This is a genomic window from Microlunatus flavus (assembly GCF_900110855.1).
GTDB classification, from domain to species: Bacteria; Actinomycetota; Actinomycetes; order Propionibacteriales; family Propionibacteriaceae; genus Microlunatus; species Microlunatus flavus.
The window spans coordinates 1-57,362 of record NZ_FOFA01000007.1 but is presented as its reverse complement, the minus strand read 5'-3'; the positions used below and the strand labels follow the sequence as shown (position 1 = coordinate 57,362).

47 protein-coding genes, 1 tRNA gene and 1 pseudogene (1 of these 49 running past the window's edge) are annotated in these 57,362 nt (G+C 73.1%); 18 read left to right on the top strand and 31 right to left on the bottom strand.

The window, feature by feature from the left end; all coding sequences use genetic code 11:
• Both BMY04_RS15440 and rsmI read right to left on the bottom strand, forming a co-directional pair.
• A protein-coding gene (locus tag BMY04_RS15440; protein WP_091182816.1) for a TatD family hydrolase crosses the window boundary here: on the bottom strand, positions 1-806 show its 5' portion. Its footprint begins 76 nt before the window's first position; 806 of the gene's 882 nt are visible here — the first part of the coding sequence; the start codon lies at positions 804-806; its stop codon lies off the left edge, out of view.
• 406 nt (positions 807-1,212) lie between these two features.
• Positions 1,213-2,094 (bottom strand): 16S rRNA (cytidine(1402)-2'-O)-methyltransferase, encoded by an 882-nt coding sequence (gene rsmI / locus BMY04_RS15435; protein WP_091182813.1) that lies wholly within the window; start codon positions 2,092-2,094, stop codon positions 1,213-1,215.
• Positions 2,095-2,243: 149 nt separating this feature from the next.
• Between rsmI and BMY04_RS15430 the strand changes: the two genes are divergently transcribed.
• Positions 2,244-3,791, top strand: a complete 1,548-nt coding sequence (locus tag BMY04_RS15430) for a dolichyl-phosphate-mannose--protein mannosyltransferase (RefSeq protein ID WP_091183477.1) — start codon at positions 2,244-2,246, stop codon at positions 3,789-3,791.
• Between the two features lie 53 nt (positions 3,792-3,844).
• Here the strand turns inward: BMY04_RS15430 and BMY04_RS15425 are convergent, their stop codons facing one another.
• Positions 3,845-4,624, bottom strand: coding sequence for an IclR family transcriptional regulator (locus BMY04_RS15425; RefSeq protein ID WP_091182809.1), 780 nt, complete (start codon positions 4,622-4,624; stop codon positions 3,845-3,847).
• A gap of 88 nt (positions 4,625-4,712) precedes the next feature.
• Between BMY04_RS15425 and BMY04_RS15420 the strand changes: the two genes are divergently transcribed.
• Positions 4,713-5,876: a glycerate kinase gene (locus BMY04_RS15420; protein ID WP_091182804.1), complete on the top strand. Its 1,164-nt coding sequence runs from the start codon at positions 4,713-4,715 to the stop codon at positions 5,874-5,876.
• Positions 5,873-7,459: an allantoinase AllB gene (gene allB / locus BMY04_RS15415; protein WP_232506432.1), complete on the top strand. Its 1,587-nt coding sequence runs from the start codon at positions 5,873-5,875 to the stop codon at positions 7,457-7,459. The genes BMY04_RS15420 and allB overlap by 4 nt, the downstream gene beginning before the upstream one ends.
• A gap of 51 nt (positions 7,460-7,510) precedes the next feature.
• Here allB and uraD read toward each other — a convergent pair whose 3' ends face one another.
• Positions 7,511-9,448 carry a 2-oxo-4-hydroxy-4-carboxy-5-ureidoimidazoline decarboxylase gene (gene uraD / locus BMY04_RS15410; RefSeq protein ID WP_091182801.1) on the bottom strand — a complete coding sequence of 646 codons (1,938 nt, stop codon included), beginning with the start codon at positions 9,446-9,448 and terminating at the stop codon, positions 7,511-7,513.
• 333 nt (positions 9,449-9,781) lie between these two features.
• Between uraD and BMY04_RS15405 the strand changes: the two genes are divergently transcribed.
• Genes BMY04_RS15405 through guaD form a run of 4 tightly spaced genes read left to right on the top strand, consistent with a single transcriptional unit; the run spans position 9,782 to position 16,153 of the window.
• Positions 9,782-11,317: a xanthine dehydrogenase small subunit gene (locus BMY04_RS15405; protein ID WP_091182796.1), complete on the top strand. Its 1,536-nt coding sequence runs from the start codon at positions 9,782-9,784 to the stop codon at positions 11,315-11,317.
• On the top strand, positions 11,314-13,779 hold the full coding sequence (gene xdhB / locus BMY04_RS15400; protein WP_091182792.1) for a xanthine dehydrogenase molybdopterin binding subunit: 2,466 nt from the start codon (positions 11,314-11,316) through the stop codon (positions 13,777-13,779). Before BMY04_RS15405 ends, xdhB begins: the two co-directional genes overlap by 4 nt.
• Positions 13,776-14,849, top strand: coding sequence for a xanthine dehydrogenase accessory protein XdhC (xdhC, locus tag BMY04_RS15395; protein ID WP_139209887.1), 1,074 nt, complete (start codon positions 13,776-13,778; stop codon positions 14,847-14,849). Before xdhB ends, xdhC begins: the two co-directional genes overlap by 4 nt.
• Positions 14,846-16,153, top strand: coding sequence for a guanine deaminase (gene guaD, locus BMY04_RS15390; RefSeq protein ID WP_091182788.1), 1,308 nt, complete (start codon positions 14,846-14,848; stop codon positions 16,151-16,153). Before xdhC ends, guaD begins: the two co-directional genes overlap by 4 nt.
• Before the next feature lie 67 nt (positions 16,154-16,220).
• Here guaD and BMY04_RS15385 read toward each other — a convergent pair whose 3' ends face one another.
• Entirely contained in the window at positions 16,221-17,111 is an 891-nt protein-coding gene (locus BMY04_RS15385) for a LysR substrate-binding domain-containing protein (protein ID WP_091182784.1), read from the bottom strand.
• Between the two features lie 338 nt (positions 17,112-17,449).
• Between BMY04_RS15385 and BMY04_RS15380 the strand changes: the two genes are divergently transcribed.
• Entirely contained in the window at positions 17,450-18,703 is a 1,254-nt protein-coding gene (locus BMY04_RS15380) for an MFS transporter (protein ID WP_232506431.1), read from the top strand.
• A 137-nt stretch (positions 18,704-18,840) separates the two neighbouring features.
• On the opposite strand, the gene pucL is transcribed toward BMY04_RS15380, so the two are convergent.
• From pucL to aceB, 6 genes are all read right to left on the bottom strand, one after another.
• Positions 18,841-19,731 (bottom strand): factor-independent urate hydroxylase, encoded by an 891-nt coding sequence (gene pucL / locus BMY04_RS15375; RefSeq protein WP_091182780.1) that lies wholly within the window; start codon positions 19,729-19,731, stop codon positions 18,841-18,843.
• Between the two features lie 57 nt (positions 19,732-19,788).
• Positions 19,789-20,115, bottom strand: a complete 327-nt coding sequence (uraH, locus tag BMY04_RS15370) for a hydroxyisourate hydrolase (protein WP_091182776.1) — start codon at positions 20,113-20,115, stop codon at positions 19,789-19,791.
• A 31-nt stretch (positions 20,116-20,146) separates the two neighbouring features.
• Positions 20,147-21,598: a nucleobase:cation symporter-2 family protein gene (locus tag BMY04_RS15365; protein WP_091182772.1), complete on the bottom strand. Its 1,452-nt coding sequence runs from the start codon at positions 21,596-21,598 to the stop codon at positions 20,147-20,149.
• A gap of 84 nt (positions 21,599-21,682) precedes the next feature.
• Complete coding sequence (locus BMY04_RS15360; protein ID WP_232506430.1) at positions 21,683-22,585, bottom strand: bifunctional allantoicase/(S)-ureidoglycine aminohydrolase; 903 nt, start codon at positions 22,583-22,585, stop codon at positions 21,683-21,685.
• On the bottom strand, positions 22,582-23,919 hold the full coding sequence (locus BMY04_RS15355; RefSeq protein ID WP_091182769.1) for a DUF6986 family protein: 1,338 nt from the start codon (positions 23,917-23,919) through the stop codon (positions 22,582-22,584). The genes BMY04_RS15360 and BMY04_RS15355 overlap by 4 nt, the downstream gene beginning before the upstream one ends.
• Positions 23,916-25,514, bottom strand: coding sequence for a malate synthase A (gene aceB, locus BMY04_RS15350; RefSeq protein WP_091182766.1), 1,599 nt, complete (start codon positions 25,512-25,514; stop codon positions 23,916-23,918). The genes BMY04_RS15355 and aceB overlap by 4 nt, the downstream gene beginning before the upstream one ends.
• 365 nt (positions 25,515-25,879) lie before the next feature.
• Here aceB and BMY04_RS15345 point away from each other — a divergent pair, with 365 nt between their 5' ends.
• Positions 25,880-27,469 (top strand): NCS1 family nucleobase:cation symporter-1, encoded by a 1,590-nt coding sequence (locus BMY04_RS15345; RefSeq protein ID WP_091183461.1) that lies wholly within the window; start codon positions 25,880-25,882, stop codon positions 27,467-27,469.
• Positions 27,470-27,473: 4 nt separating this feature from the next.
• A complete protein-coding gene (locus tag BMY04_RS15340; RefSeq protein ID WP_091182761.1) occupies positions 27,474-28,196 on the top strand; it encodes an aspartate/glutamate racemase family protein in 723 nt (240 codons plus the stop codon).
• 118 nt (positions 28,197-28,314) lie between these two features.
• Here the strand turns inward: BMY04_RS15340 and BMY04_RS15335 are convergent, their stop codons facing one another.
• From BMY04_RS15335 to glp, 8 genes are all read right to left on the bottom strand, one after another.
• Positions 28,315-30,150, bottom strand: a complete 1,836-nt coding sequence (locus BMY04_RS15335) for a glycoside hydrolase family 15 protein (RefSeq protein WP_232506429.1) — start codon at positions 30,148-30,150, stop codon at positions 28,315-28,317.
• A 473-nt stretch (positions 30,151-30,623) separates the two neighbouring features.
• Positions 30,624-31,676: a peroxidase family protein gene (locus tag BMY04_RS15330; protein WP_091182758.1), complete on the bottom strand. Its 1,053-nt coding sequence runs from the start codon at positions 31,674-31,676 to the stop codon at positions 30,624-30,626.
• Positions 31,677-32,680: 1,004 nt separating this feature from the next.
• Positions 32,681-32,756: transfer RNA gene (locus tag BMY04_RS15320), tRNA-Ala, on the bottom strand.
• A gap of 70 nt (positions 32,757-32,826) precedes the next feature.
• Positions 32,827-33,621 carry a divisome protein SepX/GlpR gene (gene sepX, locus BMY04_RS15315; RefSeq protein ID WP_091182751.1) on the bottom strand — a complete coding sequence of 265 codons (795 nt, stop codon included), beginning with the start codon at positions 33,619-33,621 and terminating at the stop codon, positions 32,827-32,829.
• A gap of 159 nt (positions 33,622-33,780) precedes the next feature.
• A complete protein-coding gene (locus BMY04_RS15310) occupies positions 33,781-34,431 on the bottom strand; it encodes a GNAT family N-acetyltransferase (RefSeq protein WP_091182748.1) in 651 nt (216 codons plus the stop codon).
• A gap of 21 nt (positions 34,432-34,452) precedes the next feature.
• Complete coding sequence (locus BMY04_RS15305; RefSeq protein WP_232506428.1) at positions 34,453-34,947, bottom strand: MogA/MoaB family molybdenum cofactor biosynthesis protein; 495 nt, start codon at positions 34,945-34,947, stop codon at positions 34,453-34,455.
• Positions 34,948-34,952: 5 nt separating this feature from the next.
• Positions 34,953-35,453, bottom strand: coding sequence for a cyclic pyranopterin monophosphate synthase MoaC (gene moaC / locus BMY04_RS15300; protein WP_091182744.1), 501 nt, complete (start codon positions 35,451-35,453; stop codon positions 34,953-34,955).
• Entirely contained in the window at positions 35,450-36,769 is a 1,320-nt protein-coding gene (gene glp / locus BMY04_RS15295) for a molybdotransferase-like divisome protein Glp (RefSeq protein WP_091182740.1), read from the bottom strand. The genes moaC and glp overlap by 4 nt, the downstream gene beginning before the upstream one ends.
• Positions 36,770-37,073: 304 nt before the next feature.
• On the opposite strand from glp, the gene BMY04_RS15290 reads away from it, so the two are divergent.
• Positions 37,074-37,874: an Fpg/Nei family DNA glycosylase gene (locus tag BMY04_RS15290; RefSeq protein WP_091182737.1), complete on the top strand. Its 801-nt coding sequence runs from the start codon at positions 37,074-37,076 to the stop codon at positions 37,872-37,874.
• A gap of 148 nt (positions 37,875-38,022) precedes the next feature.
• On the opposite strand, the gene BMY04_RS15285 is transcribed toward BMY04_RS15290, so the two are convergent.
• Complete coding sequence (locus BMY04_RS15285; RefSeq protein WP_091183450.1) at positions 38,023-39,648, bottom strand: glycoside hydrolase family 13 protein; 1,626 nt, start codon at positions 39,646-39,648, stop codon at positions 38,023-38,025.
• A gap of 254 nt (positions 39,649-39,902) precedes the next feature.
• On the opposite strand from BMY04_RS15285, the gene BMY04_RS15280 reads away from it, so the two are divergent.
• Together BMY04_RS15280 and BMY04_RS15275 are read left to right on the top strand one after the other, a co-directional pair.
• Positions 39,903-40,934, top strand: a complete 1,032-nt coding sequence (locus tag BMY04_RS15280; RefSeq protein ID WP_091182734.1) for a LacI family DNA-binding transcriptional regulator — start codon at positions 39,903-39,905, stop codon at positions 40,932-40,934.
• Positions 40,931-41,578 carry a 5-formyltetrahydrofolate cyclo-ligase gene (locus BMY04_RS15275; RefSeq protein WP_091182730.1) on the top strand — a complete coding sequence of 216 codons (648 nt, stop codon included), beginning with the start codon at positions 40,931-40,933 and terminating at the stop codon, positions 41,576-41,578. Before BMY04_RS15280 ends, BMY04_RS15275 begins: the two co-directional genes overlap by 4 nt.
• A 10-nt stretch (positions 41,579-41,588) precedes the next feature.
• On the opposite strand, the gene BMY04_RS15270 is transcribed toward BMY04_RS15275, so the two are convergent.
• The 6 genes from BMY04_RS15270 to BMY04_RS15245 all read right to left on the bottom strand — a co-directional run bounded on the left by BMY04_RS15270 (position 41,589) and on the right by BMY04_RS15245 (position 50,594).
• On the bottom strand, positions 41,589-41,897 hold the full coding sequence (locus tag BMY04_RS15270) for an acylphosphatase (RefSeq protein WP_232506427.1): 309 nt from the start codon (positions 41,895-41,897) through the stop codon (positions 41,589-41,591).
• 8 nt (positions 41,898-41,905) lie between these two features.
• A complete protein-coding gene (locus tag BMY04_RS15265) occupies positions 41,906-42,823 on the bottom strand; it encodes a Rieske (2Fe-2S) protein (RefSeq protein WP_198410200.1) in 918 nt (305 codons plus the stop codon).
• Positions 42,820-44,007, bottom strand: coding sequence for a zinc-dependent alcohol dehydrogenase (locus tag BMY04_RS15260; protein WP_091182726.1), 1,188 nt, complete (start codon positions 44,005-44,007; stop codon positions 42,820-42,822). Before BMY04_RS15260 ends, BMY04_RS15265 begins: the two co-directional genes overlap by 4 nt.
• Positions 44,008-44,097: 90 nt before the next feature.
• Entirely contained in the window at positions 44,098-44,286 is a 189-nt protein-coding gene (locus BMY04_RS15255) for a DUF2795 domain-containing protein (RefSeq protein WP_091182723.1), read from the bottom strand.
• Positions 44,287-44,464: 178 nt separating this feature from the next.
• Entirely contained in the window at positions 44,465-47,785 is a 3,321-nt protein-coding gene (gene ileS, locus BMY04_RS15250) for an isoleucine--tRNA ligase (protein ID WP_091182720.1), read from the bottom strand.
• 286 nt (positions 47,786-48,071) lie between these two features.
• Positions 48,072-50,594 carry a penicillin acylase family protein gene (locus tag BMY04_RS15245; protein ID WP_170854173.1) on the bottom strand — a complete coding sequence of 841 codons (2,523 nt, stop codon included), beginning with the start codon at positions 50,592-50,594 and terminating at the stop codon, positions 48,072-48,074.
• A 230-nt stretch (positions 50,595-50,824) separates the two neighbouring features.
• Here BMY04_RS15245 and BMY04_RS15240 point away from each other — a divergent pair, with 230 nt between their 5' ends.
• The 3 genes from BMY04_RS15240 to mscL are packed head-to-tail and all read left to right on the top strand — an operon-like array spanning position 50,825 to position 52,376.
• Positions 50,825-51,211, top strand: a complete 387-nt coding sequence (locus BMY04_RS15240) for an FmdB family zinc ribbon protein (RefSeq protein WP_091182712.1) — start codon at positions 50,825-50,827, stop codon at positions 51,209-51,211.
• A 50-nt stretch (positions 51,212-51,261) separates the two neighbouring features.
• Entirely contained in the window at positions 51,262-51,912 is a 651-nt protein-coding gene (locus BMY04_RS15235) for an SAF domain-containing protein (RefSeq protein ID WP_091182709.1), read from the top strand.
• Positions 51,913-51,968: 56 nt separating this feature from the next.
• Positions 51,969-52,376 carry a large conductance mechanosensitive channel protein MscL gene (gene mscL, locus BMY04_RS15230; protein WP_091182706.1) on the top strand — a complete coding sequence of 136 codons (408 nt, stop codon included), beginning with the start codon at positions 51,969-51,971 and terminating at the stop codon, positions 52,374-52,376.
• A gap of 126 nt (positions 52,377-52,502) precedes the next feature.
• On the opposite strand, the gene BMY04_RS15225 is transcribed toward mscL, so the two are convergent.
• The 3 genes from BMY04_RS15225 to BMY04_RS15215 are packed head-to-tail and all read right to left on the bottom strand — an operon-like array spanning position 52,503 to position 55,282.
• Positions 52,503-52,817 (bottom strand): hypothetical protein, encoded by a 315-nt coding sequence (locus tag BMY04_RS15225; protein WP_091182703.1) that lies wholly within the window; start codon positions 52,815-52,817, stop codon positions 52,503-52,505.
• Positions 52,818-52,822: 5 nt separating this feature from the next.
• Positions 52,823-54,205, bottom strand: coding sequence for a UTP--glucose-1-phosphate uridylyltransferase (locus BMY04_RS15220; RefSeq protein WP_091182699.1), 1,383 nt, complete (start codon positions 54,203-54,205; stop codon positions 52,823-52,825).
• A gap of 39 nt (positions 54,206-54,244) precedes the next feature.
• Entirely contained in the window at positions 54,245-55,282 is a 1,038-nt protein-coding gene (locus tag BMY04_RS15215) for an alpha/beta hydrolase (RefSeq protein WP_170854172.1), read from the bottom strand.
• Between the two features lie 109 nt (positions 55,283-55,391).
• On the opposite strand from BMY04_RS15215, the gene BMY04_RS15210 reads away from it, so the two are divergent.
• Both BMY04_RS15210 and BMY04_RS15205 read left to right on the top strand, forming a co-directional pair.
• On the top strand, positions 55,392-55,802 hold the full coding sequence (locus BMY04_RS15210; RefSeq protein ID WP_091182691.1) for a VOC family protein: 411 nt from the start codon (positions 55,392-55,394) through the stop codon (positions 55,800-55,802).
• 10 nt (positions 55,803-55,812) lie between these two features.
• Positions 55,813-56,544: an AAA family ATPase gene (locus BMY04_RS15205; protein WP_091182688.1), complete on the top strand. Its 732-nt coding sequence runs from the start codon at positions 55,813-55,815 to the stop codon at positions 56,542-56,544.
• Positions 56,545-56,557: 13 nt separating this feature from the next.
• Here the strand turns inward: BMY04_RS15205 and BMY04_RS22850 are convergent, their stop codons facing one another.
• Together BMY04_RS22850 and BMY04_RS15195 are read right to left on the bottom strand one after the other, a co-directional pair.
• Positions 56,558-56,872, bottom strand: coding sequence for a hypothetical protein (locus BMY04_RS22850; protein ID WP_091182684.1), 315 nt, complete (start codon positions 56,870-56,872; stop codon positions 56,558-56,560).
• Between the two features lie 196 nt (positions 56,873-57,068).
• Positions 57,069-57,362 (bottom strand): annotated as a pseudogene (locus tag BMY04_RS15195) (hypothetical protein); the annotation flags it as partial.

Here is a 57,362-nt window from a genome sequence, read left to right as displayed (position 1 = left end):
AGCTCCTCCAACGGCAGCTGTCGGACCTCGGCCATGACCCGGGCGGTGTAGGGGATCAGGTAGGACGCGTTGGGCCGGCCGCGCACCGGCAGCGGCGTGAGGAACGGCGCGTCCGTCTCGACGAGGACCTTCTCGAGCGGGGCGACGGCGAGGGCGCGGCGCAGGTGGGCGTTCGCCTTGAAGGTCACCGTGCCCGCGAAGGACAGGTGCGCCCCGCGGTCGAGGCAGGCCCGCGCGAACACCTCGTCGCCGCTGAAGCAGTGCATGACCACCCGATCGGGCACGCCCTCCGCGTCGAGGACGTCGAGGACGGCGTCGTGGGCGTCGCGGTCGTGGATCATCAGGGTCCGGTCGTGGGCCTTGGCCATGGCGATGTGGGCGGCGAACGACTCGCGCTGGAACGCCTGCCCGGCCCCGTCGGGCGTGCGGAAGAAGTCCAGCCCGGTCTCGCCGACGACCCGGACCTCGGGGTCGCCGGCCAGGGACTCCACGACAGCCAGGCCCTCGGCGAGGGCGGCCGGGTCCGACGCGCCGAGCCGGGCGGCGTCGTTCGGGTGCAGGGCGACGCCCGCGACGACCGAGGGGTGACGCCGCGCGAAGTCGACCGCCCAGCGGGACTGCTCGACGTCGCACCCGATCTGCGCGACCCGCGTGATCCCGACGGCCGCGGCCCGCGCGAGCGCGTCGTCGGGGTCGAGCCCCGACAGCTCGGCGGTGATGTCGAGGTGGCAGTGGGTGTCGACCACCGGCCCCGGCAGCGCCTCGGGCGCCGGGGGCAGGTCGGTCCAGTCGGTCCGTGAGCTCACGCCCCGATCCTTCCTCACAGGGGAGCCCCTCCCCGCGAGAACGCCCCCTGAGCTTGTCGAAGGGCCTCGAGAACGCCCCCTGAGCTTGTCGAAGGGCCTCGAGAACGCCCCCTGAGCTTGCCGAAGGGCCTCGAGAACGCCCCCTGAGCTTGTCGAAGGGCCTCGAGAACGCCCCCTGAGCTTGCCGAAGGGCCTCGAGAACGCCCCCTGAGCTTGTCGAAGGGCCTCGAAGAGGTTGGCTTCTCCGGCTGCGGGAGGGGAACGCTGACCCCTCCGGGGCCCTTCGACGAGCTCAGGGAGCGTTCAGCCGGGGCCCTTCGACGAGCTCAGGGAGCGTTTCTCTGGAGCCCTTCGACAGGCTCAGGAGCGTTCCTCTGGAGCCCTTCGACAGGCTCAGGAGCGTTCCTCAGGGCGCCTTGCGCTGCCGGGTCAGCTCGAGCGCCGCGGCGTACAGGGCGTTGCGGGCGACCCCGGAACGTTCGGCGACCTCGGCCACGGCGGGCTTGAGGCGTACGCCGCCGGCGACGAGCTCGGCGACCTCGGCCGCTGCGCCCTCGAGGTCGGCCTCCGGCTCGAGCGCGCCCGAGACGACCAGGGTGACCTCGCCGCGGACCTCCTCGGCCGCCCACGCCGCGAGCTCGGCGAGCGAGCCACGGACGACCTCCTCGTACGTCTTGGTCAGCTCGCGGCACACCGCGCCCGGGCGCTCGGCGCCGAAGGCCTCGACCATCGCGGCCAGCGTCTCCGCCGTGCGGTGCGGCGCCTCGAAGAACACCATCGTCCGGGGTTCGGTGGTGAGGCGGGCGAGCTGGCGGGACCGTTCGCCGGCCTTGCGGGACAGGAACCCCTCGAAGCAGAAGCGGTCGACCGGGAGCCCGGAGAGCGCGAGCGAGGTGAGGACGGCCGAGGGTCCGGGAACGCTCGTCACGCGGATGCCGGCCTCCACCGCGGCGGCCACGAGCCGGTAGCCGGGGTCGGACACCGAGGGCATCCCGGCGTCGGTCGCCACGACGACCCGTGCGCCGCCCTGCAGGGCCTCGACGAGCTCGCCCGTGCGGGCCGCCTCGTTGCCCTCGAAGTACGACACCACGCGGGCCTGGGTCGTCACCCCCATCCGCTGCAGCAGCGCGCGGAGCCGGCGGGTGTCCTCCGCGGCGACCACGTCGGCCCCGGCGAGCTCGGCCCGTAGCCGGGGCGAGGCGTCGTCCACGTCGCCGATCGGCGTCCCGGCGAGCACGAGCACGCCGCTCCCGGGTCCCGCGCCCGCCTCCGACGCCCGCTGCTGCACCTGGTCAGAATGGCACCTCGTCACAGGTTCGCCTGGTTACTCTTGCCCGCGTGACGCGGCCGGTGCTCGAGCTCGGGCCGCCGGCGTCCCTCCCTCCCGCGGACACGGCTCCGTCGCGGACGGCGACGGCCGAGCCGCCGGCCCCGCCGCTGACCACCGTCGACCGGCTCCGCGACGCGATGCCCACCGACCGCCTGCGCGGCTGGGTCGTCACCCTCCTCGTGACGGGCCTCGCCCTCGTGCTCCGGCTGCCGGGGCTCGCGTACCCGAACAAGCTCGTGTTCGACGAGACGTACTACGCCAAGGACGCGTACTCGCTGCTGAAGTTCGGCTACGAGCGCAACTGGCCGGAGAACGCGAACGACCAGATCACCAGCGGCAACGTCGACGTCATGCAGAAGACGGCGGAGTTCGTGGTGCACCCGCCGGTCGGCAAGTGGCTGATCGCGTTCGGCGAGCACCTGTTCGGCATGAACTCGTTCGGGTGGCGCATCGCGCCGCTCGTCTTCGGCGTCCTGCTCGTCCTGGTGCTGACCCGCCTCGTGCGCCGGGTGTCGCGCTCGACGCTGATCGGCGGGCTGGCGGGGCTCCTGCTCGCGGTCGACGGCCTGGCGTTCGTCATGTCGCGCACCGCGCTGCTCGACGTCTTCGTCGCCTTCTTCACCGTGGCCGCCGTCGCCTGCCTCGCCGCGGACCGCGACTGGTTCCGAGGGCGGCTGGCCGACCACCTCGACCGTACGGAGCAGCCCGACCTGGCCCGCGCGTTCGGCCCGGCGCTGTGGTTCCGGCCGTGGCGCATCGCCTCCGGCGTCTGCTGGGGCCTGGCGCTCGGCACCAAGTGGAACGCCCTCTACGTGCTCGCCGCCTTCGCCCTGCTGAGCGTCGTGTGGGACGTGGGCGCCCGCCGCCTCGCCGGCGCCGGCCGCCGGGCGAACCTGGCCCTGCTGCGCGACGGGCTGCCGGCCTTCGTGTCGCTCGTGGTCGTGTCGATCGGCGTGTACGTCGCGACCTGGGCGGGCTGGTTCGCCACGTCGGGCGGCTACGACCGCGACTGGGGCGCCAAGCACCCCGACGCCGGCACGACGAAGCTGCTCGGGAACACGCTGGCGTCGTGGCTGCAGTACCAGCGCGACATCTGGAACTTCCACACCGGCGACTTCATCAACCACGCCCAGCACGCCTACCGCGCCGACCCCTGGGGCTGGCTGCTCGTGGCCCGCCCGATCGGCATCGACGCGGTCAACAACATCGCCCCGGGCACCGACGGCTGCGCCGGCCCCGACAACTGCATCCGGGTGATCAGCGGCATCGGCACGCCGATCCTGTGGTGGGTCGCGATCCCCTGCCTGGTCGTGGCTCTGCTGCTCTGGGTCGGCGGGCGCGACTGGCGCTTCGGCATCCCGGTCGTGGGGGTGCTGGCCGGCTGGATCCCGTGGTTCCAGTACGACTCCCGCCCGCTGTTCTTCTTCTACGCGATCATGATCATCCCGTTCTCGGTGATGGCCGTGGCCCTCGTGACCGGACGGCTCCTCGGCGACGCGCGCTCGGGCGACCGGAGGATGCTCGCCGGGATCGTCGTCGGCGTCTTCGTCGCGGTGGTGATCGCGAACTTCGCGTACCTCTACCCGATCCTCACCGACGAGCTGCTCCCCTACCCCAGCTGGCTGACCCGGATGTGGTTCCGCAGCTGGATCTGAGGCGGACGCTCCCTGGGTCTGTCGAAGGGCCTCGACGAGGTCGGCGGTCCGTGTCAGCCGGTGAGCTCGACGCCGCGGCCGGCGGCGAACTGCGCGCTCACCTCGGCGGCGATGGCGACCAGCTGCGGGGCGATGCGCGGCACGTCCTCGCTCCGGACGCGGCTCGACGGGCCCGAGATGGAGATGGCTGCCCGGAACGGCAGGTCCTTGAGCGGCACGGCGACGCAGCGCACGCCGAGCTCCTGCTCGCCGTCGTCGAGGACGTAGCCGTCGCGGCGGCCGCGGTGCAGCGTCTCGAGCATCGCCGGGACCGTGGTGATCGTGTGCTCGGTGCGCGACGGCAGGCCTGCGCGCTCGAGCAGCGCCGAGACCTGGTCGTCGTCGAGCTCGGACAGGATCGCCTTGCCCACGCCGGTGCAGTGCAGCATCACGACGCGACCGACCTCGGTGAACATCCGCATCGACCGCGGCGACGGCACCTGGGCGACGTAGACGCAGGCGTCGCCCTCGAGCAGCGCCATGTTGGCCGTCTCGCCGAAGAGGTCGACCAGGCGGGCGAGGTAGGGCGTGATCCACGGCCCGAGCCCGCGGCTGGCGCTCTGCCCGAGCCGGATCATCCGCAGGCCCAGCGAGTAGCGCTTGGCGCGGTCCTGCCGCACGTAGCCCTGGCTCGTCAGGAACCGCAGCAGCCGGTGCACCGTGGGCATCGGGAGCGACGTCGCCTCGGCTAGCTGCGACAGCGTCAGGGGTCCGTCGGCGAGCTGCTCGAGCAGGCCGAACGTCCGGTCCAGCGACTGGACCCGCTCGGGGCTGCGCGGCCCTGCTTCCGCCATGCGGAAAAGGTACTCCCGACGACGCTGGCGGAGGGCCGACCGCCGGGCGGCGGCGTCCACGCGTCCGCCGACCTGCTGGACTGGGCCCATGGCGGAGATCCGGGTGGTGCTCGCCCCCGACAAGTTCAAGGGGTGCCTGCCGGCGGTCGGCGTCGCGGAGGCGCTGGCCGCGGGTGTCCGTTCCGTACGCCCGGACGCGGAGCTCGTGCTGCTGCCGGTCGCCGACGGCGGGGACGGAACCGTCGCGGCCGCGCTCGCCGCCGGCCACCGGGAGGTCGTCGTCACCGTCGAGGGTCCGACCGGCGAACCCGTGCGGGCGCCGTACGCGGTCCGCGGCGACGACGCCGTCGTCGAGCTCGCCGGGGCCTGCGGGCTCGACCTGCTGCCGGGCGGCCGCCCCGCCCCGCTGACGGCGTCGACGTACGGGCTCGGTCAGGTCCTCCGGCACGCGCTCGAGCACGGGGCCCGGCGCGTGGTGCTCGGCCTGGGCGGCAGCGCTTCGACCGACGGCGGCGCCGGCCTGGTCCAGGCGCTCGGCGCGCGGCTGCTGGACGCGGACGGCGTCGAGCTCGACCGCGGCGGCGCCGCGCTGGCCGACCTCGCGTCGCTGGACCTCGGCGGCCTCGTCCCCCTCGACGACGTCGACGTCGTGGTGGCCAGCGACGTCGACCACCCGCTGCTCGGGTCGCGGGGCGCGGCCGCGGTCTTCGGGCCTCAGAAGGGGGCCGACGCCGAGCAGGTGGCCCGGCTCGACGCGGCCCTCGCCCGCTGGGCGGACGTCGTCGGCGACGCGACCGGGAGCGACCTGCGGGAGGCGCTCGGTGCGGGTGCGGCGGGCGGGACCGGGTTCGCCGCCCTTGCCCTCCTCGGCGCCACGCTGCGGCCCGGCATCGAGCTGGTCCTGGACCTCGTGGGCTTCGCCGACGCGGCGCAGGGGGCGTCGCTCGTGGTGACGGGCGAGGGTTCGCTGGACGAGCAGTCGCTGGCGGGCAAGGCGCCGGTCGGGGTCGCCGCGGCGGCGGGGCGCGCGGGAGTCCGAACGGTCGCGGTCGCTGGTCGGAGCCTGCTCGAACCTGGGCACGCGGCCGCCGCCGGCGTCAGCGCCGTCTACCCGCTGTCCGACCTCGAGCCGGACCCGGCGCGGAGCATCGCCCACGCCGCCGAGCTGCTGGAGCAGGTGGGCGCGCGGATCGCGGAGGAGTGGCTCGACGGGGAGCCGACGGCCGACGAAGACACGGAGGAGGAACGGTGACCCGTCAGCACGACCCCGAGGACCTCGACCCGACGGCGGTGGCCCGGGAGGGGTCGGCCCGCTCGGCCACGAGGCCGGACGCGGTCGAGGCCGCCGTCAGCGCCGCCGACGACGACGCCCGGACGGTGGCGGACCGGGTCAACGACCCGGAGCGGATCCGGGGCCTCATCACGGCCTACCGGCAGGAGCATGCCGTCCCCGACGGCCCCGCCGCGGGAACCCGGGCCGCACGCGCCGGCGGTTCGCGGGAGCTCGACCTGGTGGTCCGCGGCCGCCGCATCCTGACCACAGCGGGGATCGTCGCCCGCGAGATCGGGGTGCGCGACGGCACGGTCGTCGCCATCGAACCGCTCGGCGCCGGCCTGCCCGCCCGTACGCTCGTCGAGCTCGCCGACGACGAGGTGCTGCTGCCGGGCCTCGTCGACACCCACGTGCACATCAACGAGCCGGGCCGGACGACCTGGGAGGGGTTCGCCTCGGCGACCCGCGCAGCGGCGGCCGGCGGCGTCACGACGCTGGTCGACATGCCGCTGAACTCGATCCCGGCCACGGTCAACGCGCCCGCGCTGGAGTACAAGCGGCTGTTCGCCGACGGTCAGGTGTTCGTCGACGTGGGCTTCTGGGGCGGGGCCGTGCCGGGCAACGCGCCGCACCTGCGCGCGCTGCACGACGACGGCGTCTTCGGGTTCAAGTGCTTCCTGCTGCACTCCGGCGTCGACGAGTTCCCGCACCTCGAGGCCGACGAGCTGGAGCAGGACCTCGCCGTGCTCCGGTCGTTCGACTCGCTGATGATCGTGCACGCCGAGGACTCCCGCGCGATCGACCGCGCCCCGCACCCCAGGGGCGACGTGTACGCGTCGTTCCTCGCCTCACGTCCCCGCGGCGCGGAGAGCCTCGCCATCGCCGAGGTCATCGAGCGCGCCCGCTGGACCGGCGCCAAGGCGCACCTGCTGCACCTGTCGTCGTCCGACGCGCTGCCCATGATCGCCACGGCCAAGCGCGACGGCGTCGACCTGACCGTGGAGACCTGCCCGCACTACCTGACGCTGCTCGCCGAGGAGGTGCCCGACGGCGCGACCGCCTTCAAGTGCTGCCCGCCGGTGCGCGAGGCGAGCAACCGCGAGGCCCTGTGGGACGGGCTGCTCGACGGAACGATCGACTTCGTCGTCTCCGACCACTCCCCCTCGACCCTCGACCTCAAGGACCTCGAGAACGGCGACTTCGGCGTCGCCTGGGGCGGCATCTCCTCCCTCCAGCTCGGGCTCTCGCTGATCTGGACCGAGGCGCGCAAGCGGGGCGTCGGCCTCGAGCGGGTCGTCGACTGGATGGCCACACGGCCCGCGAAGCGCGTCGGGCTGCGGTCCAAGGGGTCGATCGCCCTCGGCCACGACGCCGACCTGGCCGTGTTCGCGCCGGACGACGCCTTCGTCGTCGACGCGGGCAAGCTCCACCACAAGAACCCGATCACGCCCTACCAGGGCCGCGCCCTCTCCGGCCGCGTGCGGCGTACGTACCTCCGCGGCGAGGCCGTCGACCTCGACGGCACCCCGCACGGCCGCCTCCTCCGCCGCGGCGAGGCCTGACCGGCCGCGCCGACCGCTGACCCACGCGTCACAGGTATTGGGGCGTACGGCTCAGGCGTCGGCCAGGCCGCGGGTGCGGGCGGAGTAGATCGGGTTCGCGTCGGCGACGAGGTCGTCGAAGCGGTGACCCGCGATGCTGGCGATCTCGATGAGCGCCAGCGCGTGCTCCTGGGTCGGGGAGTTGTCGAGGCGGTGGCGGCCGTGCTCGAGGATCTGCTCGAACGACGCCCGGTCGCGCACGGAGATGATCAGCGGGAAGCCGAACCGCTCCTGGTACTCCTTCGCCAGGGCGGCGAGCTCCCCGTGGGCCTCGTCGTCGAGCCGGGTGAGCCCGAGGGCGGACTGGTCGCCGAACGATCCCGCCCCGGCTCCGCCGGAGGCGACGTCGTCGGAGCCGAGCTCGGGATAGGCGGCGAAGAGCTCGCGCTGCTCGTCCTTGCTCGCCACCAGCAGCGCGTCCTGCAAGGCCCGCCGCAGCTCGCGGGTGTCGGCGAACGGGCGCTCGTCGTACGCGCGCTCGACCACCCAGCGCGGGCCCTGGAACAGCCCGCCGAAGGTCTCGACGAACTGCTCGCGGCTCATCTGGTTGACGTCGTTGAGCCCGACGAGGTCGCGCCCGGGCGAGCCCGCGACGGCGGCGCCGCGGCTGCGGCCGACGTGGTGGAAGAGCAGGTTGAGCCCGATCGCCACGATGCTGCCGACCGTGATGCCCGAGCCGAAGATGATCTGCGCCCACGACGGCACCGCCTTGGCGACGTCGGGCTGCACGGTCACGTAGAGCGCGAGGCCGACCGCGGTCGAGACGATCACCACGTTGCGGTGGTCGTGGAAGTCGACCCGCGACAGGGTCTGGAAGCCCACCACCGCGACCGTCGCGAACATCGCCAGCGCCGCTCCGCCGAGCACGGGGTGCGGGATGCCGGCGACGAGCGCACCGGCCTTGGGGACCAGGCCGAGGACGATCATGATCGCTCCGGCGGTCGCCACGACGTAGCGGCTCTTGACGCGGGTGAGGCGCACGAGGCCGACGTTCTCGGCGAAGCAGGTGTACGGGAACGAGTTGAAGATGCCGCCGATGGTCGTGGCCAGCCCGTCGGCGCGCAGGGCGCGCGCGATGTCGTCGCGCTTGATCCGCTTCTCCACGATCTCGCCGGTCGCGAAGACGTCGCCGGTGGTCTCGACGGCGGTGATCAGCATGACGACGACCATCGAGATGATCGCGGCGACCGAGAACTTGGGCCAGCCGAAGAAGAACGGCGTGGTCAGCCCGACCCAGCCCGAGTCGGCCACCCCGCTGAAGTCCGCGTCGCCCAGGACCCAGGCCACCAGCGTGCCCACGACGAGGCCCGCGAGCACGGCGACGGTGGCGAGGAACCCGCGGAAGATGCGCTGGATCGCGACGATCAGGGCGAGCGTGCCGATGGCGTACGCGAGGTTCCTGGGGCTGGTCGGGTCGGCCGTCGGGCCCGCCCCGCCGACGGCGTCACCGGCGGCGACCGGGAGCAGCGCGATCCCGATGATCGTGATCACCGACCCGGTGACGACCGGCGGGAAGAACCTGATCAACCGGCTGAACCACGGGGCGATGAGGAAGGTGAACAGGCCGGCGACGATCACCGCGCCGTAGATCACGAGCAGGCCCTGCGACCCGCCGCCCGCCGCGAGGCCGATCGCGATCATCGGCGACACGGCCGTGAAGGTCACGCCCTGCAGCAGCGGCAGCTTGACGCCGACCTTCCAGAAGCCGACCGACTGGATGATCGAGGCGATGCCGCAGGTGAAGAGGTCGGCGTTGATCAGGTGGATCAGCTGCCGCTGGTCGAGCCCGATCGCGCTGGCGAGCAGGATCGGTACGACGACCGCGCCGGCGTAGAAGGCGAGGACGTGCTGGAACCCGTACACCGCGAGCTGGACGGGAGGCAGCACCTCGTCGACGGGGTGCTTGGCGCGGCGCGCCGGTCGCTCGGGCAGAGCGGCAGTGGTGGCCATCGGGTGCCCCTTCCGCCAGGCTCGCGCCCTCCGCTGCACGGAGTCGCCGCACCGGCTGCGGAGAGGCTAGGGACACGGCCTCACGTCCGTCAAGGACCGCGAGGCGTGCGGCGTGAGGTCCTGCCGTTCTCGCTCATCGGAAGCGGACTTCCGTCCAGCGGCAGCCGGAGAGCGTGTGACGCCAGGTTCCGGTTACGCTACGAGTCACGGACCGACGCCGTTGCGCATGGATAACCGACGCCGGACCAGCCAGACTCGAGACCCAACCATGCGACGACGCCGACGTCCGGAGCCCGGGCGTGCGCGCCGTCGCGGCTCGGGACGGAGGCTGGCATGGCGGTGCCCTCGACGGCGGTGCCCTCGGTGGTCGAACCCACGGCGGGCGCGCCCTCGGTCGTGGTGAACGGCCGGGAACGCGCGCTCGGCGAGGTCGGCGGCCACGTGACGCTGCTCGACTGGCTGCGCGCCGAGGGGCTGACCGGGTCGAAGGAGGGCTGCGCCGAGGGCGAGTGCGGTGCCTGCGCGGTCATGGTCCTGCGTCCCGACGAGACCAGCAGCACGGCGGGCGCCGACGGCGCCACCGCCAGCACCTGGGTCTCCGTCAACGCCTGCCTCGCGCCCGCTGCGGCGCTCGACGGCCAGGAGGTGCTCACGGCCGAGGGCCTCGGACGCCCGGACGCCCTGCACCCGGTCCAGCGCGAGATGGCCGACCGGGGCGGGTCGCAGTGCGGCTACTGCACGCCCGGCTTCGTCTGCTCGATGGCCGCCGAGTACTACCGGGGCGACCGCTCCCCCGCCGCCGACGGTCAGGAGCCGGCTCACGAGCACGGCCCGAACGGCTTCGACCTGCACGCGCTGAGCGGCAACCTGTGCCGCTGCACGGGCTACCGCCCGATCCGCGACGCCGCGTACGCGCTCGGCACGCCCGTCGACGGGGACGCGCTGCTCACGCGCACCCGGACCGCGGCGCCCGCCGCGCGTCCGACCCGGACCTCCAGCCCGCAGGGGAGCTTCGTCCGCCCGGGGACGCTGGTCGAGGCGCTCGGGCTGCTGGCCGAGCACCCCGACGCCACGCTGCTCGGCGGCTCCACCGACTGGGGCGTCGAGCTCAACCTGCGCCACAGCCGTACGGGTCTGACCGTCGCGCTCGACCGTCTTCCCGAGCTGCGCAGCCTCGTCGAGACGGACGAGGCGTTCGAGATCGGTGCCTCGCTCACCCTCACCGAGGTCGAGCGTCGGCTCGACGGCCGCGTGCCGCTGCTGGCCGAGCTGTTCCCGCAGTTCGCGTCGCGGCTGATCCGCAACGCGGCGACCTTCGGCGGCAACCTGGGCACCGCGAGCCCGATCGGCGACAGCATGCCGGTGCTGCTGGCCCTGGACGCCCAGGTCGTGCTCGCCTCCCGGCGCTGCGAGCACCGCGTCGCGCTGGCCGACTACTTCACCGGCTACCGCGCCTCCGTCCGGCGGCCCGACGAGCTGATCAAGTCCGTGATCATCCCCAAGCCGCTCGCGCCGCTCGTCGCGTTCCACAAGATCGCCAAGCGCAGGTTCGACGACATCTCGAGCGTGTCCGTGGCGTTCGCGCTGACGCTCGACAGCCCTTCGACAGGCTCAGGGAGCGTGGTCACCCAGGCCCGCATCGGCCTCGGCGGCGTGGCGGCGACGCCGGTCCGCGCCCGGACCACCGAGGACGCGCTCGTCGGCCGACCCTGGACCCCCGAGGGGGCGGCCGAGGCGGCCGCGGCGCTCGGGAGCGAGGGCACGCCGCTCGACGACCACCGCGCGTCGGCCCGCTACCGGCGGGCGATGCTGCGCCAGAGCCTGCTCAAGCTGGTCAGCGAGCAGCAGACGGACGGAGCGTCCCGATGAGCACCCTGGCCGAGCGTCCCGTCAACCCCAAGGTCGGGCTCGAGGTCCCGCACGAGAGCGCGCCGCTGCACGTCACGGGTGCCGCGCTCTACACCGACGACCTCGCGGTGCGGATGAGCGGCGTCCTCACCGCCTGGCCGGTCCAGGCGCCGCACGCGCACGCGCGGGTCACCGGCCTCGACGTCGCGCCGGCGTACGCGGTCGAGGGCGTCGTCCACGTCCTCACCGCCGCCGACGTCCCCGGCGTCAACGACGCGGGCATCAAGCACGACGAACCGCTCTTCCCCGACGAGGTCATGTTCTACGGCCACGCGGTGGCGTACGTGCTGGGCGAGAACGAGGAGGCGGCCCGGCTGGGCGCCGAGGCCGTCCGGGTCACCTATGAGCCGCTCCCCTCGATCCTCACGCTGCACGAGGCGATCGAGGCCGAGAGCTTCCAGGGCCACCAGCGGACGCTGTCGCGCGGCGACGCCGAGGCGGGGCTCGCCGGGGCCGCGCACCGCTTCTCCGGCGAGGTCGAGATCGGCGGCCAGGAGCACTTCTACCTCGAGACGCACGCCTCGCTGGCCCACGTCGACGAGGGCGGCCAGGTCTTCGTGCAGTCGAGCACGCAGCACCCGAGCGAGACGCAGGAGATCGTCGCGCACGTGCTCGGGCTGGCCAGCCACGCCGTGACCGTGCAGTGCCTGCGGATGGGCGGCGGGTTCGGCGGCAAGGAGATGCAGCCGCACGGGTTCGCCGCGGTCGCCGCGCTGGGTGCCGTCCTCACCGGGCGCCCCGTGCGCCTCCGCCTCAACCGCACGCAGGACCTCACCATGTCGGGCAAGCGGCACCCGTTCCACGCGAGCTGGGAGGTCGGCTTCGACGCCGACCACCGCCTCTGCGGGCTGCGCGCGACCCTGACCAGCGACGGCGGCTGGAGTCTCGACCTGTCCGAGCCGGTGCTCGCGCGGGCGCTGTGCCACGTCGACAACGCCTACTGGATCCCCGACATCGAGGTCCTCGGCCGCGTCGCGAAGACCCACAAGACGTCGCAGACCGCGTTCCGTGGGTTCGGCGGCCCGCAGGGCATGTTCGTCGTCGAGGACATCCTCGGCCGCTGCGCTCCCCTGCTCGGCGTCAGCGCCGAGGAGCTGCGCCGGACGAACCTCTACCTGCCCGGCCAGGCCACCCCGTACGGCCAGCCGGTCCGCCACGCCGAGCGGCTGCGCGACATCTGGCAGATCCTGCTCGAGCGCTCCGGCTTCGCCGCGCGCACGGCCGAGGTCGAGGCGTTCAACGCCGCGCACCCGCACACCAAGCGCGGGCTGGCGATCACGCCGGTGAAGTTCGGCATCTCGTTCAACCTCACCGCCTTCAACCAGGCCGGTGCCCTCGTGCACGTCTACAAGGACGGCTCGGTGCTGATCAACCACGGCGGCACCGAGATGGGCCAGGGCCTGCACACGAAGATGATCCAGGTCGCGGCGACGGCGCTGGGCGTCCCGCTCTCGGCCGTCCGGCTCGCGCCGACGCGCACCGACAAGGTTCCGAACACCTCGGCCACCGCGGCCAGCTCCGGCGCCGACCTCAACGGCGGCGCCATCCGGAACGCCTGCGAGCAGATCCGCGAACGCCTCGCCGACGTCGCCGCACGGATGCTGAACGTGCACCCGAACGACGTGAGCTTCGTCGACGGCGTCGTCACTGGCATCGGCTTCCACGACCGCCAGATCGCGTGGGCGGACCTGGCGCAGGCCGCGTACCACCAGCGGGTGTCGCTGTGGGCCGCCGGCTTCTACCGCACCGAGGGCCTGCACTGGGACGCCGAGCGCATGCAGGGCGAACCCTTCAAGTACTTCGCGTACGGGGCCTCGGTCAGCGAGGTCGAGGTCGACGGGTTCACGGGGGCCTACCGCGCGCGACGCGTCGACATCGTGCACGACGTCGGCGACAGCCTCTCCCCGCTGATCGACGTCGGGCAGATCGAGGGCGGCTTCGTCCAGGGCGCCGGGTGGCTCACGCTGGAGGAGCTGCGCTGGGACACCACCGACGGGCCGCACCGCGGACGGCTGTCGACGCAGTCGGCGAGCACGTACAAGCTCCCGAGCTTCTCGGAGATGCCCGCGGACTTCCGCGTGCACCTCTTCGAGCGGGCCACCGAGTCGGGCGTGGTCTACGGCTCCAAGGCCGTCGGCGAGCCGCCGCTGATGCTCGCCTTCTCCGTCCGGGAGGCGCTGCGACAGGCCGCCGCGGCGTTCGGACCGGGCGGCGTGGAGGTCGACCTGGGCAGCCCGGCCACACCGGAGGCCGTCTTCTGGGCGGTCGAGGCCGCACGCTCCGGGCACCCCGAACCCGCCCTCGCCGAGTCCGCCGCGAGCGAGGCGTACGCGGCCGGCGAGCACTCCGGCGCGGTCGCCACCGAGCACGCGATCACCGAGTCGGCGTCCACGCCCGGCTCTCCGTCCTTGGCCCAGGCATGACCGACTGGGTCGGGGCGGTTCAGCAGCTACGACGCGACGGCGAGGCCGGCGTCCTCGTCACGGTCACCGCCGTGCGCGGGCACGCCCCGCGTGACGCCGGCGCCAAGATGGTCGTGAGCACGGCGCGCACCTGGGGCAGCGTCGGCGGCGGCAACCTCGAGCAGACGGCGGTCGACCGGGCGCGTGAGCTCCTCGTCTCGGAAGCGTCGACGCCGGAGACGCTCGAGATGCGCCTCAACGAGCATGCCCGCACCGAGCACGGCCGGCAGTGCTGCGGCGGCGAGGTGACCCTGCTCCTCGAACCCCTCCCCGTCCGCCCCACCGTCGCGATCTTCGGCGTCGGGCACGTCGGCTACGAGCTCGCGCGGATCCTGTCGCGCCTCGAGCTGTCGCTGCACCTGGTCGACTCGCGGACCGAGGAGCTCGACCCGCTGCGCCTCGCGGACGTGACGGAGGGCGTCGCCGACGTCACCGTGCACCGCAGACTGGTGGGCGAGACCGTCCTCGAACGCCTCCCCCGCGGCGCGCACGTGCTCGTCATGACGCACGACCACGCCGAGGACTTCGCCCTCTGCGACGCGGCGCTCCGGCTCCCCGGGCTCGGCAGCGTCGGGCTGATCGGGTCGAGCGCCAAGTGGGCCAGGTTCCGTCGCAACCTCCTCGCCGAGGGCCACGACGAGGCCGCGCTCGCCCGCATCACCTCGCCCATCGGCCTGCCCGGCATCACCGGTAAGGACCCGGCGGTCATCGCCGTCAGCGTCGCCGCCGCCCTCCTGCAGACCCTGACCGCCGATCGCGAGGAACGCTCCCTGAGCTCACCGAAGGGCCGGGAACGCTCCCTGAGCTCACCGAAGGGCCAGGATCGCTCCCTGAGCTCACCGAAGGGCCACGAACGCTCCCTGAGCTCGTCGAAGGGCCACGAACGCTCCCTGAGCTCGTCGAAGGGCCGTGAACGCTCCCTGAGCTCGTCGAAGGGCCGAGAACGCTCCCTGAGCTCGTCGAAGGGCCCCGAAGGGGTTGGCGTCCACCCGACCACCGCGTCGCACGGCTCGAGGGGGACGGGCGCATGACCCTCTACCGCGCCCTGGTCGTCGACGTCGCCGCGAACCCCTTCACGACCGAACCCTCCGCCGCCCTCCGCGCCGACGACGACGCCGGCCTGCTCGTGCGCGACGGTCGCGTCGTCGAGCGCGGCCCGTACGCCGACCTCCGCCGGTCCCACCCCGACGAGGACACCGTCGACCTGCGTGACGGCGTGCTGCTGCCGGGGTTCGTCGACACCCACGTGCACTACCCGCAGGTCCGCGCGATCGGCGGGCTGGGCATGCCGCTGCTCGACTGGCTCCGTGACTGCGCGCTGCCGGAGGAGGCGCGACTGGCCGACAACGCGTACGCGGCCGTGGTCGCCGAGGAGTTCCTCGACGGGCTCGTCGCGGCGGGGACGACGACCGCGCTCGTCTTCGGCTCGCACTTCGCCGACGCCGTCGACACCCTGTTCACGGCGGCCGAGCGGCGCGGCCTGCGGATCACCGCCGGGCAGGTGGTGAGCGACCGCATCCTGCGCGACGAGCTGCTGACCACGCCCGAGGTCGCGCTGTCCGAGGGGCGCAAGCTCATCGAGCGGTGGCACGGGCAGGACCGGTTGCGGTACGCGGTCACCCCGCGCTTCTCGCTCTCGGCCTCCGAACCGCTGCTCGACGTGTGCGCCGAGCTCCTCGACGCGGCGGACGGCCTGTTCCTCACGTCGCACGTCAACGAGAACGGCGCCGAGGTCGAGGAGGTTCGCGCGCTGTTCCCGGAACGGCGCCACTACCTCGACACGTACGCCCACCACGGCCTCGTCGGTCCCCGCACCGTGCTCGCGCACAACGTGCACCCCACCGACCACGAGCTCGACGTCCTCGCCGACGCCCGCGCGTGGGTCGCGCACTGCCCGACGAGCAACGCGGCGCTCGGCAGCGGGCTGTTCCCGCTGCGGCGCCACCTCGAGCGCGGCGTCGGCGTGGCGCTCGGGAGCGACGTCGGGGCCGGCACCGGGTTCTCGCTGGTCAAGGAGGGGCTGCAGGCCTACTTCGTGCAGCAGCTCCTCGGCGCCGAGGGCGTACCGCTGTCCCCCGTGCACCTGCTGCACCTGACCACGCGCGCCGGCGCCGAGGCCCTCGGCCTGTCCGACCGCGTCGGCGACCTGGGCGTGGGCAAGGAGTTCGACGCCGTCTGGCTGCGGCCGGCGCCCAGCAGCACGCTGGCGGTCAACCTGGCCCACGCCAAGGACGCGAGCGACCTCCTCGCCCGCGTCTTCGCGCTCGGCACGCCGGCCGACGTGGCGGGCGTCTGGTCGGCCGGTCGCCGGCTGATCACCGCGAGCGGTACCTGACCTCGTTGAGCGGTACGCCTGCCCGGTCGCCGAACGCTTCGGAGCGGGAAGGCCTACCGCTCGCGGGTCAGCGCGGCGAACGTTCCGACGCCAGGTGCGGGCCGAGCGGCAGGTTGACGATCGCCCGGCTGAGCGCCTCGATGGGCTCGCGGGCGGAGCGCGGGTTGTCGACGAGGGCCATCTCGACGTCGGGCAGTGCGGGCAGGTCGAAGCGGCCCGAGAGGATCCGGAGGTCGCCGGGCACCCGGCTCTGGGCCAGGACGCAGATGCCGATGCCCGCGCGGGCGGCCGCCAGCACGCCGTTGATCTCGCGGGTGTTGCACGTGATCCGCCAGGTGCGGTGAGCCTCGTCCAGGGCGTTGATGGCGGCCGACCGGCTGAGGCTCGGTGCGTGGTACGTGATCACCGGGACGGGCTGGTCCGGCGCAAGCTGGATCCGCTCGATGCCGACCCAGACGAGCCGGTCGCGGCGGACGAGGGTGCCCCGGCCGAGGTCGGCCTCCTGGTTGATGAAGATCAGGTCGAGGTGGTTGGCCACGAGGCGGCGGTAGAGCGTGCCGCTCTGGGTGACGGTGAGCTCGAGGTTGATCCGGGGGTAGAGCTCGCGGAACTGCCGGAGGATCGTCGGCAGCTCGCTCAGCGCCAGCTCGTCCGCCGCCCCGAACCGCAGCCGGCCGCTCATCGCCGAGCCCGTGAAGTACGCGACCGCCTCGTCGTTCGCCGCGAGGATCGTGCGCGCGAAGCCGGCCATGGCCTGACCGTTGTCGGTGAGGGACACCGAGCGGGTGTCGCGGCGCAGGAGCTGGCGCTTGGCCACCTCCTCGAGCCGCCGCACGTGCTGCGAGACGGTCGGCTGGCTGAGCCCGAGCTGCTCGGCGGCGCGCGTGAAGCTGAGGCCCGTCGCCACCGCGAGGAAGGTGCGCAGGAGCACCGGGTCGAAGGTCACGTCCTGCGCCATCGGCACCCCTCGTCCGCCGCGCCGGGGCCTCGTACGGCCCGGTCATTGGGGAACACAATAGGAGAAATCGAGTCCATTCCGCCGCGCAATCCTCCTTGAGCGTTTTAGTCTCGAGCGGTCGGTTCATCGTCGAGCCGAGACCCTGTGAGCCGGCGCCCCCCTCGTGAGGTGCCGCTCCGCACCGCCTCGCTTCTCGAATTCGGGTGAACCCTGTGTCCGCGGCTCCCGCCGAACACGCCCTGACGTCTCCGACGTCCCAGTCCTCCCAGCCCGCCGCGCGCACCACCGCAGCGTCCGCCCTGCGGCGCGCCGGACGCGTCCGCACCTGGCCCCGGTCGTTGGCCGCGCTGGAGGTGCGCGACTACCGGCTCTTCCTGACCTCCCAGGTCGTGGCGACCACGGGTCTGTGGATGCAGCGCATCGCGCAGGACTGGCTCGTGCTCGAGCTGACCGGCAGCGTGACCGCCGTCGGGGTGGCCGTGGCCCTGCAGTTCCTGCCGATGCTCCTGCTCGGCCTCTTCGGCGGCGTGGTCGCCGACCGCTTCCCCAAGCGGCGGATCCTCGTCGTCACGCAGTCGACCGCGGCGCTCGTCGCCGCCACCCTCGGCACGCTCGCGCTCACCCACACGGTGCAGGCCTGGCACGTCTACGTGCTCGCCGCCGTCCTCGGCCTGGTCACCGTCGTCGACAACCCGACCCGCCAGGTCTTCGTCTCCGAGCTCGTCGGGCCGCACCACATCCGCAACGCCGTGAGCCTCAACTCCTCGGTCTTCCAGCTCGGCGCGCTCGTGGGTCCCGCCCTGTCCGGTGCCCTGATCCACGCGGTCGGCCAGGGCTGGTCGTTCCTGCTCAACGCGGCGGCCTGCCTGGTCGTCGTGTCGATGGTGCTGGTCATCCGCCCGCAGGCCGCGCTCGTCCCCGAGCGCTCCGAGGGCGGTGCGGGCGAGCTGCGGGCCGCGCTGCGCTACATCGGGCGTACGTCGGAGGTCGCCTGGTCCATCGTGCTGGCCGCGACCATCGGCCTCTTCGGGCTGAACATGCCGGTGATCCTCGCGGCGTTCGCGGACCACGTCTTCACCGCCGGCGTCGGCGGCTACAGCCTCTTCAACTCCCTGAGCGCCCTCGGCGCGCTCGCCGGGGCGGTCGTGTCGGCCCGCCGGCACTCGGCGCCCCGGGTCCGGACGCTGACCGGGACCCTCGTGCTGCTCGGCGCCATGCTGATGGTCGCGGCGATCGCGCCGTCGGCCTGGGCGTTCGGCGCCGTGCTCGTCGTCGTCGGCTTCTGCACGCTGCTCTTCCTCACCGGCGCCAACTCGCTCGTCCAGACCACGGCGCCGCCCGCGCTCCGCGGTCGGGTCATGGGCGTCTACCTGCTCGTGCTGCTCGGCGGCCAGGCCGTCGGCGGACCGGTGGTCGGCTGGCTCATCGACCACGTCGGTGCCCGCGCGAGCATGCTCGGCTGCGGCGCGCTCGTGGCGCTGGTGTCCATCGGCGTCGGGCTCGTCATCGCCCACCGCGCGCACCTCACCGTGGAGCTCGAGCTGCACCGCCGCTCGCGGCTCGGCCTGCACATCGTGCACGCCCACCGCTGACCCGCCACTGCGGCCCTACCCCTCACACCCCGCCGAGCGGTAGGTTGCCGCGCCTGGGTCGACCGATTGGGCGCGGCAACCTACCGCTCGCGGGAGATCGGGAGAGAGCCTCGCCGGCCTGGGACGTGACCAGCAGCTCAGCAGAAGCCGGCGATCCCGACCCAGGCGGCGTCGGCCGTCGGGGCGCCCTCGCGCTGGAACGTCGCCTCGATGAGCCCGTACGGGCGGTCGGCGGCGTAGAAGACGACGCCCGGGTTGTCCAGCTCGAACGGCGACAGGTCCGACAGGAAGTGGTGCTTGTTCGGGCAGGAGAACTTGATCTCGTCGACGACGTCGTGCGCCTCGATGACCGCGGCCGCCATCGCGTGCAGCGTCTGCTGCAGGGCCTTCGAGTAGCCCTGCGTGAACGTGGTCATGATCGTCGCCTTGATGCTGTCGTACGTCGCGTCGAAGTCGAGGCCGTCGACCGCGTCGGCCCGGTAGCGCCAGCGCGTCGAGACGTCGGTCGCGAGGATGCGGTCCTCGGTCTCGGGCAGCGTCGTGTAGCGGTCGCGCGGGTAGCCGACGAAGCCGGACTGCGTCGTCTTCATCACCGTCAGGCCGGAGAAGCCCGAGATCAGCGCGTCGGTGCCGCCGTCACGGACGAGGACGGCGGTGCGGGTCTCCGGCGAGCTGCGGTAGAAGGAGTGGTCGTGGTCGCCGATCCGCGACCAGCCGAACTCCTCCGCCGCCCAGCGACCGCCGCTCACCCAGGCGAACTCACCGGTGAAGTGGTCGGCGAGCTTGACCAGGAACTGCTCCGGTGAGCTGATCGGCTCCCGGGCGAATGCGAAGATCGTGTTCTTCTGCGTGTCCGTCGCGACGACGTGGGCGTTGTCGCCCTCGAGGAACGCCGCGTCGAAGTCCCCCCGCAGCTGCGACGTCACGTTCAGGTCGACCAGGTCGTGCCGGTCGGTGTCGCGCGTGACGCGGACAACCCGGTTCTCGGCCTTGCCGTACTGGTTGGCGGTCAGCCGGATCTCGGTCATGGCGGTTCCCTCCGTCGGGTCGTGCGGGTCTGGACGCTCAGCAGGCGCGGTGCGGGCTCAGCTGCCGCGGTAGGTCGTGTAGGCGAACGGGCTCAGCAGCAGGGGCACGTGGTAGTGCGCCTGGCCGGCCTCGACGGTGAAGACGACGGGCACGTACGGGTGGAAGCACGCGACGCCCTGCGCGGCGAAGTGGGCGCCGCTGGCGAACCGCACCTCGTACGTCCCGGGCTCGAGCGCGTCGGGCCCGAGGTCGGTCACCCGGCCGTCGTCGTTCGTCACGGCCTCGGCGAGCACGCCTCCCGACGCGTCGGACAGCGTCACGGCGACCCCGGTGGCCGGCCTGCCGGCGCTCGCGTCGAGCACGTGCGCGGTCACGAAGCTCATCGGTCTCCTTCTGTCCGTCCGGCCCCCGGGCTCACGGGTTCGCCGCCCGCTGTTCCCCGCGCGCCACGGGACCCGAGGGGTCGAGTCTCGCCTCGTCCTCTCGCGAGATCGCCGCGGGGGCGGGCCCCTCGGCCGAGATCGGACCCTCGCTCGGCGCCGGCTCGCGGCCCAGGATGTTGAAGACGACGTTGAGCAGGACCGCCGTCAGCGCGGCCGCGGTGATGCCGGAATCGAAGATCACCGTGAACCAGGACGGGAACGCGTCGTAGAAGGTCGGCACGGCGATCGGGATCAGGCCCATGGCGAGCGAGAAGGCCACGATGACGATGTTCGCGTTGCCGGAGAAGTCGACCCGCGACAGGGTCCGGATGCCGCTCGCGGCGACGGTGCCGAACAGGGCCAGCCCCGCGCCGCCGAGCACGGGCAGCGGCACGAGCGCGACCAGCGCACCGAGCACCGGGAAGAGCCCGAGGACGACGAGGATCGCGCCGCTGACGGCGACGACGAAGCGGCTCTTGATGCCGGTGATCGCGACGAGGCCGACGTTCTGGGCGAAGGCGCTCAGAGAGAAGCCGTTGAACACGCTCGCCAGCGCGGTGGCCCCCATGTCGGCCCGCAGCCCGTTGGTCACCGTCTGCCGGTCGGCGGGCTTGCCGACGACCTCGCCGATGGCCAGGATGTCGGCCGTCGTCTCGGTCATGATCACCAGCATCACCACGAGCATCGAGATCGTCGCGCCGACGGCGAAGACCGGCGTCCCGAAGTGGAAGGGCGTCGGGACCTGGAAGATGCCGGCGTCGCCGATGCGGGAGAAGCTGGTGAGGCCGAAGGGGATGGCCACGACGGTGCCGAGCACCAGCCCGAGCAGGATCGCGACGCGGCTGAAGAACGGCGGCGCGAAGCGGTAGATCAGCACGATGATCACGACGGTGAGGAACGCGACGAGCAGGTTCGTCGGCGCGCCGAAGGTCGGCGTCACCCCCGGCGTGCCGCCGCCCGCCCAGCGGATGGCCACGGGCAGCAGCGAGATGCCGATCACCGTGATCACGACGCCGGTGACGACCTCGGGGAAGAAGTGCAGCAGCTGGGTGAAGACGGGCGCGATCAGGAAGGCGATCGCCCCCGCCAGCAGCAGGGCGCCGAAGATCGCGCGCAGCCCGTCGCGGCCGCCCCCCGCGGCCAGACCCACGGCGAGCATCGTGGAGACGGCCGCGAACGAGGTGCCCTGGACGATCGGCTGCCGAGCCCCGATCTTCCAGACCCCGAGGGTCTGCAGGAGGGTCGCGACACCGGACATGAACAGCCCGGCCGAGACCAGGAAGGTGATGTCGGTCGGCGAGAGCTTGAGCGCCGTGCCGATGATCAGCGGCACCGCCACGACGCCCGCGTACATGCTGAGCACGTGCTGCAGCCCGTAGAGCAGCATCTGCGGGGCGGGCAGCACGGCGTCGACCGGGTGCCGGTCCTGCGCGGTCTGGGTCATGCCCGACATCGTGCTGACCTCTCGTGACGGGTGGGTGTCGGTCGGGTCGCGGTCCTGGGCCTGCGACCTCTCAGCGACGCGGTGTCAGAGGAACTGCCGCGAGAGGCGGGCGTGCCGGTTGACGTCCTTGTAGAGCAGGTAGCGGAACCTTCCCGGACCGCCCGCGTAGCAGGCCTGCGGGCAGAAGGCCCGCAGCCACATGAAGTCACCGGCGGTGACCTCGACCCAGTCGGTGTTGAGGCGGTAGACCGCCTTGCCCTCGAGGACGTAGAGGCCGTGCTCCATCACGTGGGTCTCGGCGAAGGGGATCACCGCGCCGGGCTCGAAGGTGACGACGTTGACGTGCATGTCGTGGCGCAGGTCGGCCGGGTCGACGAACCGCGTCGTCGCCCACCGGCCGTCGGTGTCCGGCATCGGCGTCGGGGCGACGTCGCGGTCGCTGCTGACGAACGCCTCGGGCGCAGGGAGGCCCTCGACGCGCTCGTACGCCTTGCGGACCCAGTGGAAGCTCAAGGGGTCCGTCCCGTCGTTGTGCAGCGTCCAGCGCTGCCCCGGCGGAAGGTAGACGAAGCTGCCGGCCTCGAGCCGGTGCTCCGTCTCGTCGAGCGTCAGCCGCCCCTCCCCGTCGACGACGAAGAGGACGCCCTCCGCCGCGGGGTCCTGCTCCGGGCGGTCGCTGCCGCCGCCGGACGAGACCTCCATGACGTACTGCGAGAACGTCTCGGCGAAGCCGGACAGCGGCCGTGCGAGCACCCACGCGCGGGTCGCGTCCCAGAAGGGCAGGTAGCTGGCCGTGATGTCGCGGATCACGCCGCTGGGGATGACCGCGTACGCCTCGGTGAACATCGCCCGGTCGGTCATCAGCGCGGTCTGCGGAGGGTGCCCGCCGGCGGCGACGTGGTAGCCGGTGAACGGCAGCGGCGCGCCCTGCGGCTCCAGCCGGGCGGGGTCGGCGCTGGTCGGGTCGGTCGTCCCGGGGCTGGTCACGCGTGCTCCTCCTCGAGCGGGGGGACCGGAGCGCGGAGGCTCTCGGTGTCGGACTTGGGCTGGGCCAGGCGGGCCAGCGCCGTGCGGTCGAGGCCGGTCGCGCCGCGCAGCGTCTCCTCGTCGACGGCCCCGCAGGACACGCCGCGGTCGACGAAGCGGGCCAGCGCCCGCGCGGTCGCCGGCTCGTCGAGGACACCGCCCTCGTCGCGCTGCAGGTACGCGCGCAGGCGGCCGGCGGCGCGGTCGAAGCCGCCGGCGAAGAACGCGAAGGTGGCCAGGAAGCGGGTCGGCAGCTGGCCCGGGTGCAGGTCCCAGCCCTGGTAGTAGGCGCGCTCCAGGCTGCGGCGGACCAGGTCGTGGTGCAGCCGCCAGGCGTGGCGCACCGCGTCGGCGTCGCCCACGGGGAGCACGTTCGTGGAACCGTCGGAGAGCTGCACCCCGGTCTCGGCGGCGGCGGTCTGCATCACCAGCTTGGCGTGGTCGGCGGCGGGGTGCGCCATCGACTGCTGCTCGGCGGCGACCTCCAGCGAGGCGCTGTAGTCGTACGTCCCGTAGTGCAGCCCGGTGACCCGACCGGCGCCCGCGTGCAGCGCGGCGGCGACCTCGTTGCGGCCGTCGGCGCCCAGGACCAGCGGCGGCGTCTCCACCTGCACCTCGAAGCCGAGACGGCCCTCGGGCAGCCCGGCCGCCCGCTCGATCGCCGCGCAGGCGTCGACCATCACGTCGACCTGGCTCGCGGTGCTGACCTTCGGCAGCGTCAGCCGCAGGCCGTCGGGCAGCTCGCCGTGCTCCAGCAGGGTGGCGAGGAAGAGGTCGAGGGTCCGCAGCCCGCGGCGCCGAGTGGGCGCCTCGAAGCACTTGAACCGGATCCCGACGAAGGCCGGTGCCCGCCCCTCGCGCAGCGCGCCGGCGAGGGCGGTCGCCGCCCGGACGACGTCGGCGTCCTCCTGCGCGTCGCCGGGCCGGCCGTAGCCGTCCTCGAAGTCGATCCGCAGGTCCTCGACCGGCTCGCTCGCGAGCTTGGCGACGACGCGGGGCGCGACCCGCTCGGCGACGTCGTCGGGCAGCCCGACGAGCGCGGTCAGCGCGTCGATCCCGCCGTGCTGGTCCAGCAGCGCTGCGGCCTCGCTCCCCCACCGCCGCGGCAGGTCGGCGGTGTAGCGCGGCCCGGGGACGTAGACGGTGTGCACGGGCTGACGCTGCCCGCGACCGCCCGGGTAGGCCCGGGCCAGGTGCGCGTCGGTCTGCGCCAGCCGGGCGTCGGCCTCGTCGAGGAAGGCGTTGTCGAGGAACGTGCCGCCGAGGAGCGTCCCGGCCAGGCCCCGGTCCGTCATGCCACCTGCTCGTACGCCGGGAGCGTCAGGAAGTCGACGAAGTCGTCGGACAGGCAGAGGTCGGAGATCAGCCGCTGGGCGGGGCGGTAGTAGCGCTCGAACGCCGCGTCGCCGACCTCGCCGTGCAGGCGGCCGGCCTCCTCCTCGATCACGCGGGCGACCAGGTCGCGGGTGACGGGCTCGCCGGTGTCGGAGAGCACGGTCGCGTTGCGGATCAGCTGCCACACCTGGGCCCGGCTGATCTCCGCGGTCGCCGCGTCCTCCATGAGGTTGTGGATCGCGACGGCGCCGTTCCCGGAGAGCCAGACGGCGGTGTAGGCGAGCGCGACGTAGAGGTTGTTGCGCAGCCCGGTGAGCGTGTTGGAGCCCGGCGCCGAGCTCACGTCGAGCAGCTCCTCGGCGCTCACCTGCACGTCGTCGCGGCGGCGGTCGACCTGGTTGGGCTTGTCGCCGAGCACGGCGTCGAAGACCTCCCGGCACACCGGCACGAGGTCGGGGTGCGCCACCCACGAGCCGTCGAAGCCGTCGCCGGCCTCCCGCTCCTTGTCGGCGCGCACCTTGGCGAAGGCGGCCGCGTTGACCTCGGGGTCCTTGCGGTTGGGGATGACGGCGGCCATCCCGCCCATGGCGAAGGCGCCGCGGGCGTGGCAGGTCTTGACCAGCAGCTCCGTGTAGGCGCGCATGAAGGGCGCCGTCATGGTGATGTCGGACCGGTCGACGAGCACGAAGTCCGGCCCCGCGTCGCGGAAGTACTTGATGATGCTGAAGAGGTAGTCCCAGCGCCCGGCGTTGAGCCCGGAGGCGTGGTCGCGCAGCTCGTAGAGGAGCTCCTCCATCTGGAAGGCCGCCGGGATCGTCTCGATCAGCATCGTCGCGCGGATCGTGCCGTACGGGATCCCGAGCTCGGCCTGGGCGAAGGTGAAGACGTCGTTCCACAGCCGCGCCTCGAGGTACGACTCCATCTTCGGGAGGTAGTAGTACGGCCCCTGCCCGTTCTCGAGCAGCTGCTGCGCCAGGTGGAAGAAGTGCAGGCCGAAGTCGACCAGGGCGCCGACGCCGCGGCGGCCGTCGAGCAGGACGTGGGCCTCGTCGAGGTGCCAGCCGCGGGGGCGCATGACGACGACCGCGAGGGGGGCGTCGGTGCGCAGCGCGTACTCCCGGCCGTTCTCGGCGGTGAAGGCGAGCGTGCCGCGGGCGGCGTCGCGCAGGTTCGCCACGGCGTCGACGACGTTGGCCCACGCCGGGCAGCTCGCGTCCTCCATGTCGGCGAGCCAGACCTTGGCGCCCGAGTTCAGCGCGTTGATCGCCATCTTGGCCGGGGTCGCGGGCCCGGTCATCTCCACGCGGCGGTCCCGCAGCGCGGGCGGCGCGGGGGCCACCTGCCAGTCGGACTCCCGGACCTCGCGGGTCTCGGGCAGGAAGTCCAGGCGGCCGGTCCGCGCGGCCTCCTCGCGACGGGCCCGCCGCGCGCCCAGCAGCTCGTCGCGCCGGTCCGCGAACCGCTCGTGCAGCGCCTCGACGAAGGCCAGCGCCTCCGGCGTGAGGATCTCCTCGGCGCGGGCGACGGGGGTCGGGTCGGTGAGCTCGAGCGTCATACGGGCCTTCTCTCGGGTGCGTGAGCCGTCGGCGGTCGTCGGGATCATCGTGGCAGCACTCTCCACCGCGGGCTCGCCCCGCCGCCGTACGGTCGGTCGGGAGCGAACGGGCGACTTCCGTTGGGTGGACTTTAGTTTCTGCTGAATGGAACAGCAACCGTGCGCGACCTGCCGGGGCACGCACCGCCGGCCACCGCCCCTCTACCCCTCGGCACCGCGGCTCGCCGGGTTCGACCCAGAACTGGTGCACGGTCTTCACACCGTTGACATGAAGATTCCTCAGGATGAGCGGGACGGCGCTCGACGTCGAGGGCCACCTCAGCCAGCGGAACCGACGTTCCGACAGCCACCGCGGAGGAGCCTCCATGAGCCAGCGGTCCCAGAACGGCCTGACCGACCTCGCCGAGCACGTCGGCTCCGACGCCCAGGAGCATCCCGCGGGGCACGGCGGCGGCGACGGGCTCGTCAAGCCCGGCTACGACGACCGCCTGGCCAACACCGACCTCGCGCCGCTGAAGAAGCAGAGCTGGAGCGCGTACAACATCTTCGCCTTCTGGATGTCCGACGTGCACTCCGTCGGCGGCTACGTCACCGCGGGCGCGCTGTTCAGCCTCGGCATCGCGTCGTGGCAGGTGCTCGTCTCGCTGGTGATCGGCATCGGCATCGTCATGGTCTTCTGCAACCTGGTCGCCAAGCCGAGCCAGATCACCGGCGTCCCCTACCCTGTGATCAACCGGGCGGTGTTCGGCGTGCGCGGGGCCAACCTGCCCGCCATCATCCGCGGCTGCATCGCCATCGCCTGGTACGGCGTGCAGACCTACCTGGCGTCGACGTCGCTGATGATCATCTTCCTCAAGTTCCTGCCGGGCTCGGCGGCGCTGAACGAGACGACCTTCCTCGGCCTGTCCCCGCTCGGCTACCTCTGCTACGCGATCCTGTGGGTCGCGCAGGCCGCCGTATTCTGGCGCGGCATGGAGGCGATCAAGCGGTTCATCGACTGGGCCGGTCCCGCGGTCTACGTGGTGATGATCGTCCTCTGCGTCTACCTCGTGGCCAAGGCCGGCATCGGCAACATCAGCCTCAACCTGTCGTCGGGCGAGCCCCTGTCGCTGGCCGCCTCGATCCCGGTCATGATCGCCGCGATCGCGGCCGTGGTGTCGTACTTCTCCGGGCCGATGCTCAACTTCGGCGACTTCTCCCGCTACGCGAAGACGTTCCGCAGCGTCCGCAAGGGCAACTGGCTCGGCCTGCCGCTGAACTTCCTCTTCTTCTCGATCCTCACCGTCGTCACCGCGTCGGCCACCGTGCCGGTGTTCGGCGAGCTGGTCACCGACCCGATCGAGACCGTGCAGCGCATCGACTCCGGCTTCGCGATCCTGCTGGGCGGCCTGACCTTCGTCATCGCGACCGTCGGAATCAACATCGTCGCCAACTTCATCTCGCCGGCGTTCGACTTCTCCAACGTCAACCCGCGCAAGATCAGCTGGCGTATGGGCGGCATGATCGCGGCCGTCGGGTCCGTCGTCCTCACGCCGTGGAACTGGTACAACTCCAGCGAGGGCATCCTCTTCACCCTCGGCATCCTCGGCGCCCTGATCGGCCCGCTGTTCGGGATCCTCATCGCCGGCTACTACCTGATCTCGAAGCAGCGGGTGTGGGTCGACGACATGTACACGATGTCGACGTCCGGGCGGTACTGGTTCCGCAACGGCTACAACCCGAACGCGGTCGCCTCGGTGATCATCGGCGGCCTGCCCGCCATCGCCCTCGTCCTCGTCGGCGGCGTGGTGTGGGGCGGCTCGACGAGCGCGATCCTGTCCCACGCGGGCGACTTCAGCTGGTTCGTCGGCTGCGGGCTCGGCTTCCTCGCCTTCTGGCTGCTGGAGCGTTCGCGCCCGGTCATCGGCCGCCTCGACGAGGACCGGGAGCTCTGCCACGACGGGCAGGGCCAGTAGCGGCGTGCGCATCCTGGTCGTCAACGTCAACACGACGGAGTCGATGACGGCGACGATCGCGGCGACCGCCCGGGCGGCCGCGTCGCCCGGGACCGAGATCGTCGCCCTGACGCCGTCCTTCGGGGCGGAGTCGGTCGAGGGCAGCTACGAGAGCTACGTCGCCGCCGTCGCGGTGATGGAGGCGGTGCGCGCCTACCCCGAGCCGTACGACGCGGTCGTCCAGGCGGGCTACGGCGAGCACGGCCGTGAGGGGCTGCAGGAGGTCGCGGACTCCCCCGTCGTCGACATCACCGAGGCGGCGGCCATGACCGCGCAGCTCCTCGGCCACCGCTACTCGGTGGTGACGACGCTGGACCGCACCGTTCCGCTGATCGAGGACCGGCTGCTGCTCGCCGGCCTCGCGCAGCGGTGCGCGTCCGTCCGCGCCAGCGGCCTCGCGGTGCTCGAGCTGGAGTCCGACCCGGCCGCGGCGGTCGAGGCGATCGCCGCGCAGGCCGAGCTCGCCGTGCGCGAGGACCACGCCGAGGTCGTCGTCCTCGGCTGCGGCGGCATGGCCGGGCTGGCCGAGGCCGTCGCCGCCCGCACCGGCGCCCCGGTCGTCGACGGCGTCGCCGCGGCGGTCACCCTCGCCGAGGGCCTCGTCCGCCTCGGCCTGACCACCTCCCGCGTCCGCACGTACGCCCGCCCGCGGCCGAAACGGTTCGTCGGCTGGCCCCTGCCGGTCTAGCCGACCCTTCCCTTCCCTTCCCTCCCTTTCCCGGAAAGTGGTCAATCCGGGCCCGCGACACGCCGCGTGCATGCCCGGGAGTGACCACTTTCCGAGGAGGAGGAGGGTTCCGGCGGGGTCAGCCGAGCTCGCGGTCCAGGTTGTGCGCGGCGCTGATGAGCGCGAGGTGGGTGAAGGCCTGGGGGAAGTTGCCGAGCTGCTCGCCGTTGAGGCCGATCTGCTCGGCGAAGAGCCCGAGGTGGTTGGCGTAGGTCATCATCTTCTCCAGCGCCAGCCGCGCCTCGGCGATGCGGCCGACCCGGGTCAGGGCCTCGACGTACCAGAACGAGCACAGCGAGAAGGTGCCCTCGCCGCCCGAGACCCCGTCGGGCGCGCTCTCGACGTCGTAGCGGAACACGAGGGTGTCGGTGACCAGACGTTCCTCGACGACCTTCAGCGTGGACAGGAACCGCGGGTCGCGCGGCGCGACGAACTTCACCTGGGGCATCAGCAGCAGGCCGGCGTCGACCGCCTTGGAGCCCGTCGCCTGGACGAACGTCTGCTGCTCGTCGTCCCAGCACTCGTCCATCACGTTGGCGTAGATCTCGTCGCGGACCCGGGACCACTCGGTGATGTCGCCCGGCAGCCCCCGCTGGCGGGCCACCCGTACGGCGCGCTCGATCGCGACCCACTCCATGATCCGCGAGGTCGTGTGCTGGCGCGGCTCGTCGCGCGACTCCCACATGCCGGCGTCCGGGGCGTCCCAGTGCTCCAGGAGCCAGTCCACGAGGCGGCGGAGGTCCTGCCAGGCGTCGTAGCTGATGCCCGGGCCGTACTTGTTGTAAAGGTAGATCGAGTCGATGAGGTCGCCGTAGATGTCGAGCTGGAGCTGGCCGGCGGCGGCGTTGCCGACGCGGACCGGCTTGGAGCCGGCGTAGCCCGCCAGGTGGTCGAGCTCCTCCTCGTCGCTCGGGATGTTGCCGTCGAGGTCGTAGAGCACCCGGAGCGGGCCGAGCTCCTCGCTGCTCTGCTCGTCCTGCTCGCCGAGCCGTTCCGACAGCCAGCGGATGAAGGCGGCCGCCTCGGAGAGGAACCCGAGCCGCAGCAGCGCGTACAGGCTGAAGCCGGCGTCGCGGATCCAGACGTAGCGGTAGTCCCAGTTCCGCCCGCCGCCGATCTCCTCGGGCAGGCTCGTCGTGACGGCGGCGACGATGCCGCCGCTCGGCTCGTGGCAGAGCATCTTCAGCGTCAGGGCGGACCGGTTCACGGTCTCGCGCCAGCGGCCCTTGTACGACGACTGGCCGATCCAGTCCTGCCAGTAGCGGTTCGTCGCGCCGAACAGCGCGTCGGCGTCGCCGGCCTGGCAGGGGACGAAGTCGTCGCCGTCCCCGGCGTCGAGCACCTCGAGCACGAGCAGCACCCGGTCGCCCTCGGACAGCCGCAGGTCCGCGACGACGTCGTCGCCCTCGATGCGCAGGTCCGCCGTCGCGCTCAGCCCGAGCCGCAGCGAGGCCGACTCGATGAGCACGCCGCCGTCGACCTCGCGCAGGGTCGGACGTTCGCGGGCGTAGTCGGGTCGCGCGGCCAGGCGCATGGCCAGGCGGATCTCGCCACGCACGCACTGGACGCGCCGGACCAGGCGCTGCCGGTGCTCGGCGTCGTCCGGCTTGAGCAGGGGCATGAAGTCGTGCACCTCGACCATGCCCTCGTCGGTGAGGAAGCGCGTGTTGAGGATGTTGGAGTCCGGGAAGTAGAACTGGTGCGCCCGCACCTCGCCGTCCACCGGCCGCAGGTCCCATGAGCCACCCTTGTCGGTGTCGAGGAGCCGGGCGAAGACGCTCGGGGCGTCGAAGCGTCCCGGGCAGAACCAGTCGATGCTGCCGTCGGTCGCGACCAGGGCCGCGGTCCTCAGGTCGCCAACCATCCCGTGGTCGGAGATGGTCGGGGGCGGCGGCTGGTCCTCCTGGCGGGTCACCCCGTCAGCCTGCCAGGGCGGTCCGTACGCCCCGGGGTCGAGGCGAACACGTACCTTCCCGTCGGGCCGGTGCCGCCCTGGCGTGTCGCGCGGCCGGTCGCGCTCGTCGACCCCTACGCAGGGGAGCCCGCACGCCCGCCTTCGCCGGTGTCAGCCACCTGGGCTTCGTGGCAGACGGCCAAGACGAGCTGCGTCGGGTGGCCGGAGCGCTCCGAGGAGCCGCGCGTCAGGCCTGAGCTGGTCGAAGGGCCCGCGAGGAACGCCCCCTGAGCTCGTCGAAGGGCCCCGGAGGGGTTGGCGACCCTTGCCGAGTGAGAGCCGCAGCCGACCTCTGCGACGCCCTTCGACGAGCTCAGGGGGCGTAGCCCAGGCCGCGAGCTCGTGCGGCGGACCCGACGGTCCCCGACCCGGTGCTGCGGGACCAGGCGGAGCAGATCCTCGGCCCGGGGCTGGTCGTCCGTCCGTAGCGTCCGTCAGACCGGCCCGGGCAGCGGGTCGACGGCCGCCGGGTCGGGCTCCGGTGCCTCGGCGACCGGATTCGGGACAGGCTCGGGGGCGGTCGGGTCCGGCGTGACCCGCCCGCGCTCGTCGAAGGCGCCGGCCATCAGGATCAGGTCGCCGACCCGGAAGGTGCTCCCCGGGTCGAAGCCGGGGTTGGCGTTGAAGTAGGAGGTCTTGTCCGCGGCGAGCAGGCCGAGGACCACCTCGGCCACGATGCGCCCGCCCACCGCGCCCAGCCGGTTCCCTCCGCCGAGCTCGGCCTCCTTGAGGACGTAGTACCAGAGCGGCGCCTTCTTGTTCCAGCCCCCTCCGCTCAGCCCGAGCTGGGCGTTGGTCAGCGGCGCGACGCCCATCGCCGTCGCGACGTCCTGGCCGGCGGGGAGGCCCAGCCGCTTGCCGCGCAGCAGGTTGCGCTCCGCGAGGGCGACGATCGCCCCGGCCGTCGGCGCGACGACCGTCGGAGGCAGCGTGGCCAGCGGCAGCGAGATCTGGGTGTCGATCTTGCGCGCCATGTTGCGGTCGTCGGGCGGCTCGACACCGGGGATGTCGAAGAAGTAGTTCCAGTCGATCCACAGGTTCTCGGGGATCGGCCGGTTGCCGCGCAGGTCCTCGTCGCCGTCGCGGCCGAAGATCGGGACCGTGTGGCCGTCCTGCACCTCGTACTCGGCGCGGATCATGCTGTGGCCGTAGCGGTAGGCCGCGACGGAGTACTCCACCGGGATGTAGGGCTTGCTGAGGTTCCGGGGCTTGTAGAACGCCGCGTCGGCGGTGAGCACGCCGTCCTTGGCGACGACCAGCCGCTGGACGAGGTCGGGACCCACGATGCGCGGCAGGAAGTCGTGGACGATCAGCCACTGGTAGTGCCAGCGGCACAGCTTCTGGGCCTGGGCGAACGTCTTGCCCTGGTCGCGGAACGCGTTGTGCAGCCGCAGGAACACGGTGTGCAGCTGGGCGACCACGAGGTTCTCGTCGTTGCGCGGGTCGCCGAGGTAGGCGGCGCCCACCTCGTCGCGCGGGAGGTCCACGAGTCCGTCGTGGGGGGTTGACGAGCAGGTAGCCGGGACGGGACCTGTCGTACAGCTCCGGGCTGCTGGTCGGACCGCGGCCGTAGACGCTGCCGAGGTCGAAGCGCGGCGTGTCGAAGTTCGTCAGCGCCTTCGGGTCCTGCTGCTGCAGGGTCAGCGGCGTCCGGTCCAGGGTCATGTCGTGGTCGACGAACTGACCGAAGTAGACGAACCCGGCGGGGATCGGGGTGTCGAACCCGACGTCGCTGTCCTTGACGTCGGAGAGCGGCGCCTTGCCGTCGTTCATGCGGACCGCGAGGCCGCTGAGCAGCGTGTCCGCCGGGCCGTACGCGGGCAGCTTCTTGAACATCAGGCCGAAGCGGGCCTCCTTGGTCCGGTCCTGCACGGCGACGTTCAGGCCCCGCAGCACCTCCCCGTGCGTGCCCTTGCGGGCCCGCGTGCCGGCGAAGGCCTTGACGCTGTCGCCGATGCCGGCGACCCCGCCGACCAGCCGGGTGGACAGCAACCCGGCGAAGGCGGCGGCGAGGAACGTCCGTCGACCCACCGTGCCTGCGGCGGGCGGCCGCGTTCCGGCCGCCCGGTCTCCTCGCCCCGGACCGAGCGGGACCTGCGACTGCCGACCGCTGAACGGACACCTGACGTCGTCGGTGCTGCTGTGCATCCTCGTCCTCCCCCGATGAACCCGGGGACCAGGCTCCGGCAACCGCCGCTCGGGCCACAGCCTCAGACGGAGGGGGTCGCCCCACCCCCAGATGCGGGGTTCCGGCGGTGTCGACCAGGTTGCCGGCGCCGGCGCGGCCGCCCCTCAGAGGCCTCAGGCACGGGCGGGGCTGCCCGTCACCAGGCCGCGCACGCGCTGTCGGGACCGTCCGTCGTCTGGTCGGTCCGACAGCGGGGCCCGCTCGTCTCGGCGGGGCCGAGGGCCGGGGACAACGTGCACCGGCACCGGTGAGGGTCACGGAACGACGAAGCCCGCCGCCGACCGATGCCGACGACGGGCTGGGTGGTGGAGCCTAGGGGATTCGAACCCCTGACCTTCTCATTGCGAACGAGACGCGCTACCAACTGCGCCAAGGCCCCTCGTGGTCGTTCCCGACCGGTCTCAGACCTTACCACCGAGAGGCTGCAGGTGCCTCCCGGCGAGACGCGCTCAGGCCGAGGCGGCCTTCGCCCCGCCGTCCTGCTCGCCCTCCGCCGCGACCTCGACGACGAGCGGTGCCTCGGGCGCGTCGGCGGTGACCGGGACGCTCTGCCGGCCGGAGGAGGTCACGTCGGGGGCGGAGAGGTCGATGGTCCGCACGGTGCGCGGCGCGAGCGGCTTGGAGACGTAGGTGGGGACGGTGATGGGCAGCGGGTCCCACAGACCCGGCTTGCCGTCGGCGTCGGCCTTGGCGTCCTTCTTCTTGGCCTTCTTGACCTTGGCGGTCTTGGCCTCGGCGTCCTTGCGGCTGATCATCACGGTCTTCTCGTCGCTGCCGCGGCTGATGGCCACGTAGCGCGCGTCGAGGTCGCGCCGCATCGCGCGGACGCTGATCCGCGAGACCACGACGAAGAGGAGCACGAGGCCGCCCGGGACGGCGACGCTCCACCAGGGCAGCCAGCCGACCGAGCAGACGCTGACGACGCCGCAGAGGATCGCGAACAGGGCCGACAGCACGCGGCGGCGGCGCGAGGCGGCGACGCGCTCGAGGCGGCGCAGGTCGGCGACGGCGGCCCGTCGGGTGACCGGCGTCGACACCTCGAACTCACGCAGCTCGGCCAGGTCCTGGTCGAGCAGCGGCGCGGTGCCGTGCCGCAGGATGCGCACGGAGTCGGAGAACGGGTCGGCGCGGTCGGCCTCCGCGTCCACGTCGGGCTCGCCGTCGCGGCGACGCACGAAGTGCGGCACCAGGTAAGCCAGCCAGGCGATCGCGATGGCCGCGAAGATCAGTCCCGTCGTCCCCACGAGCGAACGTTATTGGCTGCGGCACCCGGCGCAGCCGACCCCGCGGGGTGTGTCGCGTGATCACCGCGTGACCTCGCCCGGACGGCAGGTCACGGAACGGTGCCGACCCCGCCGCAGGGTCCGGCCGACGGTGGCCGTACGGCTCGGGCGCCGCCTGCCTCAGGGCTGCTGCGGCCGGGTGCGCTGCGCGTCGTAGCGGCGCACGAGGCCCTCGCCGACCTCCTCGGCGTTGAGCGCGAAGACGAGGTGGTCGCGCCAGTCGCCGTCGATGTGGAGGTAGCGCGGCCGCATCCCCTCGGGCCGGAAGCCGAGCTTCTCCACCACGCGCAGGCTCGCGGCGTTCTCGGGCCGGATGGCGATCTCGATGCGGTGCAGCCGCATGACGGAGAAGCAGTAGTCGACCGCGAGCGCCACCGCCGTCGGGATGATGCCCCGCCCGGCCAGTCGCTGGTCGACCCAGTAGCCGATCTGGCCCCACGACGCCGAGCCGCCGACGATCCCGCTGACCGTGAGCTGGCCGGCCAGCGTCGCCGGACCGCCCGGCTGGTCGTCGTAGAAGACGAGCCACGGCAGCATCCGGTCGTCGCGCGCCTGCCGGCTCAGCGAGCGGACCAGCGCCCCGTACGACGTCGGGCCCGCCGAGGAGCCGGGCGGCAGCGTCGCCTCCCACGGCTTGAGCCAGCCGGCGTTGCGGCGCCGGACGCGTTCCCAGACCGCCTGGTCGCGACGACGCATCGGCGCGAGCACCACCCGGTCGTGGCGCAGGCTGACCGGCCAGTGGTGCGTGCCGTAGCTGTAGCCGGAGCTCATGAGCGCTTCACCGCACCCGGCTCAGTGGTCGCCGCCGCGGAGCTGCGCGACCGCGTGCTGCAGGACGGGCGCCAGCACCGTCATCGCGTCGCGCGCACCGCCGCTCGACCCCGGGACGTTGACGATGAGCGTGCGGCCCGCCGTGCCGGCGACTCCGCGGCTCAGCACGGCCGTGGGCACGCCGTGCTCCACCCCGTACGCGGCCACGGCTGCGCTGAGCTGGGGGACCTCGCGCTCGAGAACCGCCCGCGTCTGCTCGGGCGTGCGGTCGTCGGGGCTGAGGCCGGTGCCCCCGGTGGTGAGGACGACCGCGTGGCCCGCGGCGACGGCGGCGCGCAGCGCGGCGCCGACCTCCTCGCCGTCCGGCACGACGACCGGGTCGCCGACCGTGAAGCCGGCGTCGCTGAGACCGGCGACCAGCACGGGCCCCGAGCGGTCCTCGTAGACCCCGGCCGACGCCCGCGTGGAGACGGTGACCACCAGCGCGGTCGGCCTCTGCGAGGTCGGACCAGCCACCTCCGTCACTCCCCCGCCCTCCGGTAGTCGCCGCTGCGACCGCCCGACTTGGCGATCACGCGGACGTCGGTGATCACCGCGTCGCGGTCGATCGCCTTGACCATGTCGACCACGGTCAGCCCGGCGACGCTGACGGCGGTGAGCGCCTCCATCTCGACGCCGGTGCGCTCGGCCGTCCTGACCGTGGCCCGCAGCGCGACGCCCTCGTCGGTCACCTCGGCCTGCACGTCCACGCCGCTGATCATGAGGGGGTGGCACAGCGGCACGAGGTCGGGGGTCTTCTTCGCGGCCATGATCCCGGCGATGCGGGCGACGGCGAGGGCGTCGCCCTTGGGCACGTCCCCGGCGCGCAGCGTCGCCACGCAGGCGGGGCTCAGGCGGACGAGGCCCGCCGCCGTCGCCGTGCGGACGGTCACCTCCTTGGCGGAGACGTCGACCATGCGGGCCTGACCAGAGGCGTCCAGATGGGTCAGTCCCGACGCGTCCGGGGCCTGCTCGCCGCTCATCGCGGCTGGTCCAGCGGCCACACCTCGAGCTCGGTCCCCGCCGCGACGAACTCGGTCTCGGCGGGCAGCACGACGAGCGCGTCGGCCCGCGCGAGGTCGCCGATCAGGTGCGACCCGTGGCCGCCGACGAGCGCCACCGTGCGCGCGCCCGTCTCGTCGGCCGTGACGACGGCGCGGGCCAGCTGCGTACGGCCACGGATCGAGCTCATGGCGTGCGCGGCGGCGCAGCGGAGGCCGGGGCGGACGTACGGCGTGAGACCCATCAGCTTGCGGATCACCGGCCGGACGAAGGCCTCGAAGGACACGAACGCGCTGACCGGGTTGCCCGGCAGCATGATGATCGGCGTCCGGTCCTCCCCGATCAGCCCGAAGCCCTGCGGCTTGCCCGGCTGCATCGCGACCGCGGCGAAGTCGGTGGCGCCGAGCTCGGGGAGCACGGCCTTGACGATGTCGTAGTCGCCCTGGCTCACGCCACCGGTGGTGAGGATGAGGTCGGCGCGGACGAGCTGGTCGTAGACGAGCTGCTTGAGCGCGGCAGGGTCGTCGCCGACGTGGCCCACCCGGAAGACCTGAGCCCCGGCGTCCTTGGCCGCGGCGGCGAGCAGGTAGGAGTTCGAGTCGTAGATCTGCTCGGGGTCGAGCGCCAGGCCGGGGTCGACGAGCTCGGAGCCGGTGGAGATCACCACGACCCGGGGACGGGGGCGCACCATCACCTTGTCGACGCCGACGGCGGCCAGCAGGCCGACGTCGCGCACGCCGATGCGGGAGCCGGCGGCGAGGACCAGGTCGCCGACCGCGACGTCCTCGCCCTGGCGGCGGATGTGCTGGCCGGCGGTGCTGGCCCGGTGCACCGTGACGTCGGTCGCGCCGCGGTCGGTCGCCTCGTACGGGACCACCGCGTCCGCGTCCGCGGGGATCGGCGCGCCGGTCATGATCTTCATCGCCGTGCCGGGCGAGAGGCGGTGCGGGGCCGCGGCGCCCGCGGGGACCTCGCCGACGACCGGGAGCCGGACGGGCCGGACCTCGGTCGCGTACTGGACGTCGGCCGCGCGGACCGCGTAGCCGTCCATGGCGGTGTTGTCGAAGCGCGGCAGGTCGATGCCGGAGGTCACGTCCTCGCAGATGCTGAGGCCGAGGGCGTCGAGCACGTGCTGCCCGAACGGCATCAGCTCCTCGACGCACGACAGCAGGTAGTCGCGGTGCTGCTCGAGCGTGCGCAGCCCGTCGGGCCCAGGCGCGGGCGGCTCCGGGAGCACCGCGACCTCGGGGGTGTGCCGCAGCGCCTCGTCGTTCTTCTTGCGTCCGAAGAGGGGCATGAGCCGAACCCTATGGCGGCGTACGCGTCACGCTCGGGACCCGCGCCGGGCGCGGTCCCACGCCCGGTCACCGCCTCGCTGCGTCCACGGACGCCCGGGCACCGGAACTCCCTCCCGGCGTCCGAGCGTGGCACACCTAGGCTCGGCACCCGCCGCCGTGCGAAGCGGCTGGACCACGACCGGTTCGCGCGCCTCTGCCTGGACGAGCGAGCGGTGACGACACGCTTCTCCGTCGTCACCGCGAACAAGGAAGGCAGAGGACCCGAGCGCGACCCGCGTCCGAGCGGAGCGAGGACAGAAGACGATGCCCGAGGGCCACACCATCCACCGGCTGGCGCGCCTGCACAAGGCGACCTTCGCCGGTCACGAGGTGGCCGCCTCGAGCCCGCAGGGACGCTTCGCCGACGGGGCCGCGCTGATCGACGGGCGCACGTTCGAGGGCACGGACGCCTGGGGGAAGCACCTCTTCCACCGCTACTCCGGCGACGTCTACGTGCACGTGCACCTCGGGCTGTACGGCAAGTTCGCCGAGGGTCCGCTGCCGGCGCCGGAGCCGCGCGGCGCGCTGCGGCTGCGCATCGAGGGCGCCGGGCACTACCTGGACCTGCGCGGGGCGACCCGCTGCGAGATCGTCACCCCGGCCGAGAAGACCGAGATCACCGCGGCCCTCGGACCCGACCCGCTGCGCCCGAGGACCGACCCGGCGCCGGCCCGCGAGCGCATCGGGCGCAGCCGGGTGGCGATCGGCGCGCTGCTCATGGACCAGCACGTGCTCGCCGGGATCGGCAACGTCTACCGGGCCGAGATCCTCTACCGCCACGGCGTGAACCCCTACGTCCTCGGCCGCGACCTCGAGCCCGCCGTGTTCGACGACATGTGGGCCGACCTGACCAAGCTCATGCAGGCCGGCGTCCGGGCCGGCCGCATCGTCACGACCGAGCACGAGGACCGGGAGCGGCGTACGGGACGCGCGACGCGCGCGGACTCGTTCTACGTCTACCGCCGCACCGGCGAACCCTGCCGGCGCTGCGACACCCCGATCGCGCACGCGGTGATGGTCGCGCGGAACCTCTTCTGGTGCCCGCACTGCCAGCCGGCTGTGTAACTGTCCTCGCTCCGTCGCGAAGCCGACTCCGCCGAGGGGTCCGCCGTCTGCTCGCTCTTCTGAAGTCTGCGCGCGTTGCTGAGCGCGCAGACTCGAGAAGAGCGAGCAGATGTCGCAGAAGCCCGGAGCCGAGGACAGAGGGGGCTGCTCAGGCGGTGAACCAGGCGCTCGACTCGCCGGGCAGCTGCCCGTCCACGAGCTCGGCGCTGGCGACGCGGACCTCGCCGGCCGGGAGCGCGTACGGCTCGGTGCCGAAGTTCGTCACGCAGTGCCAGCCGCCGGGCCGGACGAGGTGCACGACGTCGTCGCGGCCGGCGTCGATCCAGTCGAGGGTCTCGTCGGTCTGGAGCTCGCGGCGGATCCGCAGCGCGTCGCGGTAGAGCTCGAGGGTCGAGCCGCCGACGCCGTCCTGCTGGTCGACCGCCACCCGTGACCAGGCCGCGGGCTGCGGCAGCCACGCGTTCCCGGAGCCGAAGCCGTACGTCGCGCCCTCCTCGGTCCACGGCAGCGGGACCCGGGCGCCGTCGCGGCCCTTCTTGGTGTGCTGGGTCCGCAGCCAGATCGGGTCCTGCAGCGCGCCCGCCGGCAGGTCGGCGACCTCCTGGAGGCCGAGCTCCTCGCCCTGGTAGAGGTACGCCGAACCGGGCAGCGCGAGCATGAACAGCACGGCCGCGCGGGCCCTGCGCAGGCCCTGCTCCTCGTCGAGGATCGTGCCGAGGCCGTCGGTCATCAGCCAGTCGTCGAGGTCGGTGCCGGTGGGCAGCCCGTAGCGCGAGGCGTGCCGCACGACGTCGTGGTTGGACAGCACCCACGTCGACGACGACCCCGCCTCGGCGGCCTGGGCGAGGCAGAACTCGACGACCTCGCGGAACTCGGCGGCGTCGAAGTCGGCCTTGAGAAGGTCGAAGTTGAAGGCCTGGCCCAGCTCGGTCGGACGGGCGTAGAGCGCGCGCCGCTCGGGTGCGGAGAACGCCTCGGCCACGGCCGTGCGCGGCGGGTCGTAGGAGTCGAACACCTGCCGCCACTCCGCGTAGATCTCGTGGACCTCGTTGCGGTCGAAGAGCGGGTCGCTGCCGTCGAGCGGCAGCTCGCCGGGCGTCTCCGGCTTGCTGCGCAGCGGGTCGGACAGGTCCTTGGCCAGCGCGTGCGCCACGTCGACGCGGTAGCCGTCGACCCCGCGGTCGGCCCAGAAGCGCAGGGTGGTCAGGAACTCCTCGTGGACCTCGCGGTTGTCCCAGTTCAGGTCGGGCTGCTCGGGGGCGAACAGGTGCAGGTACCACTGCTCCGGGTTGCCGTCCGCGTCCGTCAGCCGGGTCCACGCGGGCCCGCCGAAGTGGCTCTGCCAGTCCGACGGCGGCAGCGAGCCGTCAACGCCCGTGCCGTCCCGGAAGACGTAGCGGTTGCGCGCCGCGGACCCCGGGGCCGACGCCAGCGCCTCCAGGAACCAGGCGTGCCGGTTGGAGGTGTGGTTGGGCACGATGTCGACGATGATCTTGATGCCCACCGCGTGCGCGGCACCGACGAGCGCGTCGAAGTCGGTGAGCGTGCCGAGCTCGGGCGCGACGTCGCGGTAGTCGTCCACGTCGTAGCCGCCGTCGGCCAGCGCCGAGGGGTAGAACGGGCTCAGCCAGATCGCGTCGACACCCAGCTCGGCGAGGTAGCCGACGCGCGAGGTGACGCCGGGGATGTCGCCGAGCCCGTCGCCGTCGCTGTCGGCGAAGCTGCGCGGGTAGACCTGGTAGACGACCGCCTGGCGCCACCAGGTGGCCCCCAGGTCGGGCCGGGAGCCCGGGCGGGCGTCGGATCGGGCGTCGGGGCCGGCGGCGTCGAGCGGCGCGGGGTCAGGAGCGGGCACGGCAGGTCCTCGAGAAGGGTTCGGGGCGGGAGAGGGCGACGGGGCAGCGTGTGCAACCGCTTGCGCGCCCAGCGTAGGGACCGGCCCCGGACGCGCGCAAAAGCCGGAGGAACCACCCCCTTGTTACCCTCCTGACCCAGACCGGGCCCCGCCCCGGGACCGGGGGGTCAGGGGTGCCGACGGACAACCACGCGAGCATGGCCGACGTGGCGCGCCTGGCGGGCGTGTCCGTGGCCACCGTGTCCCGGGCGCTGCGCGGCTCGCCGCTCGTCTCCGCCGAGACCACCGCGCGGGTCGCGGCCGTCGCCGAGGAGCTCTCCTTCGCGATCTCCCGGGCGGCCTCCGGGCTGGCCCGGGGACGGCTCGGGCGCGTCGGCGTCCTCATCGGCTCGCCCCTGCAGACGTGGTTCAGCGGGTCGGTCCTCGACGCCGTGTACGCCCGGCTCGCGCTCGCCGACGTCGAGCTGACGATCTTCCGGGCCCAGGACGCCGCCGAGCGCGACGCCTTCTTCACCCGGCTGCCGGTGCGGCGCAACGTGGACGCCCTGATCGTCGCCTCGTTCGCGCTGACGGCGGCCGAGCGCAACCGGCTGCACAGCATCGGACTGCCGCTGGTCTACCTCAACCAGCGCGTCGCGGGCGTCCCGAGCGTCGCGATCGACGACGTCGACGGCACCCGGCAGGGGGTCCGGACCCTGCTCGGGCTCGGGCACCGCCGGATCGGCTTCGTGCAGACCGACCTGCACCGGCCGGGCTTCGTCTTCAGCTCCGCCCGCCGCGTCCAGGGGTTCCACGACGCGATGGACGAGGCGGGGGTGGGCGAGGAGGACCGGATCCTGCTCGTCGCGCCGCACCCGCAGGCCGGCGACGTGGTGGCGCAGGCCGTGCTGTCGATGACCGACCCGCCCACCGCCCTGGCGGTGGACTCCGACGACCTCGCCCTCAACGCGCTCGTCGCGCTCGACCAGGTGGGGATCCGCGCGCCGCGGGACCTCTCGGTGATCGGCTTCGACGACCACGCCCACGCCGGGCGGATGGGGCTCAGCACCATCGCCCAGCCCGTGGACGTGCTCGGGACCGCCGCCGCCGAGCTCGCGCTGACGCTGGCCGCCGGCGAGGTGCCCGAGCACCCGGACGTGCTGGTGCCGACGCGCGTGGTGCTCCGCCTCACGACCGGGCCCGTCCCCGTCCGGGAGCCCCGATGAGCGGGGACGTCCACGGCGGGCAGGACGCGGCCGACCAGGCCGCCCTCGCCGGGGCCAAGCGCCGGCTGCGGGCCGCCGTGCTGCTGCGCCGGGCCGCCCGCGGCGCGGCCGAGCGGGACGCGGACGACGAGGCGCGGTTCGCGGTGCTGGCCGACGCCCTCGACGCCCGGCGGCCCGACACGGTCGCGGCGTACCTCTCCTCCGGCGACGAGCCGGACACGCTGCGCCTGGTGGGCTGGCTGGCTGCGCGCCGGGTCCGGGTGGTCCTGCCGGTGCTGACGGACGGGGCGGGAGGTCGTCTCGACGAGCCGGCGTGGGCCGCGTACGAGGGGCCGGACGCGCTGCGGGCTGGACCGCTCGGGCTGCTGGAGCCGACCGGCGTGCGCCTGCCGGCCCGCCAGCTGCCGGAGGCGGAGGTCGTCGTGTGCGCCGGCCTCGCCGCGAACCGTCGCGGCGACCGGCTGGGACGCGGCGGCGGCTGGTACGACCGGGCGCTGCGCCACGCGGGCCAGGCCTCGCCCGTCCTCGTCCTGCTGAACCGCGACGAAGTCCTGGACGCCATCCCGGCCCAGCCCTGGGACCACCGGGTCGACCGCATCGTCACCCCGGACGGGGTCCTGGAGTGCGAGCCCCCGTACGCCTGAGCGGGAGAAGTCAGCGCACCCGGAACCGTTCGTCCCCGGCGGGCGGGACGACCTCGACCTCGACGGCGTCGACGCGGGCCAGCAGCGGCCCGTCGTGCATCCAGCGGAGCAGGTCGTCGAGCACCGCCTCGGAACCCTCGAGCTCGGCCTCGACCGAACCGTCGGGACAGTTGCGCACCCAGCCCACGACGCCGAGCCGCTCGGCCTGCTCGCGGGTCGAGTCGCGGTAGGTGACGTTCTGCACGCGCCCGGTGACCCGGACGTGGCGGCGCACGACGGCGTCGTGCGGATCGGCCACGTCCGGGTCGGAGGCGCTCACGGGACCGGTCAGACCCCGACCGGGTTGGTGCGCAGGCTGCGCTCCTCGTCGCTGAAGCGGACGAGCACCTGCCCGTCGCGCTCGACGACCTCGTACGCGAGCTGCGGCCGGGTCGCCGGACCGCGGACCACGGCACCGTCGAGGTCGAACGCGCTGTCGTGCCACGGGCAGACGATGCAGCCCTCCTCGATCCGCCCCTCGTGCAGCGGTGCGCCGCGGTGCGTGCAGCGGTCCGCCAGCGCGACCACCTCTCCGCGGGTGCGGGTGAGGACGACGGGCACGCCGTTCGCGTCGCCTGCGGTCAGCTCGCCCTCGCGCACCTCCGCCGACGTCGCCGCCGGCGTCCACTCCTCGTCGGTGTGCTGGAACGCGGTCGTGTCCACGCCGACGCCCAGGGCGTACGACATGTGGCCGCCGAGCCAGCCGCCGACGCCCATCGTCGCCGCGCCCAGCACCGACCAGGCGACGCCGCGGCCGTGGTTGCCGCGGTGCCGCTCCCACCAGCTGAGCCCGTACGCGGTCAGCGTGAGCGAGTTGGCGGAGGCGTGCACGAGCCCGACCCGCTGCTCGGCGCCGTTGGTGTAGGCCCAGTCGGAACCGCCGGTGGCCATCGTCGGCAGCGCGCCCAGGATGCCCATGGCGACGAGCCGCTTGGCCCCCTTGCGGTCACCGACGAGGTCGAAGGCCGCGGCGGCCGTCCACGAGCCGATCGGCACGGTCACCAGCAGCGGGTGCAGGGGGTGGCCGAGGAACGTCCCGCTGGCGAGGTTCTTCCACCAGGGCAGCGTCTCCCCGAGCTTCTGCTCCAGTGCCGCGATCGGCGCCGAGACCTTGTCGAGGACCTCGGCGTGCTCGATCGCGCCGACCACCGTGTCGAGCAGCCGCGTGAGCGGCGTGGCCGCCGTGAGGGTGCGGGTGCGGCTCACGGGTTCAGCACGATCTTGACGGCGCCGTCCTTCTTCTCCTGGAAGATGTCGTAGGCGTGCGGGGCCTCCTCCAGCGACAGGTGGTGCGTCGCGAAGGTGTCGACGCCCAGCGGGTCGTCGTCGGTCAGCAGCGGCAGGATGTCGGGCACCCAGCGCTTGACGTTCGCCTGGCCCATCCGCAGCTGGATCTGCTTGTCGAACAGCGTGAGCATCGGCAGCGGGTCGGCCGCGCCGCCGTAGACGCCGCTCAGCGAGATCGTGCCGCCGCGGCGGACGAGCTCGATCGCGGAGTAGAAGGCGGCGAGCTTGTCGACCCCGGAGGTCTTGAGCAGCGGCTCGGACACGGCGTCGGGCAGCAGCCCGGCCACCGTCTGCACGACCTTCGCCTTGGGCGAGCCGTGGGCGTCGAGGCCGACGGCGTCGATCACCGCGTCCGCTCCGCGACCGTCGGTCAGGGCCTGCACGGCCTCGAGCAGGTTGTCGCCGACCTCGTTCAGGTCGATGACGGTGACGCCGCGCGCGCGGGCCCGCTCGAGCCGCTCGGGCACGAGGTCGACGCCGATGACCGTGCGGCCCGGGTCGTTGTGCAGCGCGATGCGGCACGCCATGTCGCCGATCGGGCCGAGGCCGAGGACCAGCAGCGAGCCCTCCGGCGGCGCCTCCGCGTACGTCACGGCCTGCCACGCGGTCGGCAGCACGTCGGAGAGGTAGACGAAGCGGTCGTCCGACGGGCCGTGCGGGACCTTGATGTGGGTGAACTGCGCCTGCGGGACCCGCAGGTACTCCGCCTGGCCGCCCGGCACCTGGCCGTAGAGCTTCGAGTAGCCGAAGAGCGCGGCGCCGCTGCCCTGGTCGCGGACCTGGGTGGTCTCGCACTGCGTGTAGAGCCCCCGGGTGCACATCCAGCAGTGCCCGCAGGAGATCTGGAAGGGGATGACGACCCGGTCGCCGACCTTGAGGTCGCCGACCTCGCTGCCGACGGCCTCGACGATGCCCATCGGCTCGTGGCCGAGGACGTCGCCGCGGTCCATCAGCGGGCCGAGGGTCTCGTAGAGGTGCAGGTCGGACCCGCAGATGTTGGTGCTGGTGATCTTGATGATGGCGTCGGTGGGCTGCTCGATCGTGGGGTCGGGCACCTCCTCGACCGAGACGTTCCGCTTGCCCTGCCAGGTGACGGCGCGCATGCCGCTCCTTCCGTCGATGTCGGGCGGTCCCTTGTCAGACCGGCACCGCCGCACCGCCAGCTCGGGCGGTGCGGCGGTGGGTGGAACTCGTTAGGAGCTGATCTCCTTGGTGACGCCGTTCGGCCCGCCGAACTCGCGGTCGGGGAGGTCGTTCAGGAACGACATGACCTCGTCGTCCGCGCCGTTGTCCTTCGCCGTGGCGATGAGGTCGTCCTTGCTCGCGGGGTAGCTCGCGCCCTTGAGCGCCTTCTGCAGGTGGATCGGGTTGATGTCAGCCATGCGGGTGCCTTCCTCGGTGGGTCCTGCTGCTCCCTACCCGCCCGCGACGCATGGCAATCAGCCCCGACCGCCTCCACGGCCAGGTCTTGGCGCGTCCTCAGCCCCGCCCTCCTGGTCACCGGGTGGGTTCCTGCACCGTCACGGTGCAGGAACCCACCCGTTTCCGCCGCGCCGCGGCTCAGGCCTTCGCCAGCGCCAGCCCGACCTGCTGGGCGTCCCCGACAGCCGCCGTGGTGGCGCCCGCACCGAGCGGTCCCCCGACCTCGACCGAGGCCGCGAGCACCTCGCGCGCGACGAGGTCGCGGTGCTGCTCGAGCGCGGCGCGGACCGCGTCGTCGCCGCCGAGCGTGAGCGTGATGCGGTCGCTCACGTCGAGGCCGGCGTCGCGGCGCGCCTGCTGCACGGCGCGGACGACGTCGCGGGCGAGGCCCTCGGCCGCCAGCTCCGGCGTGACCGCGGTGTCGAGCACCACGAACCCGCCGCCCGGCAGCATCGAGACCGCGCGGTGGTCGTCGCCGCCGGTCTCGGCGACCTGCGTGACCAGGGTGTACTCCCCCGCCTGCAGGGCGATGCCGCCCGCGGTCACCGCGCCGTCGGCGTCGACCGACCAGTCGCCGCTCTTGCTGCCCTTGATCGCGGTCTGCACGTCACGGCCCAGCCGGGGGCCGGCGGCCCGCGCCAGGACCTGCAGGACCTGGCGGACGCCGAAGGAGCCCGCGGCCTCGTCGTCGGCCGCGACCAGGTCGACCGCGCGGACGTTGAGCTCGTCGCGCACGAGGTCGACGAACGGTGCGAGGGCCGCCGGCTCCTCGGTGACCACCGTCAGGCGCGACAGGGGCAGCCGTACGCGCAGCCCCTCGGCCTTGCGCAGGGCCGAGCCGGTGGAGCAGACCTCGCGGACGCGGTCCATGGCCGCGGTCAGGTCGGCCGCGCCCTCGGCGGGGTCGGGGAGCGCGGGCCAGTCCTCCAGGTGCACGGAACGTCCGCCCGTCAGCCCGCGCCACACCTCCTCGGTGACCAGCGGCAGCAGCGGGGCCGCGGCGCGCGTCACCGTCTCGAGCACGGTGTACAGGGTGTCGAACGCCGCGTGCGAGGCGTCGGAGTCGCCGTCCCAGAAGCGGTCGCGCGAGCGCCGGATGTACCAGTTGCTCAGCACCTCCAGGAACGCGCGCACCGCGTCGCAGGCCGCCGCGACGTCGAGCGCGTCGAGCCGCTGCCCGAGCGTCGCGACCAGCTCGTCGAGCTTGCCCAGCACGTAGCGGTCGAGGACGTGCTCGGAGTCGCGCGAGACCTTCGCCTCGTAGCCCGCGCCACCGTTCGCGGCGTTGGCGTACAGGGTGAAGAAGTAGTACGCGTTCCACAGCGGGATGAGCGTCTGGCGCACGCCCTCGCGGATCCCCTGCTCGGTGACGACCAGGTTGCCGCCGCGCAGGATCGGGCTCGACATGAGGAACCAGCGCATCGCGTCGGCCCCGTCGCGGTCGAAGACCTCGGACACGTCGGGGTAGTTGCGCAGCGACTTGCTCATCTTGGCGCCGTCGCTGCCCAGCACGATGCCGTGGCTGATGCAGCTGGAGAACGCCGGCCGGTCGAACAGCGCCGTGGCCAGCACGTGCATCGTGTAGAACCAGCCGCGCGTCTGCCCGATGTACTCGACGATGAAGTCGCCCGGGTAGTGGTGCTCGAACCAGTCTGCGTTCTCGAACGGGTGGTGGACCTGGGCGTAGGGCATCGAGCCCGAGTCGAACCACACGTCGAAGACGTCGCCGATGCGGCGCATCGTCGAGCGCCCGGTCGGGTCGTCGGGGTTGGGCCGGGTCAGCTCGTCGATGAAGGGGCGGTGCAGGTCGGTGACCTCCACGCCGAAGTCGGCCTCGAGCTGGGCGATCGAGCCGTAGACGTCGGTGCGCGGGTGCTCCGGGTCGTCGGACACCCAGATCGGGATCGGCGTGCCCCAGTAGCGGTTGCGGCTGATCGACCAGTCGCGCGCACCGGCCAGCCACTTGCCGAACTGCCCGTCCTTGACGTGCTCGGGCACCCAGGTGATCTGGTCGTTGAGCTCGCCCATGCGGTGCTTGATCTTGGTGACCTCGACGAACCAGCTCGACACGGCCTTGTAGATCAGCGGGTTGCGGCAGCGCCAGCAGTGCGGGTAGGAGTGCGCGTACGACTCCTGGCGCAACAGCACCGTGCCCTCGGAGACCGAGCCCGCCGCACCGCCGCGGGTGACGGCCTTGAGGTCGTCGATGATGTGCGGGTTCGCGTCGAAGACGAGCATCCCGGCGTACTCCTGCACCGGCCAGGTGAACTTCCCGTCCGGCCCGACGGGCATGACGGCCTCGATGCCCTCCCGGTCGGTGACCTCCTTGTCCTCCTCGCCGAACGCGCCGGCGCTGTGCACCAGCCCGGTGCCCTCGTCGGTGGTGACGAAGTCGGCGACGACGACGCGGTGCGCCCGCGGCTGGCCGGCGTAGTAGGTGAACGGCGGCGTGTAGGAGCGCCCGACCAGGTCGGCACCGGTGAGGCGCTCGACGACCCGGCTGCGCCAGTCGAAGTCCTTCTCCTTGGCGGCGTCGCCGAAGAGCTCGCGGGCGTACGCGGCCACGCGCGCCTCGCCGATGACGTAGCGCTCGGTGGTGCCGGTGAAGTCGCTCTCGACGACCACGTAGTCGATCTCCGGCGAGACCATGATCGCCAGGTTGCTCGGCAGGGTCCACGGCGTCGTCGTCCAGATCAGCGCGAGCTCACCGGTCTCGAGCCGGAAGCCGACGGTCACGGCCGGGTCGTTGCGCACCTGGTAGACGTCGTCGTCCATGCGCAGCTCGTGGCTGGACAGCGGCGTCTCGTCGTTCCAGCAGTAGGGCAGGACGCGCCAGCCCTCGTAGACCAGGCCCTTGTCGTAGAGCGTCTTGAACGCCCACAGCACCGACTCCATGTAGTCGGGCTCGAGGGTCTTGTAGTCGTTGTCGAAGTCGACCCAGCGCGCCTGGCGGGTGACGTAGTCCTGCCACTCGTCGGTGTAGCGGAGCACGGACTCGCGGCAGGCGGCGTTGAACTTCTCGACGCCGAGGGCCTCGATGTCGGCCTTGGTCTTGAGCCCGAGCTGGCGCATCGCCTCGAGCTCGGCAGGCAGGCCGTGGGTGTCCCAGCCGAAGCGGCGCTCCACGTGACGCCCGCGCATGGTCTGGTAGCGCGGGACGATGTCCTTGACGTAGCCGGTCAGCAGGTGGCCGTAGTGCGGCAGGCCGTTGGCGAAGGGCGGGCCGTCGTAGAAGACGAACTCGTTGGACCCGTTCGTCCCGGTCGGGTTCTTCGCGACCGAGGCGCGGAAGGTGTCGTCGCCCTTCCAGAACGCGAGGACCCCCTCCTCGATGCGCGGGAAGTCCGGGCTGGCCGGGACGCCGACGCCCGAGCCCGTCGACGAGCTCGTCGGGCTCGCCGAGTCATCGGCCGAAGGGCCGCCGCTGGGGAGGCCGGTCGTCTGCTTGGGGTACACCATCGCGCTGTCCTCGTGTCGTGCTCGCTGCCGCTGGGACACGAGGACGACGAGCGCCCGGCCGGACGCACACCGCGGTACCACCCCGCTTGGCGACCCACCCGCTCGACCGCCCGCTCATGAGGGCTGTCACGGGCCCACCCGTCCGGGTCTACTGAGGTGCTGCGCACCCGTTCTTCCGGAGGCTCACCGGTGATGGCCGGGTCGTCGCCTGATGGGACCCATCGTAGCCAGACGGCGTGGCTGCGGCACGCCCGTTCCTGCTCCTGCGGCCGCGACCCCGCGCGGTCTACCCGTCCGGCTTCAGGACCAGCGTGTGCCGCGTCCTGGCCGCGACGGCGTTGCGGGTCGTGACCATCGGCCAGGTGCGGTCCGAGAGCCACAGCTGGGCCTGGTCCTCGTAGTAGGGACCGAAGGGGTGCCCGGACGCGCCGCTCTGGTTGACCCAGCGCCCGCCGTCGGCGTCGCCGAGGTCGACGAGCATCCGCATCGCCGAGCCGAGCGTCACGCCGTAGCCGGAGCCGGCCTCGCCGCCGAGCGCCTTCACGGTCGTCCCGCCTCCGCCCGCGGCGTCGTCCTCGCGGTTGAACAGGGCCTCGAGCGGGGCGATCCCGCTGGTGCCGAAGGTCGTGCTGCGCAGCCGTACGCGGTGGATGCGGCCCCACGCCCAGTCGGCAGGGTCGCGCGACATCAGCGACGTCGCCTCCTTGCGGGCGAGGGTGAGGCCGGCGAGCAGCACGTCGTCGCGGTGCTCGACCCGGGGCGTCCGCGGGTCGTCCCACCACGCGTCGTCCGGCTCGAGCAGCAGCCGGTCGAGCATCGCGGACCACTGGTCCTCGTCCGGCCACCGCTCCGGCGGGAGCCGGCCGGACAGGACGAGCTTGCGCAGGTCGTGGACGACCACCGCGAAGTACGCGGCCGCGGCCGAGTCCGGCGCCATGCGGTAGTCCCAGCCCACGAGCGTCTGCTGCCCCTCGCGGACGAACCCGTCGGCGACCTTGATCTTGAGCAGCTCGGGCACCAGCGTCGCGGCGAAGAGCGAGCGGTCGTCGTAGAAGAGCTGCTCCCCCTGGTCGGGCGTCAGGCCGCGGACGTCGCGGAGCCGGTCGTTGAGCTCCTGGCTGCGCCAGCCGTAGGAGTAGGCCGAGCCGATCACGTACGGGTACTGGTCGCCGATCACCTGGTTGTTGGCCGCGACGACCACGCCGCTCGCGGGGTTCCTCACGTACGGCAGCTCGGCGAAGGGGACGAGCCCCTTCCAGTTGGCGCCGGTGTCCCAGCCGGGGAGCGGGCTGCGGCCGTCGCCCCGAGCGCGCCGCGGGACCTGCCCGGCGAGCTGGTAGCCGATGGTTCCGTGGACGTCGGCGTAGACGATGTTCTGCGAGGGCGTGCCGAGCAGCGCGGCCGCCGAGCGGAACTGGTTCCAGTCGGTGGCCGTGTCGATCGCCAGGATCGCGTCCATCGACCGGCCCGGGATCGACCCGGTCCACGCGAGGGCGACCGCGTACGGCTTGTCGGGGGTGCCCGCGAGCCGCCCCGTGGTGGCCGTGTCCGGGTTGGCGTCGGAGAGCAGCGGGCCGTGACGCGTGGACCGGATCGTGATGGTGCGCGGGTCCTCCCCCGCGACCTTCAGCTCCTCGGTCCGGACCGAGAGCGGCTCCTCCCGCGTGCCGACGCGCACCCGGTCGCCGGCGACGTCCTCCAGGTAGAGGTCCTGCACGTCGGCGTAGCTGGTCGTCAGCCCCCAGCCCGCGGAGGCGTTGCGTCCGATGACCACGCCGGGGACCCCGGTGATCGAGTAGCCGGTGACGTCGAAGGGGCAGGCGGCGGACACCGTCGTGCAGTGCAGGCCCACCTGGGCCAGCGGCGACGGGATGGAGGTTGCCAGGTGCGGGTCGTTCGACAGCATCGGCGCGCCGTTCGCGGTCCGGGCGCCGCTGACGACCCACGAGTTCGAGCCGATGCCCTCGCGCGTCCCGAAGAGCGCGGTGAGCGTCGCGCCGGCCCGCCCGGCGTCCGCGACCGCGTCGCGGGCGGCCACCGGGAGCCGGCCCGCCGGCCCGCCCGGGGCGGAGGCCGCCTGGTCGCCGTCGGGGCGGAAGGCCTTGCCGACGACCGTGCCCTGGTCGACGATCGGCTCGTGCCCGTCGAGGGGGTGGGCCGGGGTCAGGTCGGCCGCGAGGTCCTCCCCCACCGCGGCGACGTCGAGCGCCCGCTCGACCTCGTCGTCGAGGTTGGAGCTGAGCAGCCAGCCGAAGGTCTTGAAGACCGCGAGCGAGTCGACCGCCGTCCACTCCTCCGGCGCCTGGTCGACCCCGTCGAGCGCGAGCAGGCTGTACTCCAGCGAGACCTGGCCGGGCGAGCGGCCGCGGAGGTAGGCGTTGACCCCCGAGGCGTACGCGTCCAGGTAGCGCCGGGTCGAGGGGGACTGCACCGCCAGCTCGGCCTCGGCGGTCCGCTGGAACCCGACGGTGCGCACGAAGGTGTCGGTGGCGACCTGCGAGGGGCCGAAGAGCTCGGCGAGGCGTCCCTCGGCCGCGTGGCGGCGCACGTCCATCTCGAAGAAGCGGTCGGACGCGGCGACGTAGCCCTGCGCCTCGAAGAGGTCCTCCGGCTGGTCGGCGTAGACCTGGGGGACGCCGTGGTCCTCGCGCAGCACCGTCGCGCGACCGTTGAGGCCGGGCAGCGTCGCCTCGCCCTCGAGCTGCGGGAGCGGGCGGCGCACCGACGCGGTCCCGAGGCTGAGCAGCCCACCGGCCACCAGCACGACCACCACCAGCGCGAAGACGAGCCAGCGGGGGACGTGACGCACGGGGTGCACAGTAGTGAGCGGACCTGGGGAACCACGGTCCGACGCGGCCCGCGCCACGGGTCGCCGCCGTACGCCGCCGGCCGGCACCGCCGCGCTCCGCGTCAGGTGCGGTGCGTCGCCCGGATCGCCCCGGCTGCGCGCGTGGCCCGGGAATGGGTTGGCAGTCGATATCCTTGAGTGCTAGCGAGACACGGTCGGGCGGTGGCGCCGACCACGAGGGAAAGAGCCGGATGCCTACCTACCAGTACCGCTGCACCGAGTGCGGTCACGACCTCGAGGCCGTGCAGAAGTTCAGCGACGCCGCGCTGACGGAGTGCCCGAGCTGCCACGGGCAGCTGCGGAAGGTCTACAACGCCGTCGGCGTCGTCTTCAAGGGCTCGGGCTTCTACCGGACCGACTCCCGGCCGAAGGAGGGCTCCTCCGACGGCGGCTCGTCCTCCTCGAGCAGCAAGAGCACCAGCTCCTCCGACAGCTCGTCGAACGGGTCGTCGGGGTCCAACGGGTCCGCGGGGTCCAACGGGTCCTCGGGCACCAACGGGTCCTCGAGCCCCAAGACCGAGACGAAGGCCCCGGCCAAGGCGGCCAGCTCGTCCACAGGGTCGGGTTCCGCCGCCTGAGTCCTGTGGACGACCGGCACATCAGGGTGCCGCGTCGTTACCACTGAGGTGTGCGACCGCGTCCCCCCGCCCGTCCGGGCATCCCCCACCACACCCACCACCCGTTGCGCCGGCTCGTCCGCGCGGCCTCCTGGCACCGGCGCAAGCTGGCCGTGGTGGCCGCCGCCCTCACCGTCGTCACCGGGCTGGCAGCAACGGCCCCGCCCGCGCCGCCGACCTCGACGGTCGTGCGGGCGCGCAGCGACCTCGCCGGCGGCACCGTCCTGGGCGTCGACGACCTCGAGGCCGTCGACCTGCCGCGGGAGGGGCTGCCCGAACGCGCCACTGCAGACCTGGACGCGTTGGTCGGGCAGCGCCTCGCCGCACCGGTGACCCGGCACCAGGTGCTGACCCCGCTCGCCGTGACGTCGGCCGAGGTGGTCGGCGTCGGGCACGTGCTGGCGCCGGTCCGCCTCGGCGACGCCGACGTCGTCGCCCTGCTGAGGCCCGGCGACGTGGTCGACGTGATCGGCGTGGCCGCGGAGGGCGGCCGGACGAGCACCGTGGCCCATGCGGTCCGGGTGGTGACCATCCCCGCCCGCAGCGCCGACGACCAGGCGACCACCGCCGGCGCGCTCGTCGTCCTCGACGTCCCCGACACCGCGACCGCAGCCCTCGCCGGGGCGGCGGCCTCGGGCGCGTTGACCGTGATCTGGCGCTGAAGCGCTGCTAGCGTGCAGCGGGTCAGGGGTGTACCCATCTGCCCAGGGGGAGAAACGTGAAGGGCTTTCGAGATTTCCTGATGCGGGGCAACCTCGTCGAGCTGGCCGTCGCGGTCATCATCGGCACCGCCTTCGCTGCCGTGGTCAAGGCCTTCACCGGGATGATCATGGACATCATCGGCAAGTTCGGTGGTGTGCCCGACTTCAGCTCGACCTCGATCTACGGCATCAGCGTCGGCGTCTTCATCACCGCCCTGCTGAGCTTCATCCTCACCGCGGCCGTCGTCTACTGGCTCGTCGTCCTGCCGTACAACCGGATCAGCGAGCGGCTCAAGGCCATGCAGGACCAGCCGGAGGCCGCGCCGGCCGTCACGTCGGAGGACCTGCTGACCGAGATCCGCGACCTGCTGCGCCAGCAGGCCGCGGGCAACCCGGTCCCCGGTCAGGTCCCCGACCACCGCTGACCCACGGCGGCCCGAGGGGCCGCACGCAGCGCACCACCACTGCGCGCAACCGGCGACACGCGAGTGCCGCCGCCGGTTGCGCGCAGTGTCGTCCGTGCGGCCTCCCGCGCGCGGAGCCGGCGCCCCTCAGGTCCCGTGGTGGGGAGGGACGTCGGCGAGGAGCCGGCGCTCGTCCGCGTCCGGGGCGCGGTCGGCGAGCACCGGGTGCGCGCCTGCGTCGAGGCGGGCGCGCAGCGCGGTGACCAGCGCCGCGAGCTGGGCCGCGCCGATCCCCTCGCGCAGGTCGGGCGGGACCGCGTGCGCGCCGACCGTGCGTCCGGCCAGGGCCGCGGCGACCACGTCGAGGTCCGGCACCTCCTGCACGCCGAGCTCGGGCCGGCGCTCGCCCGACACCGCGTACGCCAGGGCCTGGTGCCAGGCCCTCGGCTCGCCGGCGGCCACCGCCCTCAGCCGCCGAGGACCGTGCCGCTGGGGACGGTGCTGGCCGACCCCTCGTCCTCCAGGGTCGCGGCACCCACGACGCGCACGTCGGCCTCGAAGGTCCAGTCGCCCTTCACCGTGAGGCTCTGCGCCTCGCGCAGCGACGGCACGTCCGCGGGGAAGTGGGCGTCGAAGCGCGAGATCGTCTTGTAGTGGCGGCTGTCCAGGTCGACCAGCGGTGCGGGGTCCACGGTCCGCTCGAGGCGGCCCTCCGGGGTGACGTCGTAGACGTCGGAGCGCAGCAGCATCAGGTCGTTCGTGGTCTTGACGGGCAGGAAGCGCTCGCGCCCGACGCCGATCGCCGTGGCGCCCGGGAACACCTCGATCGCCGCGCCCATCGCGCTCTCGATCTGCACGACCTCCGGCGAGGAGGAGTCGGACGGGTCGACGTTCTTCACGTTCTTGATCAGCGGCAGCCCGAGGACGGCGTTGCGCTCCTTGAGGACCTTCGAGACCGCAGCCAGGTCGAACCACAGGTTGTTGCAGTGGAAGAACGGGTGGCGGTGCTCGTCGGTGAAGAAGTGCATCTCGTCCGGCGCGGTCTGGGCGGTGTCGCGGAGGATCAGCTGGCCGTCCGACTTCCGCACGGCGAGGTGGCCGCCCTTGCGGTCGGCAGGGGTGCGGCGGCAGACCTCGGCGGCGTACGGGGCTCCCGTCGCCGCGAACCACCCGGCGATCGTCGCGTCCGGGGCGGCACCGAGGTTGTCGGAGTTGGAGACCGAGGCGTAGCGGTAGCCGAGCTCGAGCAGCCGGTCGAGCACCCCGGAACCCTCGAGCGTCGTGTAGAGGTCGCCGTGGCCGGGCGGGCACCACTCCAGCGACGGGTCGGCCGGCCACTCGACCGGCGTCAGGCCGTCGACGAGGAGCTTGGGCTCCTGGTTCTGCTGGAAGTCCAGGCCCAGGCCCTCGACCGGCAGGTCGTCGTAGCCCGCGAGCGCGGCGAGGGTGTCGTCGTGGGTGCGGAAGCTGTCCATGAACAGCAGCGGCAACCGCGCCCCGTACGTCTCCCGTGCGGTGAGGACCTGCTCGACGATGAGGTCGAGGAACGTCCGGTCCCCGCGCACCGGGAGCAGGGACTTGGCCCTCTCCATCCCCATGGAGGTGCCGAGGCCGCCGTTCAGCTTGATGATCGCGGTGGCGCCGAGGGCCTCGGCGGCCTGCTCGGGGCTGACCTCGACGTCGCTCAGCATCGGCGGGTCGGTGAGGGGCTCGATGCTGTCCTCGGCGATCAGCCCGGTGACGCCCTCCTCCAGCTGGTGGTAGTAGTGCGTGAAGACCTCGATCGCCTGGGGCTGCACCCCGGCGTCGGCCATCTTCGTGCGGGCGGCTTCCAGACCCTCTGCGCTCATGGCTCGATCGTAGGGAGGATCGGCCGCCCGCGACGACCGCTACTTCGCTTTGGGCGTGATCGCGACCAGCAGGTCGACCGCGGCCTTGGCCACCTGCTCCTGGACCGCGACCGGGTCGGCGGTCGGCGTGCCGTCGTGGGGCTGGCGGCCGTAGTCGCCGAAGCTCGCGTGCGCGGCGCCCGGGACGACGACGTACGTCGTGCTCGGCGGCAGCTTCGCCTTCGACGCCTCGATGTCGGCCGGCGTCGCGAGGCCGTCCTGGTCGCCGGAGACCGAGGTGACCCGCAGGTCGGTGCGGTCGAGGCGGCTGGAGGGGTAGGAGGCCAGCAGCAGCAGGCCCTCCACGCGGCGGTCGCCGTCGGCGTAGGACGCCGCGACCGTGCCTCCGAGCGAGTGGCCGCCGACCACCCAGTGGGTGATCTCCGGGTGGTTCTCGACGATCGCCGCCGTGTGGTCGCGGTCGAAGATCGAGAAGCCGAAGGGTTCCTTGAGCACGACGACGAGGTAACCCGCCTCCGCCACCCGGCGCAGCTCGGGGGCGTACGCGCGCGGGTCGACCCGCGCCCCGGGCAGGAAGACCAGCCCGGTCGTCGGCCGGACGGTCGTGCCGCGGGCGTCCTCCAGGGTGGGGACGAGCTCGTACCAGGTCACGCGGTCCACGGTCCGCACGCCGTTCTGGCTGCGCAGGGCGGCGAGCGCCTCCGGCTGGGCGGCCAGCGGTCGGGAGTAGCCGAGGAGCACGACGGACAGCAGGGCGAGCAGGAGCAGCGGCACCGCGAGCACGATCCGGACCCGGGCCCGGCGCTCGAGCTGGGCCGGGGTGCGCCGGGCGGGGTGGTCGGGGTCGCCCTCGCGGTCCTGCCGGTCGCCGATCACGAGCGACGCGACGGCCCAGGCGAGGGCGACGAAGCCGAGCAGTCCCGTCGCCAGTCCGAGCACCACCGCGGCGGGGTGGCCGTTGAGGAGCACGCGGCCCCGGGTCCAGCCGATCCAGCCCGTGACGGCGACCATCGCGGCGCCCACGACGAGCCAGGTCAGGGCCAGGACGGTGCGGCTGGTCGAGCCCGGTTGCCGCATGCCGACGAGGGTACGGGTGCGCGTTCTGAGGACCTGCCCCGACGCGCGGAGCAGGTCTAGGGTGCTGCCCACCGGGCCGACGCCCTGGCCCGCGACCGAAGGAGCCCGCATGTCCTCGCGTCTCAACCCGTACATCAACTTCCGCGGGCAGGCCCGCGAAGCCCTGGAGTTCTACCAGGCGGTCTTCGGCGGCGACTTCACCGTGATGACGTTCGGCGAGTTCGGCGAGGCGCCGCCCGGGGTCACGGCGGACGACGTGATGCACGGGCAGCTGGAGACGCCGATGGGCTTCACGCTGATGATCTCCGACGTGCCGGGCCCGATGGACCTCACCGTCGGCAACAACATCGCGATCAGCCTCAGCGGGGACGACGCCGACGCCCTGCGCGGCTACTGGGGTCGGCTGTCGGAGGGCGGCACCGTCACGTTCCCGCTGGAGAAGCAGATGTGGGGCGACGAGTTCGGGCAGTGCGACGACCGGTTCGGGATCTCCTGGCTCGTCAACATCAGCGCCGGCTGACGCCGCACCCGTGCGCCTCGACCGCCGACCGGTCCGCCGCGTCGACGGCCGCGAGGACGCCGACGTCTCCTGGGGACGCTGGCCGACGACGCTGCCCGTGGTCGACCAGGTCCTGCGCGAGGGCCTCGTGCTCGACGCGGGCGTCACCTTCGTCGTCGGCGAGAACGGTTCCGGCAAGTCGACGCTGCTCGAGGGGATCGCGGGCGCGTACGGGCTCTCGCTGGAGGGCGGCACCCGCAACACCGTCCACGAGACCGTCCGCACCGAGTCCGACCTGCACGACTGGCTGCGGCTCACCCGTGCGGCCGGGGCCTCGCGCTGGGGCTACTTCCTGCGCGCCGAGACGATGCACGGCTACCTGTCCTACCTGGACTCCGGCGCCGGTGGTCCCGGCGACCCGAAGTTCCACGAGCTGAGCCACGGCGAGTCGATCCTGCAGATGGTCCGCAAGTACCTCGGCTCGCCCGGCTTCTACTGCCTCGACGAGCCCGAGACCGCGCTGTCCTTCGCCTCGACCCTGGCGCTCGTCGCGGCGCTGCACGAGCTCGCCACGACCGAGGGCGCCCAGGTCGTCTGCGCCACCCACTCCCCCGTGCTGGCGGCCCTGCCCGGCGCGACGATCCTCGAGGTCGGCGACTGGGGCCTCCGCGAGACGTCGTGGGACGACCTCGTGCTGGTGGCGAACTGGCGCTCCTACCTCACCGACCCGCACCGCTACCTGCGGCACGTGATCGACGACTGAGGTCGCAGCGCGCTCAGCCCTGGCGGTCCTCGCGCAGCGCGTCGCGCAGGGCCGGCACCAGCCGCTCGAGCAGCCGGGGGGCGAGCACGTCGACGAGGTCGTCCAGGTCGGCGGTGGGTTCGGGGGTGCGGTGGAGCTGCTCCATGCGCACCGGCGGAACGGTCGCGGGCCGGCTGAACGTCTGCGGAGCCGGAGCGGGCCGCTCCGCGGCCGCCGGCGCCTGGGCGTCGAGGTCCTCGAGCGCCTGGTCGATCTGGTGACGCAGCTGGCCGAGCAGCCGGCGTACGGCCTGGGGGTCGGCGGGCGCCGTCTCGTGCGTGGAGCTCATGGCGACGAGCCTGTCACGCAGGGCCGAGGCCGCTCGGCGCGTCCAGCCTGCGCGCGGTCGGACTCGGGGCGACGGCGCAGGTGGGGTCGTGCCGGCGGGCCGGTTCGAGGACCTGGGCACCTGCGCGGACGGCGCCCCTGTCTGGTTCCGCTTGAGGCTTGACGGTTGAGTACCGGTTGATCCTTGACACTCTGAATCAGACTCTAGGCCGCGGGCGGCTGCCGGCGGCGTGCTTCTTCCTCACCTCCCCGCTGCTGGTCCGGGTCACGGTCTTGAGCAGCTCGGAGCCGATCCAGAACTGCAGGACCTGGTCGGTGACGAGGACGTCGCATCGCGAGCCGGCGCGGTGCTTGCCGACGCTGACTTGCTGCCAGGCCACGCAGACGACGCCGTTCGGGCCGACCTTGCGACTGACCCAGCCGTCGCCGTCCCGGTCCGCGGCGCAGGCGGGCTCCACCGCCGCGCGAGCGAGCGCCGCAGGTTCCTCACC

Excerpts from the sequence above, each read along its gene's own strand:
- BMY04_RS15425 (WP_091182809.1), bottom strand. The coding sequence starts at position 4,624 with ATGGCGGAAGCAGGGCCGCGCAGCCCCGAGCGGGTCCAGTCGCTGGAC.
- BMY04_RS15420 (WP_091182804.1), top strand. The coding sequence starts at position 4,713 with ATGGCGGAGATCCGGGTGGTGCTCGCCCCCGACAAGTTCAAGGGGTGC.
- uraD (WP_091182801.1), bottom strand. The coding sequence starts at position 9,448 with ATGGCCACCACTGCCGCTCTGCCCGAGCGACCGGCGCGCCGCGCCAAG.
- BMY04_RS15405 (WP_091182796.1), top strand. The coding sequence starts at position 9,782 with ATGGCGGTGCCCTCGACGGCGGTGCCCTCGGTGGTCGAACCCACGGCG.
- xdhB (WP_091182792.1), top strand. The coding sequence starts at position 11,314 with ATGAGCACCCTGGCCGAGCGTCCCGTCAACCCCAAGGTCGGGCTCGAG.
- xdhC (WP_139209887.1), top strand. The coding sequence starts at position 13,776 with ATGACCGACTGGGTCGGGGCGGTTCAGCAGCTACGACGCGACGGCGAG.
- guaD (WP_091182788.1), top strand. The coding sequence starts at position 14,846 with ATGACCCTCTACCGCGCCCTGGTCGTCGACGTCGCCGCGAACCCCTTC.
- BMY04_RS15385 (WP_091182784.1), bottom strand. The coding sequence starts at position 17,111 with ATGGCGCAGGACGTGACCTTCGACCCGGTGCTCCTGCGCACCTTCCTC.
- pucL (WP_091182780.1), bottom strand. The coding sequence starts at position 19,731 with ATGACCGAGATCCGGCTGACCGCCAACCAGTACGGCAAGGCCGAGAAC.
- uraH (WP_091182776.1), bottom strand. The coding sequence starts at position 20,115 with ATGAGCTTCGTGACCGCGCACGTGCTCGACGCGAGCGCCGGCAGGCCG.
- BMY04_RS15365 (WP_091182772.1), bottom strand. The coding sequence starts at position 21,598 with ATGACCCAGACCGCGCAGGACCGGCACCCGGTCGACGCCGTGCTGCCC.
- BMY04_RS15355 (WP_091182769.1), bottom strand. The coding sequence starts at position 23,919 with ATGACGGACCGGGGCCTGGCCGGGACGCTCCTCGGCGGCACGTTCCTC.
- aceB (WP_091182766.1), bottom strand. The coding sequence starts at position 25,514 with ATGACGCTCGAGCTCACCGACCCGACCCCCGTCGCCCGCGCCGAGGAG.
- BMY04_RS15345 (WP_091183461.1), top strand. The coding sequence starts at position 25,880 with ATGAGCCAGCGGTCCCAGAACGGCCTGACCGACCTCGCCGAGCACGTC.
- BMY04_RS15310 (WP_091182748.1), bottom strand. The coding sequence starts at position 34,431 with ATGAGCTCCGGCTACAGCTACGGCACGCACCACTGGCCGGTCAGCCTG.
- moaC (WP_091182744.1), bottom strand. The coding sequence starts at position 35,453 with ATGAGCGGCGAGCAGGCCCCGGACGCGTCGGGACTGACCCATCTGGAC.
- glp (WP_091182740.1), bottom strand. The coding sequence starts at position 36,769 with ATGCCCCTCTTCGGACGCAAGAAGAACGACGAGGCGCTGCGGCACACC.
- BMY04_RS15290 (WP_091182737.1), top strand. The coding sequence starts at position 37,074 with ATGCCCGAGGGCCACACCATCCACCGGCTGGCGCGCCTGCACAAGGCG.
- BMY04_RS15275 (WP_091182730.1), top strand. The coding sequence starts at position 40,931 with ATGAGCGGGGACGTCCACGGCGGGCAGGACGCGGCCGACCAGGCCGCC.
- BMY04_RS15260 (WP_091182726.1), bottom strand. The coding sequence starts at position 44,007 with ATGCGCGCCGTCACCTGGCAGGGCAAGCGGAACGTCTCGGTCGAGGAG.
- BMY04_RS15255 (WP_091182723.1), bottom strand. The coding sequence starts at position 44,286 with ATGGCTGACATCAACCCGATCCACCTGCAGAAGGCGCTCAAGGGCGCG.
- ileS (WP_091182720.1), bottom strand. The coding sequence starts at position 47,785 with ATGGTGTACCCCAAGCAGACGACCGGCCTCCCCAGCGGCGGCCCTTCG.
- BMY04_RS15240 (WP_091182712.1), top strand. The coding sequence starts at position 50,825 with ATGCCTACCTACCAGTACCGCTGCACCGAGTGCGGTCACGACCTCGAG.
- BMY04_RS15220 (WP_091182699.1), bottom strand. The coding sequence starts at position 54,205 with ATGAGCGCAGAGGGTCTGGAAGCCGCCCGCACGAAGATGGCCGACGCC.
- BMY04_RS15215 (WP_170854172.1), bottom strand. The coding sequence starts at position 55,282 with ATGCGGCAACCGGGCTCGACCAGCCGCACCGTCCTGGCCCTGACCTGG.
- BMY04_RS15210 (WP_091182691.1), top strand. The coding sequence starts at position 55,392 with ATGTCCTCGCGTCTCAACCCGTACATCAACTTCCGCGGGCAGGCCCGC.
- BMY04_RS22850 (WP_091182684.1), bottom strand. The coding sequence starts at position 56,872 with ATGAGCTCCACGCACGAGACGGCGCCCGCCGACCCCCAGGCCGTACGC.